Raw genomic sequence first — 57,390 nt, 5'->3', positions numbered from 1 at the left:
GCTGTTTTTGATGAGTTCAAGCTGCTGAGCAGTTGCGGTCATAAGTGTTACGCCTGGAAAAATATCTAATACGCGCAGCATCCGACAGCGCCAATACCCGGAAACCGGGTTAAGCGAAGACGTTTAAAAAGGGAAGCCACGCACGAAGATGCCCAAATCTATGCAAATACCTGTCTAAATGCAACCCTGCCGCACTTAATCGCCGCTGTCAGCATTTTCTGCCACTACCGGGATACGCCACATAAACAAAAGCAGCGCGCACAACATGATGCCCAGCATAACCCGCACCCACAGCATGTTAACCAGATAAATAGAAGCGGCAAAGGTGATGACAATCAGCAACATGGCGCGGCCTTTGGCGCCGGGCGGCATGGCGCGATGCTGTTGCCAGTGGCGGATGTAGCGACCAAACGGCGAGCGCCACAGCAGCCAGTGGTGAAAACGCGGTGACGAACGGGCAAAGCACCAGGCGGCCAGCAACACAAATGGCGTGGTCGGTAATAAAGGTAATACAATGCCCAGCGTGCCCAGCACAATCGCCAGCCAGCCAAGACACAGAAGAAAAATTCGTTGCATGCCTGATGCCTGATAAAATCGGAACTGCGCTACGTTAACACAGTCGGAATCAGAGTGATGCCCCAACCACCCGCACATCAACGTCTGCTCGCCATTGTCGATCAGCTACGACAGCAAATCGCGCAGCAACGCGATGGTGCCTGCCGACAGCCCCGTTTTGACGCCCAACTGTTCCATTGCAAAGGCACGCGGCTCGCTGATTATCTCGCTGAGCTGGAACAGAATTTAACCCAGCTTAGCGCTGCTGATACCGACGTCATACGCCGTCAGTGGCTGGCGGAGAAGGTGCTGGACCAGATTGCCGCCCTGCAACGCGAATGCCAGAGCCAGCAACTGCGCACCCAGCGTGAGCGTCCTCGCGTAGATCCGCGCCAGTCGAAGCGCGAAGAGTATCAGGGCTATGAAACGCGCTTGCTGGCGATGATTGAACAACGTGAGCAACATCTGGCGCGCGCCGAAACCCTCAGCGTGCAGCAGCAGTTGATCCGCGATATCGAAGTGCTGCACGAGCGGCTGGCACGCTGTCGCCATGCGATGCACAAACTGGAAATGTCAGGCCCGGTACGGTAATCACCGCCCACTTTCCTTTATACCCGTCATACTTCACAGGGCAGGTGCGTTGGCTACGCTCATTCCCCCCATGTCTTACCTGAGTAAGCGCTTGCGGGTTCATTCCTTTGCCACTTGCCTGCACCTGAAATTATTTAGGATATATACTCCCCCTATGAATGAAGGAGGAAAATCATGACCCTAATTATGTGGATAGCGATTGGCGTGGTGGCTGGCTGCATCAAGCGCATGGTTTTTCCCGGTCGGCCGGGTGGGTTTGTTCCAACGCTGGTGCTGGCCGTGATTGGTGCGTTAATTGGGGGTTACATCGCGACTTATTTTACAACGGGTGATTTAGCGACGTTGCATCCCGCTGGCTTTGGGGTGGCACTGCTGGGTTCCATTTTGATGCTGCTGGTGGCGGCAAAATTACGTATTTAACAAGGAGAGATCATGTCACTGGAAACTGCATCCGATGAGATCAAACTGGCAGTGGATTTGATTCAACTGCTGGAAGAGAACCAGGTGCCGACCGCAACCGTGTTAGCCGCGCTGGCGATTGTCCAACGCGATTATCAGCAGAAACAGGCGGCAGAGGGCGTAAATTAACGCGCCGAGGAGAGGGTGGGACTGAGCCGCAGCATATCAATAAAGGCATCCACCAACTGCGGCGCATCTGCTGCCAGATCAAACGCCTGCGGGTTAAACAGCCAGTTTTCCATCATACCGTTGATATAGCCGCACATCAGACGCGCCGATTGCAACGTGTTCAATCCCGCAGGCAATTGTCCCACTTCGATACACTCACGTAGCACCAATTCAATTCGGTCGTAACACTCAAGCAGTAAACTTTGACGCATATCCTGTAATGTCGACATTTCGCCAACGAATTCACATTTATGGAAGATAATCTCCATTAATGCGCGTCTTTGTGGATCCTTTGCTGTGGCGTCAAGGATATAGATCAACATCGAACGGATAACAGAAAGTGGATCGCCCGGGTATTTTGTCTGATACTCAAGTTCCACATCGTCAAGCCCAGCGTCACACCGAAGCCAGATTTCATGCAGAACATCGGCTTTATTTTTGAAATGCCAGTAGATAGCACCGCGCGTGACGCCGGCCGCTGTTGCGATATCTGCCAGGGATGTGGCAGCCACACCGTGTTCAGAGAAGTGTGCTAAAGCGGCATCCAGAATTTGGTTCCGCGTTTCAAGTGCTTGCGCTTTGGTTTTTCGTGCCATAGAGGACTTTTTTTACAAACTGGCAAGTTTACATACATTTGTGAATGTATGTACCATAGCACGACCCGTGTTTTAACGCAGCAATGGGTTTATCGGTTTGTGATCCATTGATCATTTGATATCGGACACTAGAGGTTTATTTATGAATAAAAACAGAGGATTAGCGCCTCTGGCGGCCGTCCTGATGCTTTCAGGCAGCTTTGTGTTAACAGGATGTGATGATAATAAATCCCAGCAAGCCGCCCAGCAGCAGCCCCCAGAAGTGGGTGTTGTGACGTTAAAAAACGAGCCTTTGAAAATTACCACCGAACTGCCAGGACGTACTTCGGCATTCCGCGTGGCAGAAGTGCGCCCTCAGGTGTCAGGCATTATTCTGAAGCGTAATTTTGAGGAAGGAACGGATATCAAAGCAGGCGTGTCCCTGTATCAGATCGATCCGGCAACTTACCAGGCGGCTTATGACAGCGCCAAAGGCGATTTAGCACAGGCGCAAGCCAATGCACACGTCGCGCAGTTAACCATCAAACGTTATAAGCCGCTGCTGGGTACTAAGTACATTAGTCAGCAGGACTATGACACCGCTGCGGCCACCGCTGCACAGACGGCTGCAGCCGTTCAGGCAGCCCAGGCCAATGTGGAAACCGCACGCATCAATCTGGCTTACACCAAAGTGACGTCGCCGATCAGCGGTCGCATTGGTAAATCGTCAGTCACTGAGGGCGCTCTGGTATCCAGCGGTCAAACCACTGCGCTGGCAACCGTGCAGCAGCTCGATCCAATGTATGTCGATGTGACCCAATCCAGTGATGATTTCCTGCGTTTGCGCGCAGAACTGGAATCCGGTCAACTGAAACAAAATGACGGCAAAGCCAACGTCACGCTCTTGATGCAAAACGGTAACGCATACACGCAGACAGGCACATTGGAATTCTCTGATGTGACCGTGGATGAAACCACCGGCTCCATCACGCTGCGCGCCATCTTCCCGAACCCGGACCACCGCCTGCTGCCAGGGATGTTTGTGCGTGCGCGTCTGGATGAAGGCACCAACCCAACCGCACTGCTGGTACCGCAACAGGGCGTAACCCGTACCCCAACCGGTCAGGCAACCGCGATGGTGGTGGGCGCAGATAATAAAGTGGAAGTCCGTAATATCACCGCTAATCAGGCATTTGGCGACAAATGGCTGGTAACGGATGGCCTGAAAGAAGGCGATCGCGTGATCACCGTCGGTCTTCAGCGTGCCAAGCCAGGTGCGCAGGTGACACCACAAGAAGTCAAAGATGATGCCAAAGCAGCACCGGAATCACAGTCTGCTAAATCATCGTCCTAAACAGGAGCCACTGATACATGGCTAAGTTCTTTATCGATCGCCCCATTTTTGCCTGGGTGCTTGCCATCATCATTATGCTGGCAGGTACTCTTGCGATTATCAGCTTGCCGATTGAGCAATATCCCAATGTTGCGCCGCCGGCGGTTGAAATCCAGGCAACCTACCCGGGTGCTGATGCGAAAACGCTGCAGGATTCGGTAACCCAGGTTATCGAACAAAACATGAACGGCATCGATGGCCTGATGTATATGGCCTCGAGCAGTGACTCGTCCGGTACTTTAACCCTGACGCTGACCTTCCAGTCCGGTACCAACGCCGATATCGCGCAGGTACAGGTACAGAACAAGCTGCAGCTGGCGATGCCACTGCTGCCACAGGAAGTACAGCAGCAAGGTATTCAGGTTAAAAAATCCTCCAGCAGCTTCCTGATGGTAGCCGGCTTTGTCAGTGATGACGGCAGCATGACGCAGAATGATATCTCTGACTATGTTGCTTCAAACATCAAAGACCCGATCAGCCGTACGCCTGGCGTCGGTGATACTCAGGTGTTTGGTGCGCAGTACGCGATGCGCATCTGGCTGGATCCGCACAAACTCAACAACTACCAGCTGACGCCGGTCGATGTGATCAGTGCATTAGGCACCCAGAACACCCAGGTTGCCGCCGGTCAGTTAGGTGGTACACCGCCAGTGCCAGGCCAGCAGCTGAACGCCTCGATTATTGCGCAGACCCGTCTGACCAATACCGAAGAGTTCGGCAACATTCTGTTGAAAGTCAACCAAGACGGTTCGCAAGTCCGCTTGCGTGACGTGGCGAAAATTGAACTCGGCGGTGAAAACTACGAGATCATCGCACGCTATAACGGCAAACCCGCTTCAGGTATCGGTATCAAGCTGGCGACTGGGGCTAACGCCCTGGATACCGCACAAGCCGTAAAAGATGAGCTGGCAAAATTGCAGCCCTTCTTCCCGGCTGGCATGAAAACCGTTTATCCGTACGACACCACGCCGTTCGTTAAGATCTCGATCTTCGAAGTGGTGAAAACGCTGTTTGAAGCGATCGTGCTGGTGTTCCTGGTGATGTATCTGTTCCTGCAGAACTTCCGCGCGACCTTGATTCCAACCATCGCGGTTCCGGTGGTGCTGTTGGGTACCTTTGCCATCATCAGTGCATTCGGTTACTCGATAAACACGCTAACGATGTTCGGCATGGTGCTTGCCATCGGCCTGCTGGTGGATGACGCCATCGTGGTGGTCGAGAACGTTGAGCGTGTTATGGCGGAAGAAGGTTTACCGCCAAAAGAAGCGACGAAACGTTCGATGGAGCAGATTCAGGGCGCGCTGGTCGGTATTGCCCTGGTGCTGTCCGCAGTATTTATCCCGATGGCCTTCTTCGGTGGCTCGACCGGGGTTATCTATCGTCAGTTCTCGATCACCATCGTTTCCGCGATGGCACTGTCAGTACTGGTGGCGTTGATTCTGACGCCGGCACTCTGTGCCACCATGCTGAAGCCGATCAAGAAAGGCGACCACGGTAAAACCACCGGCTTCTTCGGCTGGTTCAACCGTCTGTTCGACAAGAGCACTAACCATTACGTCGATAGCGTTGGCCACATCGTTCGCAGTACCGGCCGCTATTTAGTCATCTATCTGGTGATCGTGGTCGGTATGGCGTATCTGTTCCTGAAACTGCCGACCTCCTTCCTGCCGGAAGAGGACCAAGGTCTGTTACTGGCGCAGGCGCAGTTGCCTGCCGGTGCAACCCAGGAACGTACGCAGAAAGTGCTGGATCAGGTGACGGATTACTTCCTGAACAAAGAGAAAGACAGCGTTAACTCGGTATTTACCGTTAACGGCTTTGGCTTTGCGGGTCGTGGTCAGAACACCGGTATCGCGTTTGTCAGCCTCAAGCCGTGGGATGAGCGTGGCGATGCCAGCCTAAAAGTACCAGCAATTGCCGGACGCGCCATGCAGGCGTTGGGTCAGATTAAAGATGCGATGGTCTTCCCGTTCAACCTGCCAGCGATTATCGAACTGGGTAACGCCACCGGCTTTGACTTCATGCTGACTGACCAGGGTAACCTGGGGCACGAGAAGTTGACCGCTGCGCGTAACCAGCTGTTTGGCATGATTGCCCAGCATCCGGATACGCTGGTGGGCGTGCGTCCAAACGGTATGGAAGATACGCCACAGTACAAACTGATCATCGATCAGGAAAAAGCGCAGGCGTTGGGTGTGTCGCTGTCTGACATCAACACCACGCTGGGCGCGGGCTGGGGTGGTTCGTACGTCAATGACTTCATCGACCGTGGTCGTGTGAAGAAAGTGTACGTCATGGGCCAGGCTGACTCGCGTATGTTGCCAGATGACATCAGCAAATGGTTTGTGCGTAACAGCTCCGGCACTATGGTTCCGTTCTCAGCCTTCTCTTCGGCGAAGTGGCAGTACGGTTCACCACGTCTGGAACGTTACAACGGCTTACCATCGATGGAGATTCTGGGTCAGGCTGCACCAGGCAAGAGCTCCGGCGATGCCATGAACCTGATGGAAGAGCTGGCGGGCAAACTGCCTGCGGGTATCGGCTATGACTGGACCGGTATGTCTTACCAGGAACGTCTGTCCGGTAACCAGGCCCCTGCCCTGTACGCCATCTCGCTGATTGTGGTGTTCCTGTGTCTGGCGGCATTGTATGAGAGCTGGTCGATTCCGTTCTCCGTTATGCTGGTGGTGCCGCTGGGTGTGGTCGGTGCATTGATCTTCACCACCCTGCGCGGACTCAGTAACGACGTCTACTTCGTGGTGGGACTGCTGACAACCATTGGCTTGTCGGCGAAGAACGCCATCCTGATCGTTGAATTCGCCAAGGATTTGATGGAGAAGGAAGGGAAAGGTTTGGTGGAATCAACACTGGAAGCAGCACGTATGCGTCTGCGTCCAATTCTGATGACCTCACTGGCCTTTATCCTCGGTGTTCTGCCGCTGGCCATCAGTACCGGTGCCGGTTCCGGCGCACAGAACGCCGTAGGTACTGGCGTAATGGGCGGCATGGTAACCGCAACCGCGTTGGCGATCTTCTTCGTGCCGGTGTTCTTCGTGGTGGTACGTCGCCGCTTTGGTAAGAACAAAGCGGAGATTGAGCAAGGCCATCCGGTCGAGCACAAACACTAAGTTGTCACCTGTTGAAAAGGCCGCGCAAGCGGCCTTTTTTATTGCCTGAACACCGCCTTCCACCCGACCGTTCAATACCCTTACTGCGATCGCGGTTGCAATCAATTCTCTGCAGGTTCATACTATTGTTATATTATAACATTACATGAGAGTGCAGTTATGAAAGCCAATATCCATCCTCATTACCGTCCCGTGGTGTTCCACGACACCTCTGTCGATGAGTATTTCAAAATCGGTTCCACCATTAAAACCGAACGCACCATTGAGTTCGAAGGTGAAGTGCTGCCGTACGTGACGCTGGATGTCTCGTCTAAATCCCACGTCCACTACACCGGCAAGCAAAAAGATCTCACCAAAGAAGGCAGCGCCGCACGCTTTAACAAGCGTTTCGGCAGCTTCCTGACGCGCGGCAATTAATCAGGAGTTAACGCATGCAGGTTTTAAGTTCATTACGGTCTGCCAAGACCCGTCACAAGGATTGCAAAGTCGTGCGTCGTAAAGGTCGCATTTACGTGATCTGCAAAACAAATCCGCGCTTTAAGGCGGTTCAGGGAAGAAAAAAGAAAAGGTAGGAAAGTGTCGTGATAATTGGCCGGGATGCTCCCCGGCCTTTTTTTACTTCATGCTCTGCAACATGATATCGACGTTGTGCTTGAAGGCAGCAACATAGGTCGCAGCAGGACCGTTCGCCTCGGACAACGCTTCAGGATAGAGTTCACCACCTGGCTGTGCGCCGGTTGCGCTGGCAATCTGTTTCACCAAACGCGGATCGGTCTGATTCTCCATGAAGTAAGTCTTGATGTGCTCAGCCTTCAGCTGCTTGATAATCGATGCCACATCGCTGGCGCTGGCTTCGGCTTCAGTAGAGAAACCCACCGGTGCGAGGAAACTCACACCATAACGCTGACCAAAGTAACCAAAGGCATCATGGCTGGTCAGCACTTTACGTTTGCTCTTCGGCACTGAAGCGAATTCTGTTTTCGCCCAGCTATCCAGTTTCTGCAGTTGCTGAATATAGCTTTCACCACTTTTACGAATATCCGCCGCATCTTCCGGGTCGGCCTTAATCAGCGCGTTCATTACGTTGGTGGCATAGATCACACCATTTTGCATGCTGTTCCATGCATGTGGATCCGTAATGGTTTTCCCGTCATCCACCATTTTACGGGTGTTGATGCCGTTAGATGCCACCACAATCGTGCCTTTGTAACCCGATGCGCTGATTAAACGATCCATCCAGCCTTCAAGACCTAAGCCACTGACAAACACCACATTGGCTTTAGCCAGCGACTCACTGTCCTGCGGTGTCGGTTCGAAGGTATGAGGATCGCCGTTAGGCTGCACCAGCGACTTCACGTTAACGTGATCGCCGCCCACCTGCTTAACGATATCCGCCAGCACGGTGAAACTCGCTACCACATCCACGGTTTTCGCCATGGTCAGTGGGCTAATCAACATGGCGCCAATCGCCAGACTCAACGGTAACTTCTTCATTCGTATCCCCTAATTGTATAGTTATCGACGGCGCAGCAGGCCGCCACACGGTCCTGTTAAAACAGAAAGCAAAAACAGTACGGCCGCACTCAGCACCACCGCCGGTCCAGCGGGCAGTGAGAAGTGCCAGGAAAGAATTAAACCTACCAGCGCGGCGATCATCGCCAGCAGCATGGCGATGCCGAGCATGCAGGCGAGATGGCGACTCCAGAAACGCGCGCTGGTCGCCGGTAACATCATCAATCCCACCGACATCAACGTGCCGAGCACCTGAAAACCCGCAACCAGATTCAGCACGACCAACATCAGGAAGATGCCGTGGACGATCGGCGCGCTCCACTTGCCTTGCGCACGCAGAAAATCCGGGTCGAACGCATCGATCACCAGCGGACGGAAAATCACTGCCAGCATCAGCAAAGTGAAAGCCGCGATGCCGCCCACCAGCAGGATGGCCGCGTTATCGACGGCCAGCAGTGAACCGAACAGCACGTGCAGCAGATCGACGCTCGATCCACGCAATGACACCAGCGTCACGCCCAGCGCCAGCGAGCCGAGATAAAAGCCAGAGAAACTGGCGTCCTCTTTTAAGGGGGTGTATCGACTGACGGCACCAGAAAGCAGCGCAACGGCTAACCCCGCAATCAGCCCGCCGATGCCCATCGCCACCAGCGATAAGCCGGAAACCAGATAGCCAATCGCCGCGCCAGGCAGCACCGCGTGGGAGAGCGCATCGCCCACCAGACTCATACGACGCAGTGAAAGGAATACACCCAGCGGCGTGGCGCTCAGCGCTAATGCCACACAAGCCACTAATGCACGGCGCATAAAACCAAATTCGATAAACGGTTGAATCAATGTCACGAAGCCACCCTGCGCAGCAGTGGAGTTTGAGCGGAGTCAGCATCATCAAGTGACAACACATCTTTAAAGTAACGCGCGACCAGTGGTCGATCGTGCAACACTACTAATAAGGTGGTGCCCGCCTGCTGCTGCTGCTCGAGGATTGACATCAACAGCGTGACGGTTTGCGTATCGATGCCATTAAAGGGTTCATCCAGCAGCCAGACTTTACTTTGCTGCAGCATCAGGCGCGCAAACAGCACCCGTTGCAACTGACCGCCGGAAAGCATTGAAGGCTGCGCATCGGCGAAATCACGCATCTGCACGGCATCCAGTGCGGCATCGATCTCCTGTCGCATCGCACGATTGATGCCACCAAACCAGCCGCAGCGCGGCCAGCATCCCATCGCAACCAGCTCATAAACGGTAAGCGGGAAACGGGTTTCTAACTCACTACGCTGCGGCAACCAGCCAAGCGCCTTAGGCGAAATCTTTAATTCGCAAGTCCCTGCAATCGGCGGCAACAGACCGGCGATGGTTTTCAGTAGCGTGGATTTTCCGGTGCCGTTCGCGCCGATTAATGCCGTCATGCTGCCTGCCGCCAGTTCTCCGGTAACTATCGGCGTCACCGCTTGTCCCTGATAGCCGCCCTGCAAGCGGTTGAAATGCATCATTTCTGCATTCCCCAATAGATAGCCAGTGCCAGGAACGCGATAAGCAGCAGCGCGACCAGCAGGCGGCCGCTAAGTGAAAGGAGTAAACCACTGTGATTCATGGAGGGAGACCAAAAAAACGTTATAACATAACAATTATACTACCTGATTTTCCCCGCGCGATACCCGAAAGAAAGTGTTTCAAAAGTTAACCATTTGGCGCTTACTCTGTGGCTATCACTGGATCTGAATCGATTGAGCGATAAATCCCATCGCAACGATTACGTATTCTGCACAGAGTTAACTTGCAATATTTGGCCAGAACCCCAATGATAGATTCATCCTCCTTTTTTACCGGAAGCGAAATGCAGTCTATTATTCATTGTGATATTGCTGTGGATGAGGACGATTGCGAGAAGTTGCAGGCTATTATCCAGGGGAATATTCTCAAAATAGCCGAAGCCCTGGCAGGTGATTTACAGTGGTATTCTCAGAACGCGCAATTAGTTCCCGACAGTTTTAAGATTATTTCCATTCAACCGCACGATAACAATCGATTTAAAATGCTTTACGATTTTAAGTGGGATTTATTTAATCCTTGCCTGGATTTAAATGAAACATCTACCCAGCATGAAGAGGTTTTGTTCCAGATAGTACCGGGCGCACTGGTGTTTTCAGTGATAGACAATACCCGCCCCTCGCCAGCTGACGAATTGTAATATTTGGTAATCGAGGTGAGCAAAGCTAATGAATGTGGATTATATTTAAAGAGTCGCTGAATTCTTAATATTCGTGATCGCTTCCTGATAGCTTTTCCAAATCTCGCCGCGCTGCGGTCACTGTGCAAGCTCTGGAGGGGAAAAAGATGGACGAATACTCACCAAAACGGCATGATATTGCCCAGCTTAAATTCCTGTGTGAGAACCTGTTTGACGAAAGTATGGCGACACTGACTGACAGCCATCACGGCTGGGTGAATGACCCTACTGCGGAAAGCAATTTACAGCTCAACGATTTGATTGAGCATATCGCGTCTTTCACGATGAATTACAAAATTAAGCACGTTGAAGATGAAGCGCTGATTACGCAAATCGATGAATATCTTGACGATACCTTTATGCTGTTTAGCAGTTATGGAATCAATACTCAGGATCTTCAACGGTGGCAACGTTCAGCAAGACGCTTATTTAATCTGTTTGCCGAAGAGTGCGCTTTTCTCCAACAACCCAGCCATTCCTTTTAGCATCAGAGTGAGACCGGTTTATTTATGAGCAACCAAGCCTTAACCAAAACAGACTATTTGATGCGACTGCGTCGTTGTCGCTCAATTGACACCCTTGAACGGGTGATTGAAAAAAACAAGTACGAATTATCTGACAACGAACTCGCGGTATTTTATTCTGCAGCCGATCATCGTCTCGCTGAACTGACGATGAATAAGCTTTACGACAAAGTACCGGTTTCTGTCTGGAAGTTCGTCCGCTAACTATTTTTACCCGCTGTTCGTTACGCCATCTTTTCCCTTCAGGGAATGATTCACAGGCAAAGGAGTGCCAGCGTTTCGCTGTGTACTGATTTCTTGAGGATTTTTTCGGGGAGTAGAAATGGTGGAGGCCCTGCCAGCTACATCCCGGCACACGCGTCGCCTGCTGCGGCTGCTTCCTTCCGGACCTGACCGAGTTCACAAGTTAGCGTTGCGGGAGAACCAACAGGGCCCCCATTGACGAGCTCTCTTTCGAAAGCGCAGGCATTATCAAGTAACCCCCTGGCAATTGCAAGCGCAGGCCGGGTGACCGTTGTTTTCTTGAACAGCTTGCCAGTAAAACCCTGATTCTCGCCCTCCCGGCATGTTAAAGTCGCCATTTATTCGCTGAATCCGGTGCGTGTATGAATGACACAAGCAATTTCTCCGAGCGCGTCTGGCAAATCATTGCCGCGATCCCCAGAGGCAAAGTCACCACCTACGGCGATATCGCCCTTCTTGCCGGTTCACCGCGCGCAGCCCGACAAGTCGGCGGCGTATTACGTCGCTTACCCGAGGGCAGCAAATTACCGTGGTTCCGCGTCATCAATCGCCATGGCCGCATTTCTCTGCAGGGCGATGATCTCTTCCGCCAGCGCGATGCGCTGGAAGCCGAAGGCATCGAAGTCAGTGATGCCGGTGAGATTGAATTAGAGAAGTATCGCTGGGAGTACTAAGCGCAGCCATGCTGAAGTACGGGCGGGCAACACTGTGCAGCAAAGCTTCCCCGCCAAAGATGAAAGTAACGAGCAATCTTGTACAATCCGCCGATGCCACTCCACAAATTCGCGCCCATGCTGAGGTACGGGCAGTCAACACTGTGAAGTAAAACATCCCCGGCAAAGATGAAAGTGACGAGCAATCTGGAACAATCCGCCGATGTCATTCCACAAATTCGCACCCACGCTGAGGTGCGGGTAGGCAACACTGTGGAGTAAAGCGTCACACGCCAGGGATGGCGTGTGCCGAGCGATCAGGGACGAGACAGCGACTTTACGCAACAGTGTTGCCTACCCGTACACTCCCCCGTCCCAGTTTTTTACATGCTTCCCAGGCAGTGCGCCCAGACTAGCACCGAGTGATTTTCACATACTTGTCGGCGCAGGCACCGAAGCAGAAGGCACCACCTGCGTTGGCGACGTTGACGGCACTGTGGTCGCCGCGCCCGGCGAGGTCTGCATCGCCATATTGGTCACAGGCACCAACAGCAGTTCCGCTTTCGTACCGCCCTGATTAATCACCGGCTTCACAGTATCGGTAATGAACGCCAGTTTGCCATCAATAGCGATAGCCGCACTCAACAGAATCCGCGCATTCGGCTGAATATCGGCCGGGTTAAACGGCAGCACAAACTGGAACGGCGCCTGTTTCCCTTCAGTGCGCACCACATGCTGCGCCAGCACTTTCGATGGTGCATCGGCCAGTGAAGCGTCGGACAGCGTAACGGTCAGCACCGCATCCGGCGGCAACGCAATGCGCTGACGAATGTACACCGAACCACTAACATTAGGCTGCGTAATCGCAGCCTGCTGCCCCGCAACGGCGGAGCCCAGCGTTGGGGTGGCTACCGGCTTACTGTGATCGGCACAGCCAGCCAATGCTGCCGCCAGCGTCACACCGCTAATAACATGCCAGAGTTTCATCGATGTCGTCTCCTTATGAACACTATGATTGTCGGCGGACAAATTGTTGGGTAGCTTTTCAACCGCCGAATGCCCTTAATTCTGGCACAAAAAACCGGATTGCGCCCAAAAGCACTGCCAGCTCGCTGAAATCACGGCAAAATCATTGACGGAAACTGGTCGGATCTTTCACACTGACGCGATTGCCCCCCAGAGGAATCTGCTATGAGCCAGGCACTGCAAAACCTGCTTAATTTACTCGATCTCGAAAAACTCGAAGAAGGCCTGTTTCGCGGCCAAAGTGAAGATCTCGGCCTGCGCCAAGTGTTTGGCGGCCAGGTCGTCGGTCAGGCGTTATACGCAGCAAAACAAACCGTGCCGGAAGAGCGCATCATCCACTCGTTCCACAGCTACTTCCTGCGTCCTGGTGATAGCGAAAAAGCCATCATTTACGATGTCGAAACCCTGCGCGATGGCAAAAGCTTCAGCGCGCGTCGTGTCAGCGCGGTGCAAAATGGTCACCCCATTTTCTACATGACAGCCTCATTCCAGGCACCCGAAAGCGGATTTGAGCACCAGAACACCATGCCTCAAGTACCGGGGCCGGATAACCTCCCCTCGGAGCAGGATCTGGCGCAAAAACTGGCGGCCCATTTGCCGCTCAAACTCAAAGAAAAGTTTCTTGCTGAACGTCCACTGGATATCCGGCCGGTGCAAATCCATAACCCGCTCAAGGGCCGTGTTGATGAGCCGATGCGCCAGGTGTGGATTCGTGCCAACGGCAAGCTGCCGGACGATCGCCGCATTCATCAATACCTGCTGGGTTACGCCTCGGATCTCAACTTCCTGCCTGTGGCACTACAGCCGCACGGTAAAGGATTTTTAGAGCCTGACATGCAGGTGGCGACGATTGACCACTCCATGTGGTTCCACCGCCCGTTCGACCTCTCAGAGTGGTTGCTATACAGCGTGGTGAGCACCTCAGCTTCAGGTGCACGTGGGTTTGTACGTGGGGAGTTCTACACGCAGGATGGGACACTGGTCGCAACCACCGTTCAGGAAGGCGTCATGCGCCAACGCGACGCATAAAAAAAGGGGCGATATTATCGCCCCCTCGTCTTTTTATAATTTTAGCGCACTGCTCTTCTACCGCGCATTTCTTACTGGTTGTAAGCGTTCTCGCCGTGGCTGTTCACATCCAGACCTTCACGTTCCTGATCTTCTGGAACACGCAGGCCAACGATCATATCCGCCAGTTTGAAGCCGATGAAGGCGACAACACCTGACCAGACAATGGTCACGCCGCAGCTGAACAGCTGAACCCAAACCTGATGGCCCATGGTCACGCCTTCTGCGTAGCCCACGCCGCCTAGTGAAGAGGAGGCGAACACACCGGTCAGAATACAACCCAGGATACCGCACACGCCGTGCACACCGAACACATCACACGGGTCATCCACACGCAGCCATTTCTTCAGGGTGGTCACACCCCAGATACCTGCCAGGCCACCGGCCAGACCGATAATCAGCGCGCCGCCGACACCGACATAACCACAAGCCGGGGTGATAGCAACCAAACCGGCGATAAAGCCAGAACACGCACCGAGCAGAGAAGGTTTGCCACGCATTGCCCACTCACCGAACACCCATGACAGCACCGCACCTGCAGTCGCCACAACAGTATTCAGGAAGGCCAATGCTGCGATTTCGTTAGCTGAAGAAGCAGAACCGGCGTTGAAACCGAACCAGCCTACATACAGAATCGCAGTACCGGTGAAGACCATTGGCAGGTTATGCGGTTTGAACGCTTCTTTACCGAAGCCAGCACGTTTGCCAACCAGATAAGCACCCACCAGGCCTGCAACAGCGGCGTTGATGTGAACTACCGTACCGCCTGCGAAGTCCAGCGCGCCGTCTTGCGCCAGCAGACCGCCAGCCCACACCATGTGTGCGATTGGCAGATAAGAGAGCGTCAACCAGACCACCACAAAAATCAGTACTGCTGAGAAGCGAATACGTTCAGCAATCGCGCCCACAATCAGGCCCACGGTGATACAGGCGAAGGAAGCCTGGAACGCGACGTGAATATACTGATAGAAGCTGCCCATCACCGCTTTCAGCTCGATATTTTTCAGCATCGCCCACTGGAAGTTACCGAAGAAGGCGTTGCCCTCGCTGAAGGCCAGTGAATAACCGTAAATCACCCACAGCACGCAGACTAATGCGAAGGTCACGGCAACCTGGGTCAGCATCGACAGGACGTTTTTACCGCGAATCAAACCGCCGTAAAACAGGGCGATGCCCGGAATCGTCATAAACAGTACCAGAGCGGTACAGATCATCATAAAGGCGTTATCCGCTTTGTCCGCAACGGCAGGTGCTGCCGCCATGGCCAGAGACGGTAACAGTGCCAGGCTGGTGAGGCCCAACTTAGTCATCATTTTATTCATTTCTTTCCATCCCATCACAATTCAGAGCCCCAGTTACAGTGCTGCTTCGTCGGTCTCGCCGGTACGAATACGAATAACGCGCTGCAGTTCTGCGACGAAGATTTTGCCGTCGCCAATTTTGCCGGTGTAAGCGGCTTTGCTGATGACATCCACCACTTCATCGAGTTGATCGTCCGCAATCGCGATATCAATTTTAACTTTTGGCAGGAAGTTCACGCTGTACTCGGCACCGCGATAAAGCTCTGCGTGACCTTTCTGGCGACCAAACCCCTTCACTTCGGTAACAGTCAGTCCCTGAATGCCAATGGAGGATAAAGCTTCACGCACGTCCTCCAGCTTAAATGGTTTGATTACCACGGTAACCAGCTTCATACGTTCCCCTCCAGATAATAAATTGAGTGAGTCTCGCGGACACGAGGAGATATAAGCAAACGCTGTGCCATAAATGAAAAAAGGTGAGCAGTCAGTGGTCTGGACGCGCTATATCGCGCTTCGTTATGTGATGGGTGGCTCAGTTTGGAAACAGGACAAAAGAAAGGTGTTGCAATATTGCACCCCTTTGGTGCTTTAAGCCTCAAAGGAGTGCATCAATACAGAACAATCCGATAAATTTGCGCAAAAAAGGTGCAATTCACCCTTCTGCTTGCGCGGGTATGCTCGCCGCGAGTTCATCACCCGCCTGCTGTAGCTGATACATCTGCCAGTAACGCCCCTGTTGAGCCAGCAACTGTGCATGCGTACCCCGCTCGGCAACCTGACCACGGTGCAACACCAGAATCTGATCCGCTTCGGTGATGGTAGAAAGACGGTGTGCAATCACCACCAGCGTGCTGTGCTGGCGTAGTGCACGCAGCGCATGCTGAATCGCCTGCTCGGTGCCGGAATCGATGTTGGCAGTCGCTTCATCAAGAATCAAAATTTGTGGCAGCGAAACCAGCACTCGCGCCAGCGCCAGCAACTGTTTTTGCCCGACCGACAAATTGTTGCCTTGTTCACCTAGCCGCGTATGAATGCCCTCTGACATCGATCGTGCCAGCGGGGCGAGCTGCACTTTTTCCAGTGCCTGCCACACCTGCTCTTCCGGGATATCGCGTCCCAGCCGCACGTTGGCTAACAAGGTATCAGCCAGCACCACCGGATCCTGCTGCACCATCGCGACGCTTTGCCGCAACGCTTCATGCGTCAGCTGCGGTAAGGGGCGACCATCCAGCTCGATGCTACCGCGTGTCACCGGGTAATATCCCATCAGTAAATTCGCCAGCGTACTTTTGCCACTGCCTGTATGCCCCACCAGCGCCACAAAACCGCGCGCCGGCACTTCGAGGCTGATATGGCTCAGTACATCCCGATTGTCGCGGTAAGCAAAACTGACATCGTGCAAGGTAATACGCCCTGAGGCCAACGGCAGGTTATCCGTGCCGTATCCCTGTTGAGTGGCATCCATCAGTTCGAAGATACGCTCGCCGGAAACCACCGCCTGTTGCAGCATCGATTGTTGCGTGGTGAGCTCAATCAAGGGTTCGTTCAGTCGTCCCAGGTAGGTAATAAAGGCGTAAAGCACGCCGACCTCAAACACCCCGGGCGTGGCAAAGCTGAACAGCATCAGCAGGCCACAGAGGATCATCGCCGAAAACAGACTCAACAGCGGACGCAACAAGAAACCGTCCAGTCGCAGAGTTTCCATGCGCGCCAGATAGTGTGAGCGGCTGGCCTCGCCCATGCGTTCACCAAAGCGCGCCTGCTGGCGAAACTGCTGGATCACGCTCATGCCGTTGATCACTTCATTGAAACCATTATTGATATCCGCCAGATAGCTACGCACACGACGTGCAATCGGCGTGCTGTAACGCTGATAAATCAGCATCACCGTGAGTACCAGCGGGAAGATGACAATCGCCACCAGCGCCATGCGCCAGTCGAGCGAGAACATCGCCACCAGCATTGCGCCAATCAGTGCCGCACTGCGCAGCACGGTGGCTACCACCGTGACGTAGAGATCTTTAATCACTTCAGTATCATTGGTGACGCGCGAGATAATCTGCCCCACCGGCTGGGTATCAAAGGCGCTAAGCGGCTGCCGCAGTGCCGCGTTCATCACATCCACGCGTAACTGCTGCACCACACTAATCGCCGCGCGGTTAAACAGCAGCGCCTGGAAATAGTGCAAACCCGCAGCCAGCAGTTGCAGCAAAATAAAGCACACCAGCAGCCCGATGGCGATGCCCCAGGGCATCTGGTGTTTCGCCACCAAATTATCAATGAAGTAGCTCACCAGCACCGGGCCGGTGACTTCTGCCGCCGCCGCGATCCACAGCATGCCAACCGCCAGCCACAACGATTTTCGCCAGGGTTTACCGTATGACAGCAGGCGTTTCAGGGTTGGCCACAAACGTTGCGATTTAGCCATGATTCGCCTCCTCTGCGATTTCATCTTCATCCAGCGCCGCTTCGAGTTGCTGATAGCGGTACATATCGCGATACCATCCCTCTTTCGCTAGCAGGCTGTCATGATCGCCGCGCTGAGTCACCGCACCTTGTTGCAGCACCAGAATTTCACTGGCCTCGGTCAACGCCGATAAACGATGCGCACTGATGATCAATGTGCGGCCTTTGCCCCACTGCCGCAGGTTGTGCAGGATTTCATGCTCTGTGCGACCGTCCACCGCGGATAGTGCATCGTCGAGGATCAGGATTTCCGCATTCAGCAACAGCGCGCGGGCAATGGCTATACGCTGTTTTTGACCGCCGGAAAGCATCACACCGCGCTCACCCACTTCGGTGTCATAGCCCTGCGGCAGACGCAGAATATCATCGTGTACACAGGCCATGCGCGCCACACGCTCAATTTCTTCCTGAGACGCATTCGGACGCCCCAGTGCCAGGTTATTGGCCACGGTATCGGAGAACAAAAATGGCGTCTGGCTCACCACCGCCAGCCGACTGCGCCAGCTATCAAGTCGCAGCTGCGTTAGCGGCAGGTTATGGTAGCGAATGTCACCCTGGTCGATGTCGAAATGACGTTGAATCAGACTCAACAGCGTGCTTTTACCACAGCCGGTTGGACCGCACAGCCCCAACATTTGCCCCGGTTTCAGTTGAAAATTAACATGGCTCAGCGCCGCGCCTGCGTTGGCGGGATAATGGAATTCACGAATGGCGACCTGTAAATCTCCAGCGTCGGCGGGCAGGACTTTCTGCCCATCCTCCACCGCCGGCGCTTCCGCCAACAGCGCGCGAATGCGGCTCCATGCCGCGCTCCCACGTTCAACGATGTTGATCATCCACGCCAGCGCCAGCATCGGCCAAATCATCAGTCCCAGATACATCACGAAGCTGGTGAGCTGACCCAGCGTCAAACTACCGTGCCACACCATCCAGCCACCACCCGCAATCGCCAGCAGGTTAGAGAAACCCACGGCGATATAAATGATGGGATCAAAACGTGCATCAACTCGCGCCACATGCAGGTTTTTCTTGCCGGTGTCGCGCGCAATGTCAGCAAACTGTTGCGATTGATGATCCTCCAGGCCAAAGGCTTTGATCATCCGAATGCTGGTGAGGCTCTCCTGTGTTTGGTCGTTCAGGCTGGAGAACGCGGCCTGGGCCACTTTGAAGCGCTGGTGCAGACGAGAACCATCTTTCTGAATGGCAATCGCCATCAGCGGCATTGGGATCAGCGCCAGCAGCGTCAGCTCCCAGCTGATTTGCACGCTCATCACCACCAGCACCACTAAGCCCATCACCAGCGAATCCACTAGCGTCAGGACGCCCTCACCGGCGGCAAACACCACGCGATCGACATCATTGGTGGCGCGTGCAATCAAATCACCAGTGCGATGGCGCAAGTAGAACGCCGGATGCTGGCGACTCAGCTGGCGATAGAAATCTTCGCGTAATTCAACCGCGAGCTGGTAGGACGCACCGAACAGCAGCACGCGCCAGACATAGCGCAGCAGATAGACGATGACTGCCGTCACCAGCATCACGCCGATCCACATGAAAATTTTGCCGCTACTTAAAGTGTGTTGCGTCACGCCATCAACAATCACGCCGACCACATGCGGCGGCAGCAGTTGCAATAGCGCAATCACAATTAGCAAGCTGACGGCACCCAGATATCGCCGCCACTCGCGCAGGAAATACCAACTTAATTGGCTGAATAATCGCACAAGACGCTCTCTTTCTGTGCCCGTTCAGGGCGCTACCGGCAACGCGGTGGTGTATTTAATCTCTTCCATGGCGAAACTGGAGGTCACATCAATCAGGCCTGGCACGCCATTCACCAGACGTTTATAAAATGCATCGTAACTTTTCATATCGGCCACCTGGATGCGCAGCAGATAATCGTACTCTCCGGCCATGCGATAGAATGCCATCACTTCAGGCATCTGCTGTACCACGGCAACAAATTGCTGAAACCAGTCGCTGCTGTGCTGTTGTGTTTTGACAAACATGAAAGCGGTGAGAGAAAGGCCCATCTTCTCCCCATCCAGCAAAGCCACGCGCGCACGAATAATGCCATCATCTTCCAGCTTTTTCAGGCGTTTCCAGCACGGCGTGGTAGTGAGATTCACCGCATCCGCCAAGGCCTGCAGTGATAACGTGCAATCCTGTTGCAGTATCGCCAGCAAAGTGCGGTCAGTTTTATCTAGCATTCGGCGCTCCGGGAGAAAAATTTTCTCTTATTCGGGCATTATACCCGGATTAAAGCAACCTTATTTTCCTGCCAGTGCCTTACACTGTGCACAATAATGATTACGGATTCGTCACATGCAAACGCCCTGGGTTCGCCACGCCATCAATGAAATTAACGCCGATTTTCAACGCTCTGCGGATACGCATCTTATTCGCTTTGCGCTGGAGGATTTTCCGGGCATCCGCTTTTACCTCAAAGATGAAAGCACCCATCCGAGTGGCAGCCTGAAGCATCGCCTGGCGCGGTCGCTGTTCCTGTATGGGTTGGCCAATGGCTGGATCCGCGAAAATACGCCAATCATTGAGGCGTCATCCGGAAGCACGGCGGTGTCAGAAGCCTATTTTGCGCGTTTGTTGGGTCTGCCATTTATTGCCGTGATGCCCGCCAGCACGGCGAAACGCAAAATTGAAATGATCCGTTTTTACGGCGGCGAGTGCCATTTCGTTGCCGATCCTTGTCAGCTATATAGCGAATCGGAACGTCTGGCGCGTGAACTCAACGGTCATTTTATGGATCAGTTCACCTATGCCGAGCGCGCGACTGACTGGCGCGGCAACAACAACATCGCAGAAAGTATTTTCCGTCAGATGGCGCATGAGCCTTTCCCGGTGCCGCATACCGTGGTGATGAGCGCGGGAACCGGCGGGACTTCGGCCACACTGGGCCGCTATATCCGTTATCAGGGGCACGATACGCGTCTGCTGGTGGTGGATCCGCAGCACTCCGTGTTCTTTGATTTCTGGCATAGTCGTGACAGCGCGCTGCGCAGCGATCGCGGCAGCATGATTGAAGGCATCGGACGTCCGCGCGTGGAGCCGTCGTTTTTACCGGATGTGATCGACGAAATGATCAAAGTACCCGATGGCGCGACAGTGGCTGCGATGCTTCATCTGGAGAAAATTCTGGGTCGTCGCCCTGGCGCTTCAACCGGCACCAACTTCTGGGGCATGCTGCAGGTGGCGAAACGCATGCGGGAAAATGGCGAGCAAGGTTCGCTGGTGACGCTGTTGTGCGACAGCGGTGAGCGTTATCCGGACACCTATTACAACCCAGAGTGGGTCGCGCAGCATATCGGGGATATTCAGCCGTGGCTGCGTGAGCTTTACCCTAAATAATTCGAATTGCAGGAAGGCGGCAAACGAGAGCATCCCGATGAGCTTACTGGAGTAAGTGATTCGGGTAAACGAGTGCAGCCAACGCACCTGCAATTCGAAGTATGACGGGTATGCAATAAAAAACCGGACATCCTGTCCGGTTCACTGTAAGCCTCAGCATTCGGGGGAATAATCGAGGTGTGGTGTGCTCATCCAGTGATTTAAGTAATGAGACACCGCCTGTGTCTCGCAATGTCCAATAATCGGCAAATGCGGCAGCGACGATTTCAATTGATGCATGGCGTTGCCCATGATGAACCCGCTGCCAACGCGCTCCAGCATTTCGCGATCATTCATCGCATCACCAAACGCCATACAATCCGCCATTGATAGCGACAAATGCTGGCACAGATGCGCCAGCGCCGCGCCTTTGTGGCAGTCCAGCGGCAGAACTTCCAGACAATCCCATGCGGAAAAACAGATATTGGCGCGCTCGCCCAGGGCTTGCTGCAACTCTACTTTTAACGCCTGAAGCATCTCATGCGGTGCAATAAAGCAAATTTTGGTCACCTCATGCGCCGACATCTGACGCAAATCGCGCAGCTGATAATGGAAGCCGCTCATCACGTGTGCTTCCAATGCTCCCAGCAACGGTTTATCGGTGAACCAGCCCTCATCGTTGAAGATATGAATCGATGCCGGCGTTTGCCAATGCGTGTGGATCACCTCTTCGGCTACAGAAGAGGACAGATCACAGCCAAACAGCTGCTGACCTTCCAGATCGTGAATGCGTGTGCCATTGCCGGTGATCAACCAGGCCGGCAGGGTGAGCTGTTCACGTACCACCTGCACATCCATCAGATGGCGGCCCGTGGCAAAGGCAATGGTAATATCGCGCTGATGCAAGGCATGCAGGGTGTCGATGGTTTCATTCCCTAACCGATGCGTCGGCAGTAACAACGTGCCATCCATATCAAATGCCGCGAGGCGAGCCATGCAATGTCTCCTGTCTGAGTGAGGAATCTACTATCGCCTGGTAATTACGGAACTAATAGTGAATACTTTCATGAAACTGTTCCGGGTTTAGCGATGCGCCAACTTCATCGGGTTAATCAATTTCAGCGCCTGTGGCAACTCAGCCAGGGCGAGCCTCTGCGTTTGAGTGTTGCTGCCATGGCCCAACACTGTTTTTGCAGTGAGCGCCACGTACGTACCTTATTACGCCAGTGGCAGGATGCAGGCTGGCTGCACTGGCGCGGCGAATCCGGCCGGGGAAAACAAGGCGAACTGACATTTCTGATCTCACCTGAACAACTTCGCCAACAGCTGCTAACCCAGCAACTGGAAGCAGGCGAAGCGATACAAGCGTTGCAGATATTGGATCTTCATCCTGAGCGGCTGGTGAAAATGCTGCGACCGCTGATGGGCGGCCAATGGCAGAATCAGGCACCGGTACTGCGTATTCCCTATTATCGCGCGATGGAGCCGCTGCGGCCGCTGCGTCTGACCGGAAGGGCTGAGCAGCACCTGGTGCGGCAGATTTTCTCTGGCCTGACGCGCTTTAATGGCGACGATGTAGAAGGTGATCTTGCGCATCACTGGCAACATGATGGCAGCGGCTGTGACTGGTATTTCTGGTTACGACCTCAGCTCAGCTGGCACAACGATGAGCCAATTCAAGCTGCGCAGCTGGTTGCTCAGTTACAGCAGATTATGCAAACCGTGCGCGGCAGCCGCCTGCTGGCCTCTATCGAACGCATCGAGGCGCCACATCCGCTGGCTCTGCGTATTCAATTGCGTCAGAGCGACTACTGGCTGCCGCAGCGTCTGGCACATCAATACTGCCTGCTGCCACATCCTGATGCAGTGGATATAGGCAGTGGCCCCTGGAAGCTGACCCATTTCACCGATGAGCTGGTTCGCCTGGAAAGTCATGCCCGCTGGCATCTGCAACGACCGCTGATTCAGCTGGTGGAATACTGGATTACTCCACAGCTGTTTGCCCATGGTCTCGGCACCAGCTGTCGTCATCCGGTGCAAATCGCCATTGGCGATCCTGACGAGCTGGACGCATTGCGCCCGGTCGATCACAGCATCAGCCTCGGCTTCTGTTATCTGGCACCGCGCATTTCCGCCAGTTTCACTGCTGCTCAGGCAACAACACTGATTGCATTAATACAACACAGTGGCGTGATTCAGCAGTTACCGTTGGATGAAGGCTTGATTACCGCGAGCAAGGAGTTGCTGCCCGGTTGGCCCGTTCCCTCTGCCGGGATGACCACCGTCAAGCTGCCCGAAAAACTCACACTGCACTACCATCTTCCTATCGAACTGCATGTGATGGCGCAGGCGCTGGTGCCTTTGCTGGCCCATCAGGGCTGCGAATTAACCTGCGTTTTTCATGATGTGAAAAACTGGCGTGACGATATCGACCTGAGCGATGCCGATGTGGTGATGGGTGACCGTTTAATTGGCGATGCGCCGCTGTTTACCCTGGTGAACTGGCTGGAGAACGATCCCGTATGGACTCCCTTACGTGCCCCGGTACTACAAGCGCCACTCATCGCTATCGCCCATCAGCCCGACCCAGAGCAACGCGCAGCATTAACACAGCAATTGTTCCAGCAGCTGATGGGTGACGGACATCTGTTGCCGCTGTTTAACTATCGCTATCAGGTGTTTGCCCCGCCCGGCGTTGAAGGCATCCAGCTCAATACATTGGGCTGGTTTGATTTCACCCGCGCCTGGATTCCACCGCCCGCAACCGCAGGGGCTGTTCAGCCCGCGCCCGAGCCAGTACCATAGACGCACTGATTTTTGGGGAAATTGAGATGAAACGAGCCGTTGTCGTATTCAGTGGCGGACAAGATTCCACCACCTGCTTGATTCAGGCACTGCAGCAGTATGATGAAGTGCACTGTGTCACCTTCGATTATGGTCAGCGCCATCGCGAAGAGATTGAAGTCGCGGCAGAACTGGCGCACAAACTGGGGGCGCGTGCACACAAAGTATTGGATGTGACGCTGCTCAATGAGCTGGCAGTCAGCAGCCTGACGCGCGATAACATTCCAGTGCCCACTTACGATCCTGACGCCAGCGGGTTGCCGAGCACTTTTGTGCCGGGCCGCAATATTCTGTTCCTGACCTTAGCCTCTATCTACGCCTATCAGGTGGAAGCCGAGGCGGTGATTACCGGTGTCTGCGAAACAGATTTCTCCGGCTACCCTGATTGCCGCGATGAGTTCGTTAAAGCGCTCAACAATGCCGTGAGTCTCGGTATGGCGCGCAACGTTCGCTTCGAAACGCCACTGATGTGGCTGAATAAAGCGGAAACCTGGGCGCTGGCCGATTACTGGCAGCAGTTGCCACTGGTGCGGGCGGAAACCCTGACCTGTTATAACGGCGTGAAAGGCGATGGCTGTGGTGAATGCGCGGCTTGCCATCTGCGCGCGCGCGGGTTGGCGGATTATCAGGCTAATGCTTCAGCCGTCATGGCAGCGATGAAACAAAAAAGCGGCCTTAACTGATTGCGCTAAATCGGTGGCTCGCAGTGATTGCGCGGCCTGGCTGGTTGGGAGGGTTTAGCTGCAGGAAATAATTGAGCTGCTTCGCTAGCAGGAACTGATTGAGCGTCTTCGTTCGCTGCAACTCATTGGGCTACTTAACTAGCTGGAACTTATTAAGCGGCTTCGCTGGCTGGAACTTATTAAGCGGTTTAGCTGGCTGGCGTTTCTGACGCCAGCTCGCTCCGCTGTTAATGGCTTTCTACCATCAATGCCGACAAACGGTCGCGCAGCTCCCCTTCCATCGGTACCGCTTTTTGCGTACGCAAATCGATGCAGACGAAAGTTAACGCGGCGTCTGCCACCACGGTGTTATCACCCGCCAGCAGCACGCGCTGCGAAATAATGCCGCTTTTGCCATTCAACTGTGACACTTCGCTCTCAATATGTAATACGTCGCCCAGCACCGCCGGACGACGATAGTTAATATTGATATTGACCACCACAAACGCCAGCTTCTGATCCATCAGCCAGTGAAAAGCATCGACATCCTCCAGCCATTGCCAGCGCGCCTCTTCCAGAAACTCGAGATAACGTGCGTTGTTCACATGCTGATAAACGTCCAGATGATAGCCGCGTACTTTGATTGTGGTTTGCATTGTTACTCCTGTTCAGACTGTGAATGCCAACTGGTATGACCTGTTGAGCATAGCACAGCCTGATTGGGTGCTTTATCAATCCTTCAAAGTCGCGACCCGCCTCACAGTTTCAGGCGATCGCTGTTACGTTCGACCAGCGCATTGCCGATGCCCGGTATTTCCTTAAGCTGATCGATGGCGGTAAACGGACCATATTGCTCGCGGTAACTGACAATCGCCTGAGCTTTCTTCAGGCCGATGCCGTTCATTGCGGCTGCGAGCTGTTCAGCGCTGGCTTGATTGATGCTGACCTGTCCCTCTTGCGGCGAGGATACTTGCGTCGCCTGCGTTTCGCTGGGGCTTTCGGCCGCAGACAGTCCGGTGGTATAGAGTGCGCCACCCAGCGCCAGCGTGATACATAGAGCGCGAAAAGTTGATTTCACCATGCTGTGTTTCTCCTTGTGTTTGACAGCCACAGCAGAGTGTCACAGCGTGTTTTCAGGCTCAAAAGGGCAATTCCAGAAATGGAAAAGGCCGCAGAAGCGGCCTTTGAGTGTTGCAGCGGATTCACGTTTTTTGTGAGGCTTACTGGTTTTGTGCAGCCGCGCCGTATTTGATTTTCGCGTCTTTGCGCAGGTTTTCCAGCAGCGCTTCAAACGCAATCTGTGCGTTATTCTGCGTCACGCCTTTCACCATCTCATCAATCTGCGCCTGCGGCATATTACCCGGGCTGACTTTATCCAGTGCGACCAGCACCACGTTGCCCTGCATATCTTCGCTCACGCCCCAGGACGGTTTGTTCTCCGCGGGTTGTGGCAAGTTAAAGGCAGACTGCGCAACCGGGTCTTGTGCATTACGATCAAAGGATTTGCTGGCGCTCAGGGTCAAGCCTGCCGCTTTCAGCGCATCTTCTTTACCGGCTTTCAGATCAACCAGCAGCTTATCGGCCTGAGCTTTAGCCTGCTGTGTGGCTTTGTCATGCTTCAGCGTGTCGGCAATCTGCGCTTTCACCTGGTCCAGCGGTTTCACGGCTTCAGGCTTGTGCTCACTGATGCGCAGCACGAATGCACGATCGCCATCGACGCTGATGATGTCAGAGTTATTACCCGGCGCACCGTTTTGGCCCACCAGTCCACCGTTGAAGATCGCCTGCTTGACCTGATCGAAATCGAGTTCAGCCGGAACATTATCACGCGTGATCCAGCCGGTTTCCGTGACTTTCAGACCGGAAGCCTGTGCCGCACCCGCCAACGACTCGTTGTCATTGCTGGCCGCTTCACTGACTTTCTGCTGCAGCTTGTAAAAGGCGTCGACTGCTTTTTCCTGCTTCACCTTGTCAGCAACGGCGTCATGGATCTCAGCCAGCGGCTTAATCTGCTCGGCCTGGATATCATCCAGACGTACCACCAGGAAACCGACTGAAGATTTGATCACGCCAGACAGTTGGCCTTTCTGCGTCAGGTTGGCATTTTTCAGCTCATCCGGCGTGGTACCCGGCTCCAGCCAACCCATATCGCCGCCTTTGCGTGCCGAAATTGGGTCAATGGATTTGCTTTTTGCCAGCGTAGCGAAGTCTTCACCCTTCTTCAGCGCTTCCAGAACGGCATTGGCATCCGCTTCAGTTTTGGTCTGAATCACGCTGTAGCGATTGCGCTGCGGCTGTGAGTAGTCAGCTTTGTGTTGATCGAACCAACTCTGAATGTCCGCTTCGCTCACGGTTTCCTGCATGCTGGCAGCATCCATTTTGATGTAGCTGACGCGGAACTGCTCAGGTGCCATGAAGCTGTTCTGATGCTGCTGGTAATACTGATTGATCTCATCATCACTGGCCGTTTGTTTCGCTGCCAGCGCGTTAACATCAATCACCGCCTGACGAATTTCACGCTGCTGCGAGACCAGGTCTACCAGCTTGCTGGTTTCACCTTTCAGCATGAAATCGGTATTAGCGATCGCATTGATCAACTGCTGAGTGGCCAACTGCTTACGCAGCGCCGCCGCGTACTGATCCGGCGTAAAGCCCATCTGAGTGATTAAGCCGTTGTATTTCGCGTTATCAAACTTGCCGTTAGTCTGGAAAGCTTTTTGATTGAAGATCGCCTGCTTGATCTGATCATCGCTAATGCCAATCTTCAGATCTTTGATGTATTGATCAAGCAACGCCTGATCAATCAGCTGAGACAGCGCCTGCTGACGCATCTGCTGCATGTAACCTTCGTTGCTGGCCAGCTGCGAGAATTGATCGCCCAGCATCTGCTGCTGACGATTACGCTCGTTGTTAAAGCCCTGCTCAAGCTCTGCACGGCTAATTTCATGGCCATTAACTTTGGCGGCATAATCGCTGCCACCGCCGATCAGGTAGTTGCCCACCCCGGTCAGTACGAAAGACAGGATGATCAATCCCAGAATGATCTTGAGCACGACATGATTCGACGCCGCGCGTAAATTGTCCATCATGGTATGACAACACTCCGCTGTAGTGTGAATGTAAAGCTCTGACACGATGTCATCATCGTGCAACTGCTGTTCAGGCTGGCAGTTGGCAACCATGCGGAGACAATAGCCTGTGGCCATCGCCGCGCATCAAGAATAAAAAAGGCACATCAAAAATGATGTGCCCGTATGTTACATGAGAACGGCTTTTTCGTCCTCAATCCATAGAAGAAAATGCTTCAATGGATGTGTCAGCGGTCATTAATTGACTGAGTCTTTCAGTGCCTTACCTGCACGGAAGCCCGGAACTTTACCAGCCGGGATGGTGATCTCTTTACCGGTTTGCGGGTTACGGCCTGTACGAGCAGCACGCTCACGTACAGAGAAAGTACCGAAACCAACCAGTGCCACTTCATCACCGCCTTTCAGCGCGTCAGAAACGGAGCCCATGAATGCATCTAACACACGTCCCGCTGCTGCTTTAGAAATGTCAGCGTCTGCAGCAATTTTGTCGATCAACTGTGACTTATTCACTCTATTCATCCCCTCTTTTATTATTCACATCGCACCCGCGCTTCCCGCCCGGTGCGAACGCGCAGCCAGTTATATCAAGCCTGTGGAGCTGAAACAACGGTATTCATCTTAATCGTTGATTCAACAGCCCCCTAAATTAGCGGCACAAAAAAAAGCTGGCAAGCACCATTTGGCCTGCCAGCTTCGCTTTTTAACGGTTTTTGCCGTTAATCACTATTTTGCCGTCGCAACCTGCATGCCGTAAGGCGCATTTTCCAGTGCCAGGTTCAGCACCTCTTCAATACGCTTCACAGGATGGATGGTCAGATCGGCAATCACGTTCTGTGGAATCTCTTCCAGATCGCGCTTATTTTCATCCGGGATTAACACGGTTTTGATGCCACCGCGATGCGCTGCCAGCAGCTTCTCTTTCAGACCACCAATCGGCAACACCTGACCGCGCAGAGTGATCTCACCTGTCATCGCCACATCAGAGCGCACCGGGTTACCGGTCAGACAAGAAACCAGCGCCGTACACATGGCTATACCGGCACTTGGACCATCTTTCGGCGTTGCCCCTTCCGGCACGTGCACGTGGATGTCACGTTTCTCGTGGAAATCCCCGTTGATGCCGAGTTTCTCCGCACGTGCGCGAACCACTGTCAACGCCGCCTGGATAGACTCCTGCATCACTTCACCCAGTGAGCCGGTGTAAGTCAGTTTGCCTTTACCCGGTACGCAGGCGGTTTCAATGGTCAGCAGATCGCCCCCCACTTCCGTCCATGCCAGACCGGTGACCTGACCTACGCGGTTTTCAGTGTCCGCTCGACCATAATCAAAGCGCTGCACGCCGAGGAAGTCGTGAAGGTTTTCACCATTAATCTTGATGCTCTTCTTACTTTTGTCCATCAACAGCGTTTTCACTGCTTTACGGCACAGCTTGGAGAGTTCACGTTCCAGACTACGCACGCCCGCTTCACGGGTGTAGTAACGGATAATGCCGATGATGGCGCTATCGTCAACACTGATCTCTTTTTCTTTCAGTGCATTACGCTCAATCTGTTTCGGCAGTAAGTGCTGTTTGGCGATATTCAGTTTTTCATCTTCGGTATAACCCGAGAGACGAATCACTTCCATACGATCCAGCAGCGGTGCCGGGATGTTCATGGAGTTAGAGGTCGCCACAAACATCACATCGGAGAGATCGTAATCCACTTCCAGATAGTGATCATTGAACGCAATGTTCTGCTCTGGATCCAGCACTTCCAGCAGTGCCGAAGCCGGATCGCCGCGCATATCGGACGACATCTTGTCGATCTCATCCAGCAGGAACAGTGGGTTCTTCACGCCAACTTTCGCCATTTTCTGGATCAGTTTGCCCGGCATAGAACCGATGTAAGTACGGCGATGTCCACGGATTTCCGCTTCATCACGTACACCGCCCAACGCCATACGCACATATTTACGGCCGGTGGCTTTCGCGATCGACTGACCCAGCGAGGTTTTACCCACGCCTGGCGGTCCGACGAGGCACAGAATTGGGCCCTTAATTTTGCTAACGCGACTCTGCACCGCAAGATACTCAAGAATGCGGTCTTTCACGCGTTCCAGACCGTAATGATCGGTATCCAGCGTTTCCTGCGCCTTCAGCAGGTCTTTTTTCACTTTGCTGCGCGCGACCCACGGAACCTGAACCATCCAGTCGATATAACCGCGTACCACGGTGGCTTCTGCAGACATCGGCGACATCATTTTCAGCTTCTGCAGTTCTGCTTCGGCTTTTTCGCGCGCTTCAGTCGGCATTTTTGCCGCTTCAATTTTACGTTTCAGCGCTTCGTATTCGTCCGGCGCATCATCCATTTCGCCCAGCTCTTTCTGAATGGCTTTCATTTGCTCATTCAGATAGTACTCACGCTGGCTTTTCTCCATCTGCTTTTTCACGCGATTGCGAATGCGCTTCTCAACCTGCAGCAGATCGATTTCGGATTCCATCATCGCCATCAGATATTCAAGACGTTCGTTGATGTCGGACATTTCCAGCACTGACTGCTTATCAGCCAGCTTCAGCGGCATATGCGCTGCCACGGTGTCGGCGAGACGCGCCGCATCGTCGATGCTGTTCAGTGAGGTCAAAACCTCAGGAGGAATTTTTTTATTCAGTTTGATGTAGCCTTCAAACTGATTAATCGCCGTTCGCACCAGCACTTCCTGCTCACGCTCTTCAATTTCTGGCGAGATCAGGTATTCGGCCTGGGCAACAAAATGGTCGCCATTGTCGGCCAGTGTGGTGATGTGCGCACGCTGCAAGCCTTCAACCAGCACTTTCACCGTGCCATCGGGCAGCTTGAGCATCTGCAATACGGAAGCGACGGTCCCTACAGAGAAGAGATCGTTAATACCAGGTTCATCCGTTGAAGCCTCTTTCTGGGCAACCAGCATGATCTTCTTGTCATGATCCATTGCGGCTTCGAGGCAACGAATCGATTTTTCCCGACCAACAAACAACGGAATTACCATGTGCGGATAAACCACCACGTCGCGCAAAGGCAACACGGGGATTTCAATGCGTTCAGAACGCTCAGGATTCATAGAGCTCTCTCTTAGTTTAATGTCCGCCAGGTGATGGGTACCGCGTAAAAGAAGTTTGCAGTTCAACCCACAGGATATTGAGTATATGGGGATGCTTGGTCGACATTCAATGTCAGGGGAGAGAGAAAAACAAAAGGGGAAACATTTTCCCCTTTTTTAAGATAACAACATGGTTAGATTGTTTATTTATTCGCCAGAAGCCTGAGCTTCGTGCTTACCATAAATCAACATCGGCTCGGATTGACCGTCAATCACTGACTCATCAATCACCACTTTTTCCACGTCATCCATCGATGGCAGATCGTACATGGTTTCCAGCAGCGCACCTTCTACGATAGAACGCAGACCACGCGCGCCGGTTTTGCGTGACATCGCTTTCTTAGCGATCGCCGTCAGCGCTTCATCACGGAACTCCAGCTCCACACCTTCAAGGTTAAACAGAGCCTGGTACTGTTTGGTCAACGCATTCTTCGGTTCGCGCAGAATCTGAATCAGGGCTTCTTCACTCAATTCACTCAGCGTCGCCACCACCGGCAGACGACCAATGAATTCTGGAATCAGACCAAATTTGATCAGATCTTCTGGCTCAACCTGCGACAGCAACTCGCCTTCGCTGGCTTTTTGCGATTTACCTTTCACCGTAGCGCCGAAGCCGATACCGGATCCGGTTTCCACGCGCTGGGAAATCACTTTGTCGAGGCCAGCAAAAGCACCACCACAAATGAACAGGATCTTAGACGTATCAACCTGCAGGAACTCCTGCTGTGGATGCTTACGTCCACCCTGCGGCGGAACCGCGGCAACGGTACCTTCGATAAGCTTCAGCAACGCCTGTTGTACGCCTTCACCGGAAACGTCACGCGTGATTGAGGGGTTATCTGACTTACGAGAAATCTTATCGATTTCATCGATATAAACGATACCGCGCTGTGCTTTCTGCACATCGTAATCACACTTCTGCAGCAATTTCTGGATGATGTTTTCCACATCCTCACCCACATAACCGGCTTCGGTCAGGGTGGTGGCATCCGCCATGGTGAACGGAACATCCAGCAAACGCGCCAGGGTTTCAGCCAGCAAAGTTTTACCGCTACCGGTTGGACCGATCAGCAGAATGTTACTTTTGCCCAATTCGATTCCATTACTAGTATCGCCGTTGCGCAGACGTTTGTAGTGGTTATAGACCGCTACCGCCAGCACTTTTTTCGCCCTTTCCTGACCGATGACGTAATCATCTAAATGATGACGGATTTCATGCGGTGTCGGCAGTGCACTGCGCTCACGGTGCGGAGCCACTTCTTTAATCTCTTCGCGAATGATGTCGTTGCATAAATCAACACATTCGTCGCAAATATACACTGACGGCCCGGCAATCAGCTTACGGACTTCATGCTGGCTTTTGCCGCAGAAAGAGCAGTACAGCAACTTACCTGAACCGTCTTTGCGCTTATCTGTCATCAGCTAACCTCTTTTCGTTCTCAGACCCAATTTGGTGTACGGCACTGGCCGCACATCAACGGCCGATATTCATGCAACTCATCGTGCTGCCCCGTTAACTATAGCGTAAGGGGCAGCCAGATGTGTCTTATTGGCGATGCGTCAGGATGGAATCGACCAAGCCATACTCTACCGCTTCGCTGGCAGAGAGGAAACGATCGCGCTCAGTGTCGCGTTCGATCTCTTCCAGTGATTTGCCGGTATGTTCAGCCATCAACTCATTCATACGCTGCTTCACTTTCAGAATTTCACGCGCATGGATTTCAATATCCGTCGCCTGGCCCTGATAACCGCCCAGCGGCTGGTGAATCATGACGCGGGAATTCGGCAGGCAGAAGCGCTTACCTTTGGTACCTGCAGTCAGCAGGAACGCACCCATCGAACAAGCCTGACCCATACAAATGGTGCTGACGTCCGGCTTGATGAATTTCATGGTGTCATAAATCGACATCCCGGCAGTAATTACACCGCCTGGCGAGTTAATGTAGAGATAAATGTCTTTTTCAGGATTCTCAGCTTCCAGAAACAGCATCTGCGCCACGATCAGGTTGGCCATATGATCTTCAACCTGGCCGGTCAGGAAGATCACACGCTCTTTGAGCAGGCGGGAGTAAATGTCGTATGAACGCTCGCCGCGCGAGGTTTGTTCGACCACCATTGGCACCAGCGCCATGTGCGGTGCAGTAAATTCACGATCGCCACTGTATGACATTACCGTCTCCTGATAAATTTCATTGGCAACATTCTGTACCGATATTACGTGAGGCGCGTCGGGAAAACTATGCGCTGCCTTCTCACTCCGACATAACAGGACGGTTAATCAGCCAGTCTCACTGTTTTCATGCATTCTCCCTGTATCTGGGGATGCTGCCCAGTTGTTTCAAGCATAACAACCTTTTGCCCATTCGCTAACACGGAAAAAGAGCTTAGCGAACAATTTGCCGATTAATTAGGCAAATAGAGGACAAATCTGTGCGGTTAGCGCCTTAAAACGAAAAAGCCCGCGACTTTTCAGTCGCGGGCTTCGCACTTTCGGTTAACTAACGAATCAGGCCGCTGAGGTCTGGTTCATCAGTTCCTGGAAGTTGGTTGCTTTATCGGTCACTTTGGCTTTCGCCAGAACCGCTTCAACAGCCTGCTCTTCCAGTGCAACGTTGCGCATGTTGTTCATCAGCTCGTTGTTCTTGCTGTAGAACTCGATCACTTCCTGCGGATCTTCGTACGCAGAAGCCATCTCTTCGATCAGCGCTTTAACGCGGTCTTCGTCAGCTTTCAGCTCGTTGATGCGAATCACTTCGCCCAGCAGCAGACCAACAACGACGCGACGTTTAGCCTGCTCTTCGAACAGCTCACGTGGCAGCTCGAAAGCTTGCTTCTCGTTGCCACCAAAACGCTGAGCAGCCTGACGGCGCAGAACGTCGATTTCGCTGTCGATCAGTGCCACTGGCACGTCGATGTCGTTGGCTTCAACCAGACCATCAATCGCCTGAGATTTCACGCGGTTACGAATAGCGCCTTTCAGCTCACGATCCATGTTCTTACGCACTTCTGCACGCAGACCGGCAACGGAACCATCTTCAACGCCAAAGCGCTTGATGAACTCTTCAGTCAGTTCTGGCAGCTCGCGAGTTTCCACTTTTTTCAGCACGATTTCGAACTTCGCGTCTTTCCCTTTCAGGGTTTCAGCGTGGTAATCGTCCGGGAATTTCACGTCGATAGTGAAGGTTTCGCCCGCTTTGTGGCCAACAACACCTTCTTCGAAGCCTGGGATCATACGACCCTGGCCCATCGCCAGTACGAAGTCAGACGCTTTGCCGCCTTCGAACTCTTCGCCGTCTACTGAACCGGAGAAGTCGATGGTTGCGCGATCTTCAGCAGTCGCTGCTGCATCGCTCTCTTTCCAGGTCGCCTGCTGCTTCTGCAGGGTTTCCAGCATGGTATCAACGTCAGCATCGGTGACTTCAACCACTGGCTTCTCGACTTCGATAGCATCCAGGCCTTTCAGCTCAACTTCAGGATACACTTCGAACTCAACCGCGTAGGTGAAATCTTCACCTTCTTTGTACTCACCTGGCACGTAGTTTGGTGCGCCAGCTGGGTTGATTTTCTCTTTGATGATGGCGTCAACGAAGTTGCGCGTCATCAGCTCGCCCAGCACGTCCTGGCGAACAGAAGCACCGTAGCGCTGAGAAATGATGTTTGCCGGCACTTTGCCTTTACGGAAACCGTCGATACGGACTTTCTTAGCCACTTCCACCAGTTCTTTCTTCACTGCGCTTTCGATGCTGTCAGCTGCAACAGTAATCGAAATGCGACGGCCCAGACCCTGAGTGGTTTCTACTGAAACTGTCATCTTGTTACCTCAAAAAATCACGTGCTCGGTCAACTTCAGACACCACACATTAAATGCGCCGTATCCAACAATCGGGACGGCCTCTGCAGGCAGAACCTAATCCCTGTCACCAGAAGCGTCCCGAAGACATTCCGGAAAAATAGACGCCGCATTATAGCGGCATCGCTGGAATGAGTCGAGGCTGCAAACTCACCACTTTTTAGCGGTTTTGCTGCTTTTTTGCGCCATGGATCGCGTTTGAGGGTAATAGATGAAAAGAAAACGGCCCGCAGGCCGTTTTGAGAGAGGATGAAGTGTGAACTTAGGCGAGGGTACCCGCTCCACGACAGTTCGGTGACGCCAGCACGGTATCTTGCAAGCCATCCCACTCTTTTTGCGTGTAAGTGTGTAGTGCCAGTGCGTGCACGCTCCCTGCTAACTCTTCGGTCAATTCGCCATAAATGGCGCGATGACGCTGCAGGAATCGCTGGCCGGTAAACACATCACTGACAATCACCACTTTAAAGTGGCTTTCAGAACCAGCGGGCACGTTATGACGATAGCTTTCATCATGCACTTCGAGATGTGCAGGTTCGAACGCCTTACGCAGCTTTTCTTCTATTTGTTCGCGAATCATTGTTAACACTCCTCAACGGCGAGCGCTGTGCCCATCTGTTTAAATATTAGTAGGTTTTTTGCCCAACCCGCAGGCGCGCCGGAAATAATTCCTGATCTGCTGCGCATCTTAACGGGCTCATGCGTCAGGTCAATGCTGTTGCATGACCGCCTGTCCGAAAAAAGCCTTTACAATCAATTTCCACTGGCACGGGGCTTTTTTCGCCGTCGCGCAATGCTATGATGGCCGCAGTTTTGCAAACCAACCCATATGCTAACGAGAATGAGTATGTTGAAAAAACTGTTATTCCCTCTGCTGGCTGCGTTTATTTTGGCCGGCTGTGCCAGCAATAACACCACCCTGAACATTCAGCCTAAGATCCAGCTGCCACAGCAAGATCCCGGTCTGATGGGTGCCACCATCAGCGTTAACGGTGCCGATCAGCGTTCCGATCAGGCACTGGCAAAAGTGAATCGTGACGGTCAGTTAGTCACCTTAACACCATCGCGCGATCTGCGTTTCCTGTTACAGGAAGTGCTGGAGAAGCAGATGACAGCACGCGGTTATATGATCGGTCCAAACGGTGCGGTTGACCTGCAGATTGTCGTCAATGGTCTTTACGCTGATGTGACACAAGGTAACGTGCGTTACAGCATTACCACCAAAGCTGACATTTCCATCATTGCAACCGCGAAAAACGGCAACAAGCAGGTTAAAAACTATCGTCAGACTTACAGCGTAGAAGGCGCATTCACCGCCACTAACGCGAAGATCACCAACGCGGTCAACTCTACCCTGAGCGACGTGATTGCTGATATGGCGCAGGACACCAGCGTTCACGAATTTATTAAACAGAACGCCCGCTAATTCCTCAGCTATTCTGCCCGGTCATCTTTGGCCGGGCATCATTTCAGGTTGGTTATGACTTCTCACTATCTGCGCATTTTCACCCAACGTAATGCAGCCGTATTACTGCTGCTCGGTTTTGCTTCCGGACTGCCTTTAGCACTCACGGCCGGGACCCTACAGGCGTGGATGACCGTAGAGAATGTCGATCTGAAAACCATCGGTTTCTTCTCCCTTGTCGGCCAGGCTTACGTGTTTAAGTTCCTGTGGTCGCCGATGATGGATCGCTATACCCCGCCGTTTCTTGGCCGTCGCCGTGGCTGGTTACTGGTCACTCAACTCGCACTGATCGCCGGTATTATCGCCATGGGCTTTATGCAGCCTTCGCGCGATCTGACGCTGCTGGCTGCCCTGGCCGTGCTGGTTGCCTTCTGTTCTGCATCGCAGGATATCGTGTTTGATGCCTGGAAAACCGATGTGCTACCGCCAGAAGAAAGGGGCAGCGGAGCCGGGATTACTGTGTTGGGTTATCGCCTGGCGATGCTGATTTCAGGCGGACTGGCGCTGTGGCTGGCCGATCGCTATCTGGGATGGCAGGCGACTTACTGGTTAATGGCACTGTTGATGTTGCCAGGTTTGATGGCGACATTGCTGGCCAAAGAGCCCGCAGCACCCGCGCGCGAGCCGCACACCCTGCGTCAGGCCGTTTCGTTCCCGCTCAAAGACTTCTTCCTGCGTAACAATGCCTGGCTGCTGATCACCTTAATCATCCTTTATAAGCTGGGTGATGCTTTTGCTGCGTCGCTCACCACCACCTTCCTGATTCGCGGCGTGGGTTTCAGCGCCGGCGATGTCGGACTGGTGAATAAAACGCTGGGATTGCTGGCAACCATCATTGGTGCGCTGTACGGCGGTGTGCTGATGCAACGCCTGAGTCTGTTCCGTGCCCTGATGATTTTCGGCATTCTTCAGGCCGTTTCCAACTTCGCTTACTGGCTATTGGCCGTGACGCCGCCTCATTTATGGAGCATGGCGAGCGCAGTGTTCATTGAAAATCTTTGCGGGGGGATGGGCACCGCCGCGTTTGTGGCGCTGCTGATGACATTGTGCAATAAGTCGTTTTCCGCAACACAGTTCGCGCTGCTCTCTGCCCTTTCCGCCGTCGGGCGTGTTTACGTCGGACCCGCAGCGGGATGGCTGGTCGAGCTGTGGGGCTGGCCGACCTTCTATGCTTTCACCGTGTTTGCAGGCGTGCCCGGTTTATTGCTGCTGTGGATTAGCCGCAGCACCCTGCAAGCCATTCAGCAGAGCGGGGAGTTTATGATACGAACCCGCTGGTCGCAGGGCTATCGCTGGACAGTGCGTCTGTTCAGCTTCGGAAGTGGCCTGCTGGCACTCTGGTTGGTGATGCTAGCACTGAATGCAGCGGGGATCTGGCATGTCAATGCGCTGCTGACACCGCTTTTTGAGATGGGCATGGCACTGGCGCTGGTGGCCGTGGCGCTAGGTGTGATTCTGGATTGTGTGGCGTTAAGAAAAATGCCGGGAAAAAATCTGAGTTAAGTAATGATATTTTGCCAGCGGCTAAATATTTGGCTAAAAAAATAACAACGAACTCATTTTAACGAATAGCATTTTTTTCATCGCGAAAAAGAAACATTAAATTAACAACCCTGGATTATATTTAAATCCGGTGCGCAATTACTTTGTAGAAAAGTCATCACCCAAATGCTACACAATTGTTAAATAAATGGGCATTAATAGTACGGTTTATGCTTTCCCTGATTTTTCTGCGGTTTCTATCATTGTTTTTTGTTATATTGACGCCAACTGCTTGTCGCAATTAATAATTTGTCACCCTGCGCAACATCTGTGACACCCTTAGCAAAAGGTGTCAACAGCCTTCTGACACATCCTTAAGCTGGTTTACACTGCATAAACCTTCCCGTAAAATGCGCGCACACTTAAACGACAATAGAGCCCTTTGTCATTGAGGTCGTTAAATGAGACTCAGGAAATACAATAAAAGTTTGGGGATTTTGTCATTAATTGCAGGCGCTGTATTACTCAGTGGCTGCGATAGTGCGTTGTTAAATCCCAAAGGACAGATTGCACTGGAGCAACGTTCGCTGATTCTGACAGCTTTTGGCTTGATGATGATCGTGGTTATCCCGGCAGTCTTCATGGCAGTATTCTTTGCCTGGAAATATCGGGCAACTAATACTAATGCGACTTATAGCCCTAACTGGTCACACTCTAACAAAGTGGAAGCCGTGGTCTGGACGATTCCAATCCTGATCATTATCTTCCTCGGCGTGCTGACCTGGAAATCAACCCACGCACTTGAGCCAAGCAAACCGCTGGTCTCTGATGTGAAGCCGGTTGAGATCGATGTGGTTGCGCTGGACTGGAAATGGCTGTTTATCTACCCGGAACAGGGTATTGCAACCGTGAACCAGATTGCCTTCCCGGCAAATACTCCGGTGAACTTCAAGATCACCTCCAACTCCGTAATGAACTCCTTCTTTATTCCTACGCTCGGTAGCCAGATCTACGCCATGGCGGGCATGCAGACTAAACTGCACCTGATCGCCAATGAGCCAGGAACATTCGACGGTATCTCTGCGAACTTCAGTGGTCGCGGTTTCTCTGGCATGAAGTTCAAAGCCATTGCAACCAAAGACGATGCGGAATTCCAGCAGTGGGTGGCTAAAGTTAAAGCAGCACCTAACGCGCTGACCACCATGGATGATTTCGAGAAACTGGCTGCGCCAAGCGAAAATCACCCGGTGGAATATTTCTCAACTGCGAATCCAGAACTGTTCAAGCAGGTTATTGATAAGTTCATGATGAGCCACGGGAAGATGGACATGCCAGAGCACAAAGGCATGGACATGAATCACGCCGCTGCTGCGGGAGCCGAGGAATAATACGATGTTCGGAAAATTAACACTGGATGCAGTGCCATACCACGAACCCATTATCGTGGTAACGGTAGCCGCAATCATCTTAGGTGGTCTGGCACTGGTTGCCGCGATTACTTATTTTGGTAAGTGGCAATACCTGTGGTCAGAATGGTTCACCTCCATTGACCACAAAAAACTGGGTATCATGTACATCATCATGGCTTTCGTCATGCTGCTGCGCGGCTTTGCCGATGCAGTAATGATGCGTACCCAACAAGTGATGGCTTCCGCAGGCGAAGCCGGCATATTACCACCGCACCACTACGACCAGATCTTCACCGCGCACGGCGTGATCATGATCTTCTTCGTGGCGATGCCTTTCGTGGTAGGTCTGATGAACATCGCGGTACCGCTGCAAATCGGTGCACGTGACGTTGCCTTCCCGTTCCTGAACAACCTGAGCTTCTGGTTTACCGCGATCGGTGTGATCCTGGTGAACATTTCTCTGGGTGTGGGCGAGTTCGCACAGACTGGCTGGTTGGCTTATCCACCGCTTTCGGGCGCGGAATACAGTCCTGGCGTCGGGGTCGATTATTGGATCTGGAGTCTCCAGCTATCCGGTATCGGTACGACACTGACCGGTATCAACTTCTTCGTGACCATTCTGAAGATGCGTGCACCGGGTATGGACCTGTTCAAGATGCCAGTATTCACCTGGGCATCACTGTGTACCAACGTCCTGATCATCGCTGCGTTCCCGGTTCTGACCGTCACGCTGGCACTGTTGACGCTTGACCGTTACCTCGGCTTCCATTTCTTCACCAATGAAATGGGCGGTAACATGATGATGTACGTCAACCTGATTTGGGTCTGGGGTCACCCGGAAGTATACATCCTCGTTCTGCCGGTATTCGGTGTGTTCGCGGAAGTCACTGCAACCTTCTCCAAAAAGCGTCTGTTCGGTTACACCTCTCTGGTGTGGGCGACCATCGCAATTACCGTTCTGTCGTTCATCGTTTGGCTGCACCACTTCTTCACCATGGGTGCCGGCGCCAACGTTAACGCCTTCTTCGGTATTATGACGATGATCATCGCCATTCCGACCGGCGTGAAAATCTTCAACTGGCTGTTCACCATGTATCAGGGTCGCGTTGAGTTCCACTCAGCGATGCTGTGGACAATCGGCTTCCTGGTCACCTTCTCTATTGGTGGTATGACCGGTGTTCTGCTGGCCGTTCCAGGTGCGGACTTCATTCTGCACAACAGCTTGTTCCTGATTGCACACTTCCATAACGTGATTATCGGTGGTGTGGTGTTCGGTTGTATGGCTGGCGTGACCTACTGGTTCCCGAAAGCATTCGGCTTCACCCTGAACGAAAAATGGGGTATCCGTGCATTCTGGTTCTGGATCATTGGTTTCTTCGTTGCCTTCATGCCGCTGTACGCACTGGGCTTCATGGGTATGACCCGTCGTATCAGCCAGGACATCGATCCTCAGTTCCACTCACTGCTGGTTGTTGCAGCAGGCGGTGCGGCACTGATTGCATGCGGTATCCTGTGCCAGCTGACTCAGTTCTACGTTTCTGTGCGTGACCGCGACCAGAACCGCGATCTGACCGGTGACCCGTGGGGTGGTCGTACGCTGGAGTGGGCAACCTCTTCACCGCCTCCGTTCTATAACTTTGCTGTTATCCCTGAAATCCACGAGCGCGATGCGTTCTGGGAAATGAAAGAGAAAGGCGAAGCCTATAAGCAACCAGAAAAATATGAAGAAATTCATATGCCGAAAAACAGCGGCGCAGCCCTGATTATCGCAGCCTTCATGACCGTGTTTGGTTTCGCGATGATCTGGCACATCTGGTGGCTGGCTGGCCTTACCTTCCTGGCCACAATTGTGACCTGGATTGTGAAGAGCTTCGATGAAGACGTGGATTACTACGTTCCGGTTGCTGAAGTCGAGCAGATCGAGAAGAAGCACTTTGACGAAATCAGCAAAGCAGGTCTGAAATAATGTCAACTGAAACTGCAAAACACCACCACGACGCCCATGCGGAGCATGGGCATCACGATGCAGGAGCCAATAAAGTCTTTGGCTTCTGGATCTACCTGATGAGTGACTGCATTATCTTCGCAACCCTGTTTGCGACCTATGCAGTTATGGTCAATAACACTGCCGGTGGTCCGGCAGGTAAAGACATCTTTGAACTGCCGTTTGTGCTGGTTGAAACCGCGCTGCTGCTGCTCAGCTCCATTACTTATGGAATGGCAGTGATCGCGATGAACAACCAGAACAAAGGTTCAGTCATCAGCTGGTTGGCTCTGACCTTCCTGTTTGGTGCTGGATTCATCGGCATGGAAATCTATGAATTCCATCACCTGATCCTGGAAGGCTTCGGTCCTGACCGCAGTGGTTTCCTGTCCGCGTTCTTTACGCTGGTCGGTACCCACGGTCTGCACGTGACTTCAGGCCTGATCTGGATGGCAGTGATGATGTTCCAGATTTCTAAACGTGGTCTGACTGCAACCAACCGCACCCGCATCATGTGCCTGAGCTTGTTCTGGCACTTCCTGGATGTGGTTTGGATCTGCGTATTCACCGTTGTCTATCTGATGGGAGCCATGTAATGAGTCATTCAGTTAACGAACATGGCGCTTCTCACGGTAGCGTGAAGTCTTACATGATCGGCTTCATCCTCTCTATCATCCTGACCGGTATTCCGTTCTGGATGGTAATGGATGGCGGCGCATCACACGGCACGATTCTGGGTGTGGTTCTGGTGTGTGCGGTGGTTCAGGTGTTAGTGCACCTGGTCTACTTCCTGCACTTAGACAGCAAGTCAGAGGGTGGCTGGAACATGGTGGCGATTGTCTTCTCAGCACTCATTATTTTGATTGTTGTTGTCGGCTCACTGTGGATCATGTGGAACCTCAACTACAACATGATGGCCGACTAAAGAGTCACACGTAATGATTAAGCAATACCTGCAAGTAACAAAACCAGGAATTATTTTCGGCAACTTAATTTCTGTGATCGGTGGATTCTTGCTGGCTTCGAAAGGCAGCATTGATTACCCCCTGTTTCTCTATTCACTGGTGGGCGTTTCGCTGGTTGTCGCATCGGGTTGTGTATTCAACAACGTGATTGACCGCGATATCGATATCAAAATGGAGAGAACGCGGAACCGTGTTCTGGTCAAAGGCCTGATCTCGGCGAAAGTAAGCCTGGTTTATGCAACCGCATTGGGTATTGCTGGCTTTGCGTTGCTGTATTTCGGCGCTAACCCGCTGGCCATGTGGCTGGCGGTGATGGGCTTCGTTGTCTATGTGGGCATTTATAGCCTGTATATGAAACGCAACTCCGTGTATGGCACGCTGATCGGTAGCCTCTCTGGTGCAGCACCGCCAGTGATTGGCTACTGCGCAGTGACCAACCAGTTTGATGCTGGCGCCCTGATCTTATTGGCTATCTTTAGCCTGTGGCAGATGCCGCACTCGTACGCGATTGCGATTTTCCGCTTCAAAGATTATCAGGCGGCTAACATCCCGGTTCTGCCTGTCGTGAAAGGTATCTCGGTAGCCAAAAATCATATTACGCTATACATCCTGGCGTTCATGATTGCTACGCTGATGCTGACACTCGGCGGTTACGCGGGTTACAAGTATCTGGTGGTCGCCGCGGCAGTGAGTGTGTGGTGGTTGGGCATGGCGCTTTCAGGTTACAAAACCTCAAACGATAAAGTTTGGGCGCGTAAACTGTTTGTGTTCTCGATTGTCGCTATCACAGCATTGAGCGTGATGATGTCGGTTGATTTTATGACGCCGGCCTCTAAAGACCTGCTGACTTACGTCTGGTAATACAGCTCCGCAACACCAGAAAGGGCGCGAATTTCGCGCCCTTTCTTTTTGTTACCACTGCTTAACAACAATTGTTTTACCCGCCCTGCCCTGCTCCCTAAAATGAGAGCTAAATGCCCGAAATAATTCGAGATGCAGGAAGGCGGCAAGTGCATGAATCCCTGGGAGCTGACTAACGTAAGTGACCTGGGTGAACGTGCGCAGCCAACGCATCTGCGGCTTGAAGTATAAAGGGCATAAACTTACAGAGGTTGGAATGAACGACAATAAAATGACGCCAGTAGAGCTTCGGGCTACATGGGGTTTAGGCACAGTTTTTTCCCTGCGCATGCTGGGAATGTTTATGGTCCTGCCGGTACTCACTACGTACGGTATGGCGTTGCAGGGAGCCAGTGAAACCTTAATTGGTCTGGCAATTGGCATCTATGGTCTGGCGCAAGCCGTATTCCAGATTCCGTTTGGTCTGCTGTCCGATCGCGTCGGTCGCAAACCGCTCATTGTTGGCGGGCTGTTAGTGTTCGTGCTGGGCAGTATTATCGCAGCGATGACCACCTCAATCTGGGGCGTGATCCTGGGTCGTGCTTTACAAGGCTCTGGCGCAATTGCCGCTGCCGTGATGGCGCTACTCTCAGATCTCACTCGCGAACAAAACCGCACTAAAGCAATGGCGTTTATTGGTATCAGTTTCGGTGTGACCTTTGCTATTGCGATGGTGGTAGGCCCAATTGTCACCCATGCTCTGGGTTTGCATGCACTGTTCTGGATGATCGCTATTCTGGCCTCGCTGGGCATTGTTATCACGCTATTGGTGGTGCCGAGCGCACCGAATCACGTGCTTAACCGTGAGTCCGGCATGGTAAAAGCCAGCATTCGTGAAGTGTTAGCCAACCCTAAACTCCTGAAATTAAACATCGGTATTCTTTGCCTGCATATCCTGCTGATGTCGAGTTTTGTGGCTTTGCCAGGCCAGTTTGAACAAGCGGGCTTCCCGGCATCTGAACACTGGAAAGTCTATCTGGTCACCATGCTGGTCGCTTTCGTTCTGGTGGTGCCTTTCATCATCTATGCCGAAGTGAAACGCCGCATGAAGCGCGTTTTTGTTACCTGCGTGGCACTGATCATTATCGCGGAAATCGTACTGTGGGGTGCGGCTGGTCATTTCTGGACGCTGGTGATTGGCGTGCAGCTATTCTTCCTCGCCTTCAACCTGATGGAAGCTATTCTGCCTTCGCTGATCAGTAAAGAATCACCGCCGGGCTACAAAGGCACAGCGATGGGCATTTACTCCACCAGCCAGTTCATTGGCGTGGCGATTGGCGGCAGCATGGGCGGTTGGATCTTCGGTCACTTTGATGCGCAGACGGTGTTTCTGGTGGGTGCGATTGTCGCGGCAGCCTGGTTGTTTGTGGCGATGTCGATGCAGGAGCCGCCTTACGTCAGCAGCCTGCGCATGGTGCTCAGTGATGCCGTATTAGCGGTGCCTAACCTTGAGAAGCGTTTAAAAGCGCAGCCGGGTGTCTCTTCAGTATTTATCGTGCCGGAAGAGAAAAGTGCTTACATCAAGATCGACAGTAAAGTGACGAGCCGCGTCGAAATCGAAGCGCTGCTCGCCAGCTGTTAGTTAGTAGTCACACACTCTGTGGCGGCGCGATTAACCGCACCGCCACAAACCATCACGCTAATTAAAGCGACATATCCACCACGATACGCCCTTCAATTTTTCCCGCATGCATACGCGCAAAAATGTCGTTAATGTTGGTCAGCGGTTCAACCGCCACGTTGGCTTTCACTTTATGACGACCGGCGAAATCCAACGCTTCCTGGAGATCTTTACGCGTGCCCACAATTGAACCGCGCACCGTAATCCCGTCCAGCACCATATCGAAAATCGACAAATCAAATTTGCCCGGTGGCAGACCGTTCAGCACCATGGTGCCGCCACGGCGCATGGTGCCAATCGCCTGCTCAAACGCTTTCGGTGATACGGCCGTAACCAGCACGCCATGCGCACCACCAAAACTTTCCTGGAACACTTTTGCGGGATCGACGTTCTTCGCATTCGCTACCACACTGGCACCAAGACGTTTAGCAAACGCCAGTTTCTCATCGTCAATATCCACCGCAGCCACATTCAGTCCCATCGCCACCGCGTACTGCACCGCCATATGACCTAAACCTCCAATACCGGACACCACTACCCAATCGCCTGGCTTGGTATCGGTCATTTTCAGGCCTTTGTACACCGTCACGCCGGCACACAGAATTGGTGCGATTTCGTTGTAATCGATGTTTTCCGGAATGATGCCGACATAATTCGCATCCGCGAGGCAATATTCTGCGAAACTGCCGTTCACCGAATAACCGGCATTCTGCTGTGACAGGCACAGCGTTTCCCAACTATCCAGACAGTGCTCGCAGTGGCCACATGCGGAATAGAGCCACGGCACGCCCACACGATCGCCCAATTTCAAATGCTTCACACCTTCACCGATCGCCACCACCTGCCCCACGCCCTCGTGGCCGGGAATAAACGGGGGATTGGGCTTAATCGGCCAGTCGCCTTCGGCGGCATGTAAGTCGGTATGGCACACGCCGGTCGCGGCGATTTTCACCAGAATCTGGCCCGGTCCCACTTGCGGTACTGGCACCTGCTCAATCACTAACGGTTCACCAAAGGCTTTAACAACGGCGGCTTTCATGGTGGTTTTGATTTGCATATTCATCTTTCACTCTCCATTTGATCGGATGCAGACTCAGAACAGGCCCAAAGGGGCGGTGCCATAGCTGACCAGCAGGTTTTTGGTTTGTTGGTAGGCGCTAAGCGCCATCTTGTGCGTCTCGCGTCCCACGCCCGATTGCTTGTAGCCACCGAAAGCCGCGTGTGCGGGATAGATGTGATAGCAGTTGGTCCAGACACGACCGGCTTTGATGCCACGTCCCATGCGATACGCCAGATTGGTATCACGCGTCCACACGCCCGCCCCGAGACCAAACTGGGTTTCGTTGGCAATCGACAAGGCTTCCGCTTCATCTTTAAAGGTGGTGATGCCGATAACCGGCCCAAAAATCTCTTCCTGGAAACACCGCATCTGGTTGCTGCCTTTAATCAGGGTTGGCTGGATATAGAATCCGTTATCCAGTTCGGCAGCGACGCTGGCGCGATCGCCTCCGGTTAGAATTTGCCCCCCTTCGTCGCGCGCGATGTTGATGTAAGACAGGATTTTGTCGAATTGCTGACGGGAAGCCTGAGCACCGATCATGGTGTCGGTATCCAGCGGATCGCCCCGGCGGATGTTTGCCACTTTCTCCATCACCCGCGCCATAAACGGCTCATAGATCGATTCATGGATCAACGCACGTGATGGGCAAGTACAGACCTCGCCCTGGTTGAAGAAACCGAGCACCAGCCCTTCCACCGCTTTTTCGATAAAGTCCGATTCACCCTCCATCACATCGGCAAAGTAGATGTTCGGCGACTTGCCGCCCAGCTCAACGGTACACGGAATGATGTTTTCAGCCGCGCACGCCATAATATGACGGCCCACTGGCGTAGAACCGGTGAACGCGATTTTGGCGATACGCTTGCTGGTGGCCAGCGCTTCACCGGCTTCACGGCCAAAGCCCTGCACCACGTTAAGCACGCCGGCCGGGAACAGATCGCCGATCAGCTCCATCAGCAAGGTGATCGCCAGCGGGGTTTGCTCAGCCGGTTTCAGCACCACGCAGTTACCCGCCGCCAGCGCCGGAGCCAGTTTCCATGCGGCCATTAACAGCGGGAAGTTCCACGGGATGATCTGCCCGACCACGCCCAGCGGTTCATGGAAGTGATAGGCAACGGTGGTTTCATCAATCTCAGCGGTGCTGCCTTCCTGCGCACGCAGACAACCGGCGAAGTAGCGGAAGTGATCCACCGCCAGCGGTAGATCGGCGTTGAGGGTTTCACGGATCGGCTTGCCGTTGTCCCAGCTCTCCGCCACAGACAACATTTCGAGGTTTTGTTCAATGCAGTCGGCCACCTGCAGCAGCAGATTGGCCCGATGTTGCACGCTGGTTTTTCCCCAGGCGTCAGCGGCCTGATGAGCAGCGTCCAGTGCTAAATCGATATCCCGCGCGTCAGAACGCGGAAACTGCGCAATATCGCTGCCATCAACAGGCGAGGTGTTCGTAAAATACTGGCCGCTGAGCGGCTCTGTGAATTTGCCCGCAATAAAATTGCCGTAGGTCGCTTTAAAAGTGACCAAAGCGCCGGGCGTGCCGGGATGTGCATAACGCATCGCAAACTCCTTCGTGTAGGGTCGTTTATTGTTAGCTGGCAGCGGCAACCTGTGGGTCAACAGATTGAACAGCCCGCTGCCGTACATACCTATTGCAGCGGGCGTGCCAGTTTTTTTCAGCTTGCGAATTTTCTAAAAATCGTTTTATCTATCATCGATTTATAAAACAAATAGCCCTTTTAAACGCACGGGTTCTGCCACCAAAATCTTCATCTGTGTTGCGTATCGCAACACCGCAGAAACCAAGCCGCTACAATGCTGCAACACTTTCGCTTAGGCATGAGGTTACCAATGCAGGGAAATTCAGCCGCGTCTGCCGTTAATACCAACCCGCTTTTGAGCGACTCCTGGTTTCGTAGCCAGCTGTATGGTCTCGACCGCACCGCCGATGATTTTCCTCGCGTCCGCCAGGGTGAGCTGGCTGATGTGCTGGCCAGTAATGCCGGGCTGCAACAATTCGCCCAACCGGTGATCAAACAGCTGGCGCAGAAACTGGCGGAAAAACAATCCGTAGTGATTCTTTCTGATGCCACCGGACTGGTACTGAATACCTTTGGCGACATGCAATCGATGGAGAAAGCGCAGCGATTCGCCCTCGCCCCTGGCAATTTGTGGAGCGAATGCGGGCGCGGCACCAATGCGATTGGCACCGCGCTAGCGATTGACGATGGCTGTGAAATTGAAGGCCAGCAACATTTTCTCACCTTGAATCAGGGGCTCTACTGCGCCGCCATGCCGTTGCAAATGCCCAACGGTCAGATTGCGGGCGTGCTGGATATCTCTGGCCCAGCGCACTTCCCGCATCCGCAAACGTTTCAATGGGTCAAAGCCGCCGCTAAACAGATCGAGTATTTGTGGGTTAAGCAAAGCCTGCATCCCCAACAATGGTTGATGAGCCTGCACGTTGAGCCGCACGGCATTGATACCAGTGATGAGTTGCTGCTGGTGTTCTCCGATAATGTGCTCACCGCCGCAAACCGCCTGGCGATGCGTGAACTCAATCTCAACACAGGGCAGTTGGGCACCCTGACATTCCAGCAGCTGTTTGATCAGCTCGAACAGCAGGCCAACACCATTCCTTTACCGATTCATTTTGCACAACAGCGCTACTACTTCCGCCTGCGCGCTCCGCACCGCACCCACTTTGCTACGCCAAGTGAACCCAGCGTGGATCTTCCCTTCTCACTGGGTCGCGATGGCGAGAAAATGGTGCGTCTGATGAATGCCGGTGTGTCGTTGTGCATTCACGGTGAAACCGGCAGCGGTAAAGAGTATGTCAGCCGTGCGCTGCATCAGCAGAGTCGCTGGCGTGAGGGCAAATTTGTCGCCATCAACTGTGCTGCCATTCCGGAAACGTTGATTGAATCCGAGCTATTTGGTTATCAGCCTGGCGCCTTTACCGGAGCCAGCAAAAATGGCTACATCGGCAAAATCCGCGAGGCGGATGGTGGCGTGCTGTTTCTTGATGAAATTGGAGATATGCCGCTGGCGCTACAAACCCGTTTGCTGCGCGTGCTGCAAGAAAAAGAGGTCGCGCCGCTCGGTTCCAGTCGCAGTTGGCCGGTGAATTTTGCCGTGATCTGCGCAACACACCGTGATTTGGCGCAGCGTGTGGCCGAGGGCGAGTTCCGCGAGGATCTTCTCTATCGCTTGCAGGAATTTTCCATGACCATCCCGCCGTTGCGTGCCTGGCCTGATATCGAAGACTTTATTGGTCGGTTGTGGATTGAGCTGGGCGGCGCAGATCGCGATATCCAGCTTTCTCCCGCCTTGCTGGCATCGCTGGCACAATTGCCATGGCCGGGCAACGTGCGGCAATTACGCAGTCTGTTGCGCGTGCTGCTGGCGTTGGCGGACGAAGGGGAAGAAGTCACTGATGTGCATTTGCCAGCCGAATATCGTCGAGCAGCGGCGGTGCCAGCGGAAGATAAGCAGAGCCATGATGAGCGGCTGATTAGCGAAACGCTCCAACGCTTCAATGGCAATATCAGTAAAACGGCGGAGGCATTAGGTGTCGCGCGCAGCACGCTCTATCGTCGTGCCGCACGCGACAAACGCGATTAGTCGCGGAAGTTCTTGAACTGGAAGGGCTGACCAAGGTTGCCACCGCGCACCAGCGCCATTGCACCCTGCAAATCGTCGCGTGATTTACCGGTCACGCGCAGCTCTTCACCCTGAATCTGCGTTTGCACTTTCAGCTTGCTGTCTTTAATCAGCTTCACCAGCTTTTTAGCGATATCGCTTTCGATACCCTTTTTCAGCTTGGCTTCTACGCTCCAGCTTTTACCGCTGTGAATGATCTCTTCTGGCACTTCAATCGCTGCGCCTTCAATGCCGCGTTTCAGCAGCTTTTCACGCAAAATATCCACCAGCTGTTTAACCTGGAAATCAGATTCGCTGGTGATTTTGATGGTCTCATTCTTTTCGTTAAGCTCAATGCTGGCGCTCACGTTGCGGAAATCGAAACGGGTTGAGATTTCACGGCTGGCATTCTCCACCGCATTACGCACTTCCGGCAGTTCGACTTCGGAAACGATATCGAAAGATGGCATCTTTTCTTCTCCTGATACTAAAGTGACATGCATAATACGCGTCTTATGGCGCTAATTAAACACGATACGCGGAAAGCTATACTTAACGATGTCGTGAAATTGAGAACCCGTCAGCGGGAGGCAAAATGAAAATTACCGTGTTGGGTTGTGGCGCCCTGGGTCAAATTTGGCTCGCCGCGCTCGCACGTCAGGGACATGAGGTTCAGGGCTGGTTGCGCGTGCCGCAGCCCTATTGCTCGGTGAACGTGATTGACCCGCAAGGACAAGTCAGCAATCACACGTTTATCGCCAACGATCCGCTGTTTCTTGCCGAAAGCCAGCTGTTGCTGGTGACACTAAAAGCGCCACAGGTTTCCCCGGCGGTCAAAAACCTGCAAAGCATCCTGCCTGCTCATGCTGCCATTTTGTTATTGCACAATGGCATGGGCACGCTGGAAGAGCTGAAGGAGTTGCAGCAACCGCTGCTGCGCGGCATTACCACCCACGCGGCGATGCGCGATGGCACGGTGATCAAACACGTTGCGCAGGGCATCACACATATCGGTCCCACCGGACGTGAAAGTGCCGCGATGAGCGATATCGCCGATATCCTGCATCAGGCGCTGCCGGACGTGGCCTGGCATGACAATATTGCTTCTGCCAGCTGGCGCAAACTGGCGGTGAACTGCGTGATTAATCCGCTTACCGTTGAACACGATTGCCAGAACGGTGCCCTGCGCGCCTGGCCGCAGCAGATTGCCACGCTGTGTGAAGAGATTGCCTGGGTGATGGAGCGTGAAGGCCAGCACATTGCGGTCGATAACCTGCGCGACATCATTTATGACGTCATCGACAGCACCGCAGCGAATACCTCCTCAATGTTGCAGGATGTGCGCGCTCAGCGCCTGACAGAAATTGACTACATCACCGGCTACCTGCTGCGCCGCGCTCGCGCGCAGGGCATTGCGCTGCCGGAGAACACCCGTTTGTACGATCTGATTAAACGCAAGGAGTCCCAATATGAGCGCGACCGCATCGGTTCTGGTTTGCCTGGCACATGGCAGTGAAGAGATTGAAGCTGTCACCACTATCGACCTGCTGGTCCGCGCGGGCTTAAGCGTCACCACCGCCAGTGTCGAAAGCGATGGCACGCGCGAGATCGTCTGCTCACGCGGCGTGCGCCTGTTGGCCGATGCGCCACTGGTTGAGGTGGCGGATAACGATTATGACGCCGTGGTGCTGCCCGGTGGCCTCAAGGGCGCAGAGACCTTCAGTGACAGCCCACTGCTGGTGGAAACCGTACGCCAGTTTCATCTGGCAGGGAAAATCGTTGCCGCGATTTGTGCCGCACCTGGCACGGTGCTGATTCCGCACGATCTGTTCCCGGTGGGCAATATGACCGGCTTTCCTGGCTTGCGCGACACCATCCCTGACAAACACTGGATGGATCGCCGTGTGGTATGGGATCCGCGCGTCAACCTGCTATCCAGCCAGGGTCCAGGCACTTCGATTGATTTTGCACTGAAGCTGATTGATCTGCTGGTGGATAAAGAGAAAGCGCGTGAAGTGGCGTCACAGTTGGTATTAGCGGCGGGGATTTATAACTATCAGGAATTTGAAGAGCGTGAATAACCGCATTGTCATGCAGTAGAAAGCACTTAACGGTAGCGGCGCAATGTATTGCGCATGTCACAGTGGCAAGGTGCCGAGTGTGACACGCGCGATGAATCACGCCGTTACCAGGTTATCGCCGTTACGGACGATAGACCTTCACGTTTTTAAAGCCTTGCTCATGCAGATACAACGCCTGTAAACGGCTCATCACGCCGCGATCGCAATACAGCAGCCAGGTTTTGTTCTGATCCAAATCGCCAAACTGTGTGCTCAATTTGTAGAACGGTAGAGATTTCACATCCACGCCTTCCAGCGCCAGCGGTGATGCCTCTTGCTCATCCACAGAGCGGATATCCAGCACCACATCATCTGCGGTGAACGAGACCACCGTCTCCACTTCCACCACTTCTTCCTGTGCTTTCTCCGCGATTTCACGGATATCGACGTTGCTGGCTTCCTGCACCATACGAGTGAGGATCTCGAAATCGAAGTTTTGCTCTTCTGCTTCGATCTTCGCCTTCACCGCTTTCACCGTTGGGCTTTTCGAAATCACACCGCAGTATTCCGGCATGGTTTTGGCGAAATCTTCGGTGCCGATATGGCGCGCCAAATCGATGATGTGCTCTTTATCATGCGAGATCAGCGGACGCAGGATCAGGGTATCCGAGGCGTTATCAATCAGACGCAGGTTGGTCAGTGTCTGGCTCGATACCTGGCCCAGCGCTTCACCGGTCACCAGCGCCTGAACGCCGTAGCGCTCAGCGACCATCGACGCTGCACGCACCATCATGCGTTTCAGCACCACGCCCATCTGGCCGTCGTCCACTTTCTCTAAGATCTCGCCCACCACCGGCTCGAAGTTGATCGCCACAAAGCGCACGCGATGCGAACGACCATAACGCTGCCACAGATAATGCGCGACCTGACGCACGCCGATTTCATGCGCGGCACCGCCGAGATTGAAGAAGCAGTAGTGCACGCGGCAACCACGACGCATCAACATATAACTGGAGACGCCGGAGTCGAAGCCGCCAGAAATCAGCGACAACACATCTTCTTGCGTTCCGATGGGGAAACCACCCAGCCCTTCATAACGGCCGGTGATCAGCAGCAGACGATCGTCTTCGATCTCAAGGTTGACCGTCACATCAGGATTTTTCAATTGCACGCGTGCAGTCTCAATGTGCTGATTGAGACCGCCACCCACGTAACGCTCAACCTCAATCGAGCTGAAGCTGTGTTTGCCACGACGCTTCACGCGCACGCAGAAACTTTTCCCTTCCAGACGTTCGCGATTCAGTGCCAGCGTCTGCTCGAAGATATCGTGCATATCGGTGTAAGGCTGATCCTCAACCTCCAGTACATGGTGAATACCGGGGATGCGCGTCAGTTCATCAATAACGACGGTACGCAGTGCTTCTTTTTTAGCGCGAACTTCAATATGGTCCCAGTGACGCACCACGGCGATTTCGTCGTCGACAGTACGCAGGGTATTGCGGATGTTACCGGTCAGGATCTTGATAAAGCGCAGACGCACCGACTGACTTTTGATGGTGATTTCAGGGAAGAGCTTAATGATAAACTTCATGGCGACACAGCTTCGTTGGGCAAATAAGTGCTAAAACCATCGGCACTTAACTGGTAAAATCATATAATTACGGGTAACGCAGAGGCGCCCGCATCCGAGGCGCAAAAGTATACCACCTTTGTCAGATGACCGCTTCTGCAACCGCAATCACATTCATTATTTTGCTAATTAATCCTCGTCGGCTACCATGACCGATTGCAAGATGATTCCTAACCTGTGAGTCGACACTGATTATGCCGAAAAAAGCCGAAGCGCCAGCCAGTTTTGAAAGCGCATTACAGCAGCTGGAACAAATCGTCAGCCGTCTGGAAAGTGGTGAACTGCCGCTGGAAGAAGCACTGAACGAATTTGAACGCGGCGTACAGCTGGCACGCACCGGTCAGCAAACCCTGCAGCAGGCTGAACAGCGCGTGCAGATCCTGCTCAGCGATGACAAAGATGCCGCGCTCGCCCCGTTCACGCCGGAAAATGACTGATGGATTTCGCCAAATTACTCAACGCGTATCACGAACGCGTCAATCTGGCGTTGACACGCTTAATAGATCCACTTCCTTTTCAGAGTTCTCCTCTGGTGCAATCCATGCAATATGGGGCACTATTGGGCGGTAAGCGTCTGCGTCCATTTTTGGTTTACGCCACGGGCGAGATGTTAAAGGCCGATGCGGCCAGCCTGGATGCTCCGGCCGCTGCCGTAGAGTGCATTCATGCTTACTCTCTGATTCATGATGATCTGCCCGCGATGGATGACGATGCGTTACGTCGCGGACAGCCAACCTGCCATATTAAATATGGTGAAGACACAGCAATTCTCGCTGGTGATGCGTTGCAAACCCTGGCGTTTTCGATTCTGGCCGATGAGCCGATGCCCGGCGTCAGCCCGCAAGATCGCATTGCGATGATCTCCGAACTGGCTCAGGCCAGCGGTGTGGCAGGCATGTGCGGTGGCCAGGCGCTGGATCTCGCCGCAGAAGGCAAGCACATCGACCTCGCCCAGCTCGAGCAGATTCATCGTCATAAAACTGGCGCTTTGATTCGCGCTGCAGTGCGTCTTGGCGCATTGACGGCGGGTGAACGTGGCCGTGCGGCACTTCCGGTCCTGGATACCTACGCCAACGCCATCGGACTGGCGTTCCAGGTGCAGGATGACATTCTTGATGTGGTGGGCGATACCGCGGTGCTGGGCAAAACTCAGGGCGCGGATCAGGCATTGGGTAAGAGCACTTATCCGGCGCTGATGGGACTGGATAATGCCCGCAGTAAAGCGTGGGATCTTTATCAGGAAGCACTGGGCGCGTTAGAGATTCTGGCGGCGCAGTCTTACAACACCACCGCATTACAAGCACTGGCAAGCTTCATAATTGAACGCGATAAATAACTTTCATAATGAGTCTCTGATGAGTTTTGATATTGCAAAATACCCGACACTGGCATTAGCGAGCACGGTTCAGGAATTACGTTTACTACCGAAAGAAAAACTTCCGGTACTGTGTGACGAGCTGCGTCAGTATCTGCTGGATAGCGTGAGCCGGTCTTCCGGCCACTTTGCTTCGGGTCTGGGCGTCGTCGAACTAACAGTCGCGCTGCATTATGTTTATAACACCCCGTTTGACCATCTGGTGTGGGACGTTGGTCATCAGGCCTATCCGCACAAAATTCTGACCGGACGCCGCAATCGTATCGGCACTATCCGCCAGAAGAATGGCCTGCATCCGTTCCCGTGGCGCGGCGAAAGTGAATACGACGTATTGAGCGTCGGTCACTCATCGACCTCGATCAGCGCCGGATTGGGCATGGCGGTTGCCGCTGAGCGTGAAGGCAAAGGGCGTCGTACCGCCTGTATTATTGGCGATGGCGCCATCACCGCAGGTATGGCGTTTGAAGCCATGAACCACGCAGGCGACATCAAACCTGACATGCTGGTGATCCTCAACGACAACGAGATGTCGATCTCGGAAAACGTTGGCGCACTCAATAATCGTCTGGCACAGATTCTCTCTGGCAAAACCTACTCACGCCTGCGCGAAGGCGGCAAGCGTGTATTGGGCGGACTGCCGCCGATCAAAGAGCTGGTGAAGCGCACCGAAGAGCACCTGAAAGGCATGGTGGTGCCGGGCACGCTGTTTGAAGAGCTGGGCTTTAACTACATTGGTCCGGTTGATGGCCACGATGTACTGACGCTGGTGAGCACGCTGAAGAATATGCGCGACCTGAAAGGCCCGCAGTTCCTGCACATCATGACCAAAAAGGGCAAAGGCTACGCGCCTGCCGAGCAAGACCCTATCGCCTGGCATGCGGTACCGAAGTTCGATCCGGCCAGCGGTTCCCTGCCGAAAAGCGCGCCGGGCCTGCCGAGCTACTCGAAGATTTTCGGTAGCTGGCTGAGTGAAATGGCGGCGGACGATCCGCGTTTAATGGCGGTGACGCCGGCGATGCGTGAAGGTTCTGGCATGGTCAGCTACTCTCGTGATTATCCGCAACAGTACTTTGACGTGGCGATTGCTGAACAGCATGCGGTGACCTTTGCTGCAGGTATGGCGATTGGCGGTTATAAGCCGGTGGTAGCGATTTATTCCACCTTCCTGCAGCGCGCTTACGATCAGCTGATTCACGATGTGGCGATCCAGAAACTACCGGTGCTGTTTGCTATCGATCGCGGCGGCATTGTTGGCGCTGATGGGCAAACGCATCAGGGCGCATTTGATATCGCCTTCCTGCGCTGTGTGCCCGAAATGGTGATCATGACGCCAAGTGACGAGAACGAATGCCGCCAGATGCTTTACACTGGCTATCACTATCAGGCGGGTCCAAGTGCAGTACGCTATCCGCGCGGCACTGGCACTGGTGCCACGCTGGAGCCGTTGGCCAGTCTGCCGCTGGGCAAAGGCATTGTGAAGCGCCGTGGTGAAAAGCTGGCGATCCTCAACTTCGGTACGCTGTTGCCTGAAGCACAGGCTGCCGCTGAAGCGCTGAACGCCACGCTGGTAGATATGCGTTTTGTGAAGCCACTGGATGAAGCCTTGATTGCCGAACTGTCCACCAGCCATGATTCTCTGGTGACGCTGGAAGAAGGCGCGATCAAAGGCGGAGCCGGTAGCGGCGTCAACGAATACGTGATGGCGAAACGTCTGCGTGTACACGTGCTGAACCTCGGCCTGCCAGATGAATTTATTCCGCAGGGCACGCAGGAAGAAGTTCGTCAGGATTATCAGCTGGATGCCGCCGGTATTCAGCAGCAAATCACTGACTGGCTGGCACAGTAATCCCCTCCCCGCTCCTGCTGCTATGCTTAGGGCATTCCTAACGCATAAGAGCAGGAGCTCCCATGAAAACCATTCGTTTAGGCCAAACCGACTTACAGGTTTCGCGTCTCTGTTTAGGCTGCATGACTTACGGCGATCCGATGCGCGGTAATCACGCATGGACCCTGCCCGAAGAGAGCAGTCGACCGCTGATCAAGCAAGCGCTGGACGCTGGCATTAACTTTTTCGACACCGCCAACAGCTACTCCGATGGCAGCAGTGAAGAGATTGTCGGGCGTGCGCTGAAAGATTTCGCCCAGCGCGATCAGGTTGTTGTCGCCACCAAAGTCTATTTCCCGCTCAGCAACCTTTCTCAGGGACTGTCACGCAAGAACATTCTGCAATCCATCGACGATAGCCTGACGCGTCTAGGCATGGAGTATGTCGACCTGCTGCAGATTCACCGCTGGGATTACGACACGCCGATCGAAGAGACGCTTGAGGCGCTGAATGAGGTGGTGAAATCGGGTAAAGCGCGCTACATCGGCGCTTCTTCGATGCATGCTGCACAGTTCGCTCAGGCGCTGGATCTGCAAAAGCAGAATGGCTGGGCACGTTTTGTCAGTATGCAGGATCAGTACAACCTGATTCAGCGTGAAGAAGAGAACGAGATGCACCCGCTGTGTGAACGTGAAGGTATCGCGGTGCTGCCGTGGAGCCCGCTGGCGCGCGGCAAGCTGACGCGTCCATGGGGCGAAACTACGGCGCGTTCGGTATCGGATAACGTGATGGAAAAACTCTATACCGGCACCGAAGAGAACGATGCGGCGATTGCAGAGCGTCTGGCGACCATTGCCGCTGATAAAGGCGTGACGCGTGCACAGGTGGCGCTGGCGTGGCTGCTGCATAAACCGGTGGTCACAGCCCCTATTATCGGTGCATCGCGCGAGCAGCAGTTTGCAGAGTTGGTTAAAGCAGTGGATGTGGAGCTGAGTTCAACGGATATCGCCGAGCTGGAGACGGTATATCAACCGCATCCGGTTGTAGGATTCGAGTAATGATTTAACAGCCCGCGTCCTTGTATCTTGAATCCTGCAGTAGGTGATGGTTAGCTACCTTCACCTGAAACAGGGTGAATCTGACGCGTCCATTAAGGTAAGACCTTGTCCCGCAGCTTAG

General features: G+C 53.5%; 56 protein-coding genes and 1 other RNA gene (1 of these 57 only partly in view). 30 read left to right on the top strand and 27 right to left on the bottom strand.

Going from position 1 to position 57,390, the window contains the following annotated elements; genetic code table 11:
- Both apt and WFP70_RS23285 read right to left on the bottom strand, forming a co-directional pair.
- Positions 1-42, bottom strand: the 5' end (the start) of a protein-coding gene (gene apt / locus WFP70_RS23290; protein WP_058962246.1) for an adenine phosphoribosyltransferase. Its footprint begins 510 nt before the window's first position; only the first 42 of its 552 coding nucleotides appear in the window; the start codon lies at positions 40-42; its stop codon lies off the left edge, out of view.
- Between the two features lie 153 nt (positions 43-195).
- Complete coding sequence (locus WFP70_RS23285) at positions 196-576, bottom strand: DUF454 family protein (protein ID WP_337024554.1); 381 nt, start codon at positions 574-576, stop codon at positions 196-198.
- Positions 577-633: 57 nt separating this feature from the next.
- On the opposite strand from WFP70_RS23285, the gene priC reads away from it, so the two are divergent.
- From priC to rsmS, 3 genes are all read left to right on the top strand, one after another.
- Positions 634-1,146, top strand: coding sequence for a primosomal replication protein (gene priC, locus WFP70_RS23280; RefSeq protein WP_337024553.1), 513 nt, complete (start codon positions 634-636; stop codon positions 1,144-1,146).
- A gap of 174 nt (positions 1,147-1,320) precedes the next feature.
- A complete protein-coding gene (locus WFP70_RS23275) occupies positions 1,321-1,566 on the top strand; it encodes a GlsB/YeaQ/YmgE family stress response membrane protein (protein ID WP_034828157.1) in 246 nt (81 codons plus the stop codon).
- A gap of 12 nt (positions 1,567-1,578) precedes the next feature.
- Complete coding sequence (rsmS, locus tag WFP70_RS23270) at positions 1,579-1,734, top strand: pleiotropic regulatory protein RsmS (RefSeq protein ID WP_064511361.1); 156 nt, start codon at positions 1,579-1,581, stop codon at positions 1,732-1,734.
- Here rsmS and acrR read toward each other — a convergent pair.
- Entirely contained in the window at positions 1,731-2,369 is a 639-nt protein-coding gene (gene acrR / locus WFP70_RS23265) for a multidrug efflux transporter transcriptional repressor AcrR (RefSeq protein ID WP_034828155.1), read from the bottom strand. The two genes, rsmS and acrR, sit on opposite strands and share 4 nt — an antisense overlap.
- A 142-nt stretch (positions 2,370-2,511) precedes the next feature.
- On the opposite strand from acrR, the gene WFP70_RS23260 reads away from it, so the two are divergent.
- The 4 genes from WFP70_RS23260 (at position 2,512) to ykgO (ending at position 7,441) form a co-directional block, all read left to right on the top strand.
- The gene (locus WFP70_RS23260; RefSeq protein WP_034828153.1) at positions 2,512-3,702 is read left to right on the top strand and encodes an efflux RND transporter periplasmic adaptor subunit; all 1,191 of its coding nucleotides are present in this window, start codon (positions 2,512-2,514) and stop codon (positions 3,700-3,702) included.
- A gap of 17 nt (positions 3,703-3,719) precedes the next feature.
- Positions 3,720-6,869, top strand: a complete 3,150-nt coding sequence (locus tag WFP70_RS23255) for an efflux RND transporter permease subunit (protein ID WP_337024552.1) — start codon at positions 3,720-3,722, stop codon at positions 6,867-6,869.
- A gap of 159 nt (positions 6,870-7,028) precedes the next feature.
- Positions 7,029-7,286, top strand: a complete 258-nt coding sequence (locus WFP70_RS23250; protein ID WP_034828149.1) for a type B 50S ribosomal protein L31 — start codon at positions 7,029-7,031, stop codon at positions 7,284-7,286.
- A gap of 14 nt (positions 7,287-7,300) precedes the next feature.
- Entirely contained in the window at positions 7,301-7,441 is a 141-nt protein-coding gene (gene ykgO / locus WFP70_RS23245) for a type B 50S ribosomal protein L36 (protein WP_008103894.1), read from the top strand.
- Between the two features lie 43 nt (positions 7,442-7,484).
- Here ykgO and WFP70_RS23240 read toward each other — a convergent pair whose 3' ends face one another.
- From WFP70_RS23240 to WFP70_RS23230, 3 genes are read right to left on the bottom strand one after another with little or no spacing between them, the layout of a single operon-like run.
- A complete protein-coding gene (locus WFP70_RS23240; RefSeq protein ID WP_337024551.1) occupies positions 7,485-8,363 on the bottom strand; it encodes a metal ABC transporter substrate-binding protein in 879 nt (292 codons plus the stop codon).
- Positions 8,364-8,384: 21 nt separating this feature from the next.
- Positions 8,385-9,224 (bottom strand): metal ABC transporter permease, encoded by an 840-nt coding sequence (locus WFP70_RS23235; protein WP_045816335.1) that lies wholly within the window; start codon positions 9,222-9,224, stop codon positions 8,385-8,387.
- Positions 9,221-9,877: a metal ABC transporter ATP-binding protein gene (locus WFP70_RS23230; RefSeq protein ID WP_034828143.1), complete on the bottom strand. Its 657-nt coding sequence runs from the start codon at positions 9,875-9,877 to the stop codon at positions 9,221-9,223. The genes WFP70_RS23235 and WFP70_RS23230 overlap by 4 nt, the downstream gene beginning before the upstream one ends.
- Positions 9,878-10,221: 344 nt before the next feature.
- On the opposite strand from WFP70_RS23230, the gene WFP70_RS23225 reads away from it, so the two are divergent.
- From WFP70_RS23225 to WFP70_RS23215, 3 genes are all read left to right on the top strand, one after another.
- Complete coding sequence (locus WFP70_RS23225; protein ID WP_034828141.1) at positions 10,222-10,575, top strand: hypothetical protein; 354 nt, start codon at positions 10,222-10,224, stop codon at positions 10,573-10,575.
- Positions 10,576-10,721: 146 nt separating this feature from the next.
- Positions 10,722-11,099, top strand: a complete 378-nt coding sequence (gene tomB / locus WFP70_RS23220; RefSeq protein ID WP_034828139.1) for an Hha toxicity modulator TomB — start codon at positions 10,722-10,724, stop codon at positions 11,097-11,099.
- 24 nt (positions 11,100-11,123) lie between these two features.
- On the top strand, positions 11,124-11,342 hold the full coding sequence (locus WFP70_RS23215; RefSeq protein ID WP_034828137.1) for an HHA domain-containing protein: 219 nt from the start codon (positions 11,124-11,126) through the stop codon (positions 11,340-11,342).
- Positions 11,343-11,470: 128 nt separating this feature from the next.
- Here WFP70_RS23215 and ffs read toward each other — a convergent pair.
- An RNA gene (ffs, locus tag WFP70_RS23210) (signal recognition particle sRNA small type) lies at positions 11,471-11,567 on the bottom strand.
- A 176-nt stretch (positions 11,568-11,743) separates the two neighbouring features.
- Here ffs and WFP70_RS23205 point away from each other — a divergent pair.
- Positions 11,744-12,055 (top strand): MGMT family protein, encoded by a 312-nt coding sequence (locus WFP70_RS23205; protein WP_097117484.1) that lies wholly within the window; start codon positions 11,744-11,746, stop codon positions 12,053-12,055.
- Positions 12,056-12,463: 408 nt separating this feature from the next.
- On the opposite strand, the gene WFP70_RS23200 is transcribed toward WFP70_RS23205, so the two are convergent.
- On the bottom strand, positions 12,464-13,021 hold the full coding sequence (locus WFP70_RS23200) for a YbaY family lipoprotein (RefSeq protein WP_160867925.1): 558 nt from the start codon (positions 13,019-13,021) through the stop codon (positions 12,464-12,466).
- Positions 13,022-13,225: 204 nt separating this feature from the next.
- On the opposite strand from WFP70_RS23200, the gene tesB reads away from it, so the two are divergent.
- Positions 13,226-14,089 (top strand): acyl-CoA thioesterase II, encoded by an 864-nt coding sequence (gene tesB / locus WFP70_RS23195; RefSeq protein ID WP_034828133.1) that lies wholly within the window; start codon positions 13,226-13,228, stop codon positions 14,087-14,089.
- A 71-nt stretch (positions 14,090-14,160) separates the two neighbouring features.
- Here tesB and amtB read toward each other — a convergent pair whose 3' ends face one another.
- From amtB to WFP70_RS23170, 5 genes are all read right to left on the bottom strand, one after another.
- Positions 14,161-15,450, bottom strand: coding sequence for an ammonium transporter AmtB (amtB, locus tag WFP70_RS23190; RefSeq protein ID WP_038648536.1), 1,290 nt, complete (start codon positions 15,448-15,450; stop codon positions 14,161-14,163).
- A gap of 33 nt (positions 15,451-15,483) precedes the next feature.
- Complete coding sequence (glnK, locus tag WFP70_RS23185; RefSeq protein WP_007886947.1) at positions 15,484-15,822, bottom strand: P-II family nitrogen regulator; 339 nt, start codon at positions 15,820-15,822, stop codon at positions 15,484-15,486.
- 259 nt (positions 15,823-16,081) lie between these two features.
- A complete protein-coding gene (locus WFP70_RS23180; protein WP_337024550.1) occupies positions 16,082-17,857 on the bottom strand; it encodes a SmdB family multidrug efflux ABC transporter permease/ATP-binding protein in 1,776 nt (591 codons plus the stop codon).
- The gene (locus WFP70_RS23175; RefSeq protein WP_058962379.1) at positions 17,850-19,619 is read right to left on the bottom strand and encodes a SmdA family multidrug ABC transporter permease/ATP-binding protein; all 1,770 of its coding nucleotides are present in this window, start codon (positions 19,617-19,619) and stop codon (positions 17,850-17,852) included. Before WFP70_RS23175 ends, WFP70_RS23180 begins: the two co-directional genes overlap by 8 nt.
- A 24-nt stretch (positions 19,620-19,643) precedes the next feature.
- Positions 19,644-20,105, bottom strand: a complete 462-nt coding sequence (locus tag WFP70_RS23170) for an Lrp/AsnC family transcriptional regulator (RefSeq protein ID WP_034828126.1) — start codon at positions 20,103-20,105, stop codon at positions 19,644-19,646.
- A 115-nt stretch (positions 20,106-20,220) separates the two neighbouring features.
- On the opposite strand from WFP70_RS23170, the gene WFP70_RS23165 reads away from it, so the two are divergent.
- Positions 20,221-21,261 (top strand): PLP-dependent cysteine synthase family protein, encoded by a 1,041-nt coding sequence (locus WFP70_RS23165; protein ID WP_160867929.1) that lies wholly within the window; start codon positions 20,221-20,223, stop codon positions 21,259-21,261.
- Positions 21,262-21,414: 153 nt separating this feature from the next.
- On the opposite strand, the gene cof is transcribed toward WFP70_RS23165, so the two are convergent.
- Positions 21,415-22,236: an HMP-PP phosphatase gene (cof, locus tag WFP70_RS23160; RefSeq protein WP_211728042.1), complete on the bottom strand. Its 822-nt coding sequence runs from the start codon at positions 22,234-22,236 to the stop codon at positions 21,415-21,417.
- Between the two features lie 93 nt (positions 22,237-22,329).
- On the opposite strand from cof, the gene WFP70_RS23155 reads away from it, so the two are divergent.
- Complete coding sequence (locus tag WFP70_RS23155) at positions 22,330-24,045, top strand: SgrR family transcriptional regulator (RefSeq protein ID WP_337024549.1); 1,716 nt, start codon at positions 22,330-22,332, stop codon at positions 24,043-24,045.
- Between the two features lie 26 nt (positions 24,046-24,071).
- The gene (queC, locus tag WFP70_RS23150) at positions 24,072-24,767 is read left to right on the top strand and encodes a 7-cyano-7-deazaguanine synthase QueC (protein WP_058962234.1); all 696 of its coding nucleotides are present in this window, start codon (positions 24,072-24,074) and stop codon (positions 24,765-24,767) included.
- Positions 24,768-24,994: 227 nt separating this feature from the next.
- Here queC and WFP70_RS23145 read toward each other — a convergent pair whose 3' ends face one another.
- The 9 genes from WFP70_RS23145 to bolA form a co-directional block, all read right to left on the bottom strand.
- Positions 24,995-25,402: an acyl-CoA thioesterase gene (locus WFP70_RS23145; RefSeq protein ID WP_058962233.1), complete on the bottom strand. Its 408-nt coding sequence runs from the start codon at positions 25,400-25,402 to the stop codon at positions 24,995-24,997.
- A gap of 101 nt (positions 25,403-25,503) precedes the next feature.
- Positions 25,504-25,827 carry a ComEA family DNA-binding protein gene (locus WFP70_RS23140; protein WP_034828115.1) on the bottom strand — a complete coding sequence of 108 codons (324 nt, stop codon included), beginning with the start codon at positions 25,825-25,827 and terminating at the stop codon, positions 25,504-25,506.
- A gap of 139 nt (positions 25,828-25,966) precedes the next feature.
- A complete protein-coding gene (gene ppiD / locus WFP70_RS23135) occupies positions 25,967-27,835 on the bottom strand; it encodes a peptidylprolyl isomerase (protein WP_166933784.1) in 1,869 nt (622 codons plus the stop codon).
- 237 nt (positions 27,836-28,072) lie between these two features.
- Entirely contained in the window at positions 28,073-28,345 is a 273-nt protein-coding gene (gene hupB, locus WFP70_RS23130; protein WP_034828113.1) for a nucleoid-associated protein HU-beta, read from the bottom strand.
- Positions 28,346-28,558: 213 nt separating this feature from the next.
- Positions 28,559-30,913 (bottom strand): endopeptidase La, encoded by a 2,355-nt coding sequence (gene lon, locus WFP70_RS23125; RefSeq protein WP_034828111.1) that lies wholly within the window; start codon positions 30,911-30,913, stop codon positions 28,559-28,561.
- 186 nt (positions 30,914-31,099) lie between these two features.
- A complete protein-coding gene (gene clpX, locus WFP70_RS23120) occupies positions 31,100-32,371 on the bottom strand; it encodes an ATP-dependent protease ATP-binding subunit ClpX (protein ID WP_034828109.1) in 1,272 nt (423 codons plus the stop codon).
- A 127-nt stretch (positions 32,372-32,498) separates the two neighbouring features.
- Positions 32,499-33,122 (bottom strand): ATP-dependent Clp endopeptidase proteolytic subunit ClpP, encoded by a 624-nt coding sequence (gene clpP / locus WFP70_RS23115; protein WP_008103933.1) that lies wholly within the window; start codon positions 33,120-33,122, stop codon positions 32,499-32,501.
- Positions 33,123-33,458: 336 nt separating this feature from the next.
- Positions 33,459-34,763 (bottom strand): trigger factor, encoded by a 1,305-nt coding sequence (gene tig, locus WFP70_RS23110; RefSeq protein ID WP_045833927.1) that lies wholly within the window; start codon positions 34,761-34,763, stop codon positions 33,459-33,461.
- Positions 34,764-35,064: 301 nt separating this feature from the next.
- Positions 35,065-35,379: a transcriptional regulator BolA gene (bolA, locus tag WFP70_RS23105; protein ID WP_034828103.1), complete on the bottom strand. Its 315-nt coding sequence runs from the start codon at positions 35,377-35,379 to the stop codon at positions 35,065-35,067.
- Between the two features lie 267 nt (positions 35,380-35,646).
- Here bolA and WFP70_RS23100 point away from each other — a divergent pair, with 267 nt between their 5' ends.
- The 8 genes from WFP70_RS23100 (at position 35,647) to WFP70_RS23065 (ending at position 44,586) form a co-directional block, all read left to right on the top strand.
- On the top strand, positions 35,647-36,225 hold the full coding sequence (locus WFP70_RS23100; protein ID WP_034828101.1) for a lipoprotein: 579 nt from the start codon (positions 35,647-35,649) through the stop codon (positions 36,223-36,225).
- Between the two features lie 54 nt (positions 36,226-36,279).
- A complete protein-coding gene (gene ampG / locus WFP70_RS23095; RefSeq protein ID WP_337024548.1) occupies positions 36,280-37,767 on the top strand; it encodes a muropeptide MFS transporter AmpG in 1,488 nt (495 codons plus the stop codon).
- A 440-nt stretch (positions 37,768-38,207) separates the two neighbouring features.
- Positions 38,208-39,134 (top strand): cytochrome o ubiquinol oxidase subunit II, encoded by a 927-nt coding sequence (gene cyoA / locus WFP70_RS23090; protein ID WP_034828097.1) that lies wholly within the window; start codon positions 38,208-38,210, stop codon positions 39,132-39,134.
- A gap of 4 nt (positions 39,135-39,138) precedes the next feature.
- Complete coding sequence (gene cyoB / locus WFP70_RS23085; protein ID WP_034828096.1) at positions 39,139-41,121, top strand: cytochrome o ubiquinol oxidase subunit I; 1,983 nt, start codon at positions 39,139-39,141, stop codon at positions 41,119-41,121.
- Positions 41,121-41,735 carry a cytochrome o ubiquinol oxidase subunit III gene (locus WFP70_RS23080; protein WP_038648564.1) on the top strand — a complete coding sequence of 205 codons (615 nt, stop codon included), beginning with the start codon at positions 41,121-41,123 and terminating at the stop codon, positions 41,733-41,735. Before cyoB ends, WFP70_RS23080 begins: the two co-directional genes overlap by 1 nt.
- Positions 41,735-42,064, top strand: coding sequence for a cytochrome o ubiquinol oxidase subunit IV (locus WFP70_RS23075; protein ID WP_034828092.1), 330 nt, complete (start codon positions 41,735-41,737; stop codon positions 42,062-42,064). Before WFP70_RS23080 ends, WFP70_RS23075 begins: the two co-directional genes overlap by 1 nt.
- Positions 42,065-42,077: 13 nt before the next feature.
- The gene (cyoE, locus tag WFP70_RS23070; RefSeq protein WP_034828090.1) at positions 42,078-42,965 is read left to right on the top strand and encodes a heme o synthase; all 888 of its coding nucleotides are present in this window, start codon (positions 42,078-42,080) and stop codon (positions 42,963-42,965) included.
- A 256-nt stretch (positions 42,966-43,221) separates the two neighbouring features.
- Positions 43,222-44,586, top strand: coding sequence for an MFS transporter (locus tag WFP70_RS23065; RefSeq protein WP_034828088.1), 1,365 nt, complete (start codon positions 43,222-43,224; stop codon positions 44,584-44,586).
- A 61-nt stretch (positions 44,587-44,647) separates the two neighbouring features.
- On the opposite strand, the gene adhP is transcribed toward WFP70_RS23065, so the two are convergent.
- Both adhP and exaC read right to left on the bottom strand, forming a co-directional pair.
- A complete protein-coding gene (gene adhP, locus WFP70_RS23060) occupies positions 44,648-45,688 on the bottom strand; it encodes an alcohol dehydrogenase AdhP (protein WP_058962230.1) in 1,041 nt (346 codons plus the stop codon).
- Positions 45,689-45,718: 30 nt separating this feature from the next.
- Positions 45,719-47,239 carry an acetaldehyde dehydrogenase ExaC gene (gene exaC, locus WFP70_RS23055; RefSeq protein WP_337024547.1) on the bottom strand — a complete coding sequence of 507 codons (1,521 nt, stop codon included), beginning with the start codon at positions 47,237-47,239 and terminating at the stop codon, positions 45,719-45,721.
- A 291-nt stretch (positions 47,240-47,530) separates the two neighbouring features.
- Between exaC and WFP70_RS23050 the strand changes: the two genes are divergently transcribed.
- Positions 47,531-49,303, top strand: a complete 1,773-nt coding sequence (locus tag WFP70_RS23050; RefSeq protein ID WP_337024546.1) for a sigma-54-dependent Fis family transcriptional regulator — start codon at positions 47,531-47,533, stop codon at positions 49,301-49,303.
- Here WFP70_RS23050 and WFP70_RS23045 read toward each other — a convergent pair.
- Positions 49,300-49,791, bottom strand: a complete 492-nt coding sequence (locus WFP70_RS23045; RefSeq protein ID WP_034831052.1) for a YajQ family cyclic di-GMP-binding protein — start codon at positions 49,789-49,791, stop codon at positions 49,300-49,302. The two genes, WFP70_RS23050 and WFP70_RS23045, sit on opposite strands and share 4 nt — an antisense overlap.
- Positions 49,792-49,916: 125 nt before the next feature.
- Here WFP70_RS23045 and panE point away from each other — a divergent pair, with 125 nt between their 5' ends.
- Together panE and yajL are read left to right on the top strand one after the other, a co-directional pair.
- Positions 49,917-50,837, top strand: coding sequence for a 2-dehydropantoate 2-reductase (gene panE / locus WFP70_RS23040; protein WP_045833921.1), 921 nt, complete (start codon positions 49,917-49,919; stop codon positions 50,835-50,837).
- Positions 50,791-51,402 (top strand): protein deglycase YajL, encoded by a 612-nt coding sequence (gene yajL, locus WFP70_RS23035; RefSeq protein WP_337024545.1) that lies wholly within the window; start codon positions 50,791-50,793, stop codon positions 51,400-51,402. Before panE ends, yajL begins: the two co-directional genes overlap by 47 nt.
- Positions 51,403-51,523: 121 nt before the next feature.
- Here yajL and thiI read toward each other — a convergent pair whose 3' ends face one another.
- Positions 51,524-52,972: a tRNA uracil 4-sulfurtransferase ThiI gene (gene thiI / locus WFP70_RS23030; RefSeq protein WP_337024544.1), complete on the bottom strand. Its 1,449-nt coding sequence runs from the start codon at positions 52,970-52,972 to the stop codon at positions 51,524-51,526.
- A gap of 233 nt (positions 52,973-53,205) precedes the next feature.
- On the opposite strand from thiI, the gene xseB reads away from it, so the two are divergent.
- From xseB to WFP70_RS23010, 4 genes are all read left to right on the top strand, one after another.
- On the top strand, positions 53,206-53,448 hold the full coding sequence (gene xseB / locus WFP70_RS23025; protein ID WP_034831045.1) for an exodeoxyribonuclease VII small subunit: 243 nt from the start codon (positions 53,206-53,208) through the stop codon (positions 53,446-53,448).
- The gene (gene ispA / locus WFP70_RS23020) at positions 53,448-54,347 is read left to right on the top strand and encodes a (2E,6E)-farnesyl diphosphate synthase (RefSeq protein ID WP_034831043.1); all 900 of its coding nucleotides are present in this window, start codon (positions 53,448-53,450) and stop codon (positions 54,345-54,347) included. Before xseB ends, ispA begins: the two co-directional genes overlap by 1 nt.
- A 19-nt stretch (positions 54,348-54,366) precedes the next feature.
- On the top strand, positions 54,367-56,232 hold the full coding sequence (gene dxs, locus WFP70_RS23015; RefSeq protein ID WP_337024543.1) for a 1-deoxy-D-xylulose-5-phosphate synthase: 1,866 nt from the start codon (positions 54,367-54,369) through the stop codon (positions 56,230-56,232).
- A gap of 62 nt (positions 56,233-56,294) precedes the next feature.
- A complete protein-coding gene (locus tag WFP70_RS23010) occupies positions 56,295-57,269 on the top strand; it encodes an aldo/keto reductase (protein ID WP_097117498.1) in 975 nt (324 codons plus the stop codon).
- The last annotated feature ends 121 nt before the right edge of the window (positions 57,270-57,390 follow it).

Origin of the sequence: Pantoea sp. USMM079 (genome assembly GCF_037153115.1) — a bacterium.
Classification (GTDB): Bacteria; Pseudomonadota; Gammaproteobacteria; order Enterobacterales; family Enterobacteriaceae; genus Pantoea; species Pantoea communis.
Note: the sequence above shows the minus strand (reverse complement) of the source record. Positions and strands in the feature narration are given on the sequence as shown.

Coding starts and splice junctions, on each gene's coding strand:
- WFP70_RS23285 (WP_337024554.1), bottom strand. CDS start 576: ATGCAACGAATTTTTCTTCTGTGTCTTGGCTGGCTGGCGATTGTGCTG.
- priC (WP_337024553.1), top strand. CDS start 634: ATGCCCCAACCACCCGCACATCAACGTCTGCTCGCCATTGTCGATCAG.
- WFP70_RS23275 (WP_034828157.1), top strand. CDS start 1,321: ATGACCCTAATTATGTGGATAGCGATTGGCGTGGTGGCTGGCTGCATC.
- rsmS (WP_064511361.1), top strand. CDS start 1,579: ATGTCACTGGAAACTGCATCCGATGAGATCAAACTGGCAGTGGATTTG.
- acrR (WP_034828155.1), bottom strand. CDS start 2,369: ATGGCACGAAAAACCAAAGCGCAAGCACTTGAAACGCGGAACCAAATT.
- WFP70_RS23260 (WP_034828153.1), top strand. CDS start 2,512: ATGAATAAAAACAGAGGATTAGCGCCTCTGGCGGCCGTCCTGATGCTT.
- WFP70_RS23255 (WP_337024552.1), top strand. CDS start 3,720: ATGGCTAAGTTCTTTATCGATCGCCCCATTTTTGCCTGGGTGCTTGCC.
- WFP70_RS23250 (WP_034828149.1), top strand. CDS start 7,029: ATGAAAGCCAATATCCATCCTCATTACCGTCCCGTGGTGTTCCACGAC.
- ykgO (WP_008103894.1), top strand. CDS start 7,301: ATGCAGGTTTTAAGTTCATTACGGTCTGCCAAGACCCGTCACAAGGAT.
- WFP70_RS23240 (WP_337024551.1), bottom strand. CDS start 8,363: ATGAAGAAGTTACCGTTGAGTCTGGCGATTGGCGCCATGTTGATTAGC.
- WFP70_RS23230 (WP_034828143.1), bottom strand. CDS start 9,877: ATGATGCATTTCAACCGCTTGCAGGGCGGCTATCAGGGACAAGCGGTG.
- WFP70_RS23225 (WP_034828141.1), top strand. CDS start 10,222: ATGCAGTCTATTATTCATTGTGATATTGCTGTGGATGAGGACGATTGC.
- tomB (WP_034828139.1), top strand. CDS start 10,722: ATGGACGAATACTCACCAAAACGGCATGATATTGCCCAGCTTAAATTC.
- WFP70_RS23215 (WP_034828137.1), top strand. CDS start 11,124: ATGAGCAACCAAGCCTTAACCAAAACAGACTATTTGATGCGACTGCGT.
- WFP70_RS23205 (WP_097117484.1), top strand. CDS start 11,744: ATGAATGACACAAGCAATTTCTCCGAGCGCGTCTGGCAAATCATTGCC.
- WFP70_RS23200 (WP_160867925.1), bottom strand. CDS start 13,021: ATGAAACTCTGGCATGTTATTAGCGGTGTGACGCTGGCGGCAGCATTG.
- tesB (WP_034828133.1), top strand. CDS start 13,226: ATGAGCCAGGCACTGCAAAACCTGCTTAATTTACTCGATCTCGAAAAA.
- amtB (WP_038648536.1), bottom strand. CDS start 15,450: ATGAATAAAATGATGACTAAGTTGGGCCTCACCAGCCTGGCACTGTTA.
- glnK (WP_007886947.1), bottom strand. CDS start 15,822: ATGAAGCTGGTTACCGTGGTAATCAAACCATTTAAGCTGGAGGACGTG.
- WFP70_RS23180 (WP_337024550.1), bottom strand. CDS start 17,857: ATGGCTAAATCGCAACGTTTGTGGCCAACCCTGAAACGCCTGCTGTCA.
- WFP70_RS23170 (WP_034828126.1), bottom strand. CDS start 20,105: ATGCTAGATAAAACTGACCGCACTTTGCTGGCGATACTGCAACAGGAT.
- WFP70_RS23165 (WP_160867929.1), top strand. CDS start 20,221: ATGCAAACGCCCTGGGTTCGCCACGCCATCAATGAAATTAACGCCGAT.
- cof (WP_211728042.1), bottom strand. CDS start 22,236: ATGGCTCGCCTCGCGGCATTTGATATGGATGGCACGTTGTTACTGCCG.
- WFP70_RS23155 (WP_337024549.1), top strand. CDS start 22,330: ATGCGCCAACTTCATCGGGTTAATCAATTTCAGCGCCTGTGGCAACTC.
- queC (WP_058962234.1), top strand. CDS start 24,072: ATGAAACGAGCCGTTGTCGTATTCAGTGGCGGACAAGATTCCACCACC.
- WFP70_RS23145 (WP_058962233.1), bottom strand. CDS start 25,402: ATGCAAACCACAATCAAAGTACGCGGCTATCATCTGGACGTTTATCAG.
- WFP70_RS23140 (WP_034828115.1), bottom strand. CDS start 25,827: ATGGTGAAATCAACTTTTCGCGCTCTATGTATCACGCTGGCGCTGGGT.
- ppiD (WP_166933784.1), bottom strand. CDS start 27,835: ATGATGGACAATTTACGCGCGGCGTCGAATCATGTCGTGCTCAAGATC.
- lon (WP_034828111.1), bottom strand. CDS start 30,913: ATGAATCCTGAGCGTTCTGAACGCATTGAAATCCCCGTGTTGCCTTTG.
- clpX (WP_034828109.1), bottom strand. CDS start 32,371: ATGACAGATAAGCGCAAAGACGGTTCAGGTAAGTTGCTGTACTGCTCT.
- clpP (WP_008103933.1), bottom strand. CDS start 33,122: ATGTCATACAGTGGCGATCGTGAATTTACTGCACCGCACATGGCGCTG.
- tig (WP_045833927.1), bottom strand. CDS start 34,763: ATGACAGTTTCAGTAGAAACCACTCAGGGTCTGGGCCGTCGCATTTCG.
- bolA (WP_034828103.1), bottom strand. CDS start 35,379: ATGATTCGCGAACAAATAGAAGAAAAGCTGCGTAAGGCGTTCGAACCT.
- WFP70_RS23100 (WP_034828101.1), top strand. CDS start 35,647: ATGTTGAAAAAACTGTTATTCCCTCTGCTGGCTGCGTTTATTTTGGCC.
- ampG (WP_337024548.1), top strand. CDS start 36,280: ATGACTTCTCACTATCTGCGCATTTTCACCCAACGTAATGCAGCCGTA.
- cyoA (WP_034828097.1), top strand. CDS start 38,208: ATGAGACTCAGGAAATACAATAAAAGTTTGGGGATTTTGTCATTAATT.
- cyoB (WP_034828096.1), top strand. CDS start 39,139: ATGTTCGGAAAATTAACACTGGATGCAGTGCCATACCACGAACCCATT.
- WFP70_RS23080 (WP_038648564.1), top strand. CDS start 41,121: ATGTCAACTGAAACTGCAAAACACCACCACGACGCCCATGCGGAGCAT.
- WFP70_RS23075 (WP_034828092.1), top strand. CDS start 41,735: ATGAGTCATTCAGTTAACGAACATGGCGCTTCTCACGGTAGCGTGAAG.
- cyoE (WP_034828090.1), top strand. CDS start 42,078: ATGATTAAGCAATACCTGCAAGTAACAAAACCAGGAATTATTTTCGGC.
- WFP70_RS23065 (WP_034828088.1), top strand. CDS start 43,222: ATGAACGACAATAAAATGACGCCAGTAGAGCTTCGGGCTACATGGGGT.
- adhP (WP_058962230.1), bottom strand. CDS start 45,688: ATGAATATGCAAATCAAAACCACCATGAAAGCCGCCGTTGTTAAAGCC.
- exaC (WP_337024547.1), bottom strand. CDS start 47,239: ATGCGTTATGCACATCCCGGCACGCCCGGCGCTTTGGTCACTTTTAAA.
- WFP70_RS23050 (WP_337024546.1), top strand. CDS start 47,531: ATGCAGGGAAATTCAGCCGCGTCTGCCGTTAATACCAACCCGCTTTTG.
- WFP70_RS23045 (WP_034831052.1), bottom strand. CDS start 49,791: ATGCCATCTTTCGATATCGTTTCCGAAGTCGAACTGCCGGAAGTGCGT.
- panE (WP_045833921.1), top strand. CDS start 49,917: ATGAAAATTACCGTGTTGGGTTGTGGCGCCCTGGGTCAAATTTGGCTC.
- yajL (WP_337024545.1), top strand. CDS start 50,791: ATGAGCGCGACCGCATCGGTTCTGGTTTGCCTGGCACATGGCAGTGAA.
- thiI (WP_337024544.1), bottom strand. CDS start 52,972: ATGAAGTTTATCATTAAGCTCTTCCCTGAAATCACCATCAAAAGTCAG.
- xseB (WP_034831045.1), top strand. CDS start 53,206: ATGCCGAAAAAAGCCGAAGCGCCAGCCAGTTTTGAAAGCGCATTACAG.
- ispA (WP_034831043.1), top strand. CDS start 53,448: ATGGATTTCGCCAAATTACTCAACGCGTATCACGAACGCGTCAATCTG.
- dxs (WP_337024543.1), top strand. CDS start 54,367: ATGAGTTTTGATATTGCAAAATACCCGACACTGGCATTAGCGAGCACG.
- WFP70_RS23010 (WP_097117498.1), top strand. CDS start 56,295: ATGAAAACCATTCGTTTAGGCCAAACCGACTTACAGGTTTCGCGTCTC.